Origin of the sequence: Chromobacterium vaccinii, from assembly GCF_000971335.1 — a bacterium.
Lineage (GTDB): Bacteria > Pseudomonadota > Gammaproteobacteria > Burkholderiales > Chromobacteriaceae > Chromobacterium > Chromobacterium vaccinii.
On record NZ_JZJL01000005.1, the window covers coordinates 54,919 to 112,589 of the forward strand.

The 57,671-nt window shown below is 66.0% G+C and carries 44 protein-coding genes (2 of these 44 only partly in view); 33 read left to right on the plus strand and 11 right to left on the minus strand.

Annotated features, from left to right (window positions below; translation table 11 throughout):
• From pyrH to VL52_RS03935, 15 genes are all read left to right on the plus strand, one after another.
• Positions 1-127 carry the final stretch of a UMP kinase gene (pyrH, locus tag VL52_RS03865; RefSeq protein ID WP_046155800.1) on the plus strand. 593 nt of this gene lie to the left of the window's left edge, so 127 of the gene's 720 nt are visible here — the last part of the coding sequence; the start codon falls outside the window, past its left edge; the stop codon is at positions 125-127.
• A gap of 75 nt (positions 128-202) precedes the next feature.
• Positions 203-760: a ribosome recycling factor gene (gene frr, locus VL52_RS03870; RefSeq protein ID WP_046155858.1), complete on the plus strand. Its 558-nt coding sequence runs from the start codon at positions 203-205 to the stop codon at positions 758-760.
• 10 nt (positions 761-770) lie between these two features.
• Complete coding sequence (gene uppS, locus VL52_RS03875) at positions 771-1,526, plus strand: undecaprenyl pyrophosphate synthase (RefSeq protein ID WP_046155801.1); 756 nt, start codon at positions 771-773, stop codon at positions 1,524-1,526.
• Between the two features lie 4 nt (positions 1,527-1,530).
• The gene (locus tag VL52_RS03880) at positions 1,531-2,337 is read left to right on the plus strand and encodes a phosphatidate cytidylyltransferase (protein ID WP_046155802.1); all 807 of its coding nucleotides are present in this window, start codon (positions 1,531-1,533) and stop codon (positions 2,335-2,337) included.
• A gap of 16 nt (positions 2,338-2,353) precedes the next feature.
• Positions 2,354-3,538 carry a 1-deoxy-D-xylulose-5-phosphate reductoisomerase gene (gene ispC / locus VL52_RS03885; RefSeq protein WP_046155803.1) on the plus strand — a complete coding sequence of 395 codons (1,185 nt, stop codon included), beginning with the start codon at positions 2,354-2,356 and terminating at the stop codon, positions 3,536-3,538.
• Complete coding sequence (rseP, locus tag VL52_RS03890; protein WP_046155804.1) at positions 3,532-4,875, plus strand: RIP metalloprotease RseP; 1,344 nt, start codon at positions 3,532-3,534, stop codon at positions 4,873-4,875. The genes ispC and rseP overlap by 7 nt, the downstream gene beginning before the upstream one ends.
• Positions 4,876-4,884: 9 nt before the next feature.
• Positions 4,885-7,200, plus strand: a complete 2,316-nt coding sequence (bamA, locus tag VL52_RS03895) for an outer membrane protein assembly factor BamA (RefSeq protein WP_046155805.1) — start codon at positions 4,885-4,887, stop codon at positions 7,198-7,200.
• Positions 7,201-7,219: 19 nt separating this feature from the next.
• On the plus strand, positions 7,220-7,705 hold the full coding sequence (locus VL52_RS03900; RefSeq protein WP_046155806.1) for an OmpH/Skp family outer membrane protein: 486 nt from the start codon (positions 7,220-7,222) through the stop codon (positions 7,703-7,705).
• A gap of 51 nt (positions 7,706-7,756) precedes the next feature.
• Positions 7,757-8,803 carry a UDP-3-O-(3-hydroxymyristoyl)glucosamine N-acyltransferase gene (gene lpxD / locus VL52_RS03905; protein ID WP_046155859.1) on the plus strand — a complete coding sequence of 349 codons (1,047 nt, stop codon included), beginning with the start codon at positions 7,757-7,759 and terminating at the stop codon, positions 8,801-8,803.
• Positions 8,796-9,248: a 3-hydroxyacyl-ACP dehydratase FabZ gene (fabZ, locus tag VL52_RS03910; RefSeq protein ID WP_021477849.1), complete on the plus strand. Its 453-nt coding sequence runs from the start codon at positions 8,796-8,798 to the stop codon at positions 9,246-9,248. The genes lpxD and fabZ overlap by 8 nt, the downstream gene beginning before the upstream one ends.
• A 2-nt stretch (positions 9,249-9,250) precedes the next feature.
• The gene (gene lpxA / locus VL52_RS03915; RefSeq protein ID WP_046155807.1) at positions 9,251-10,027 is read left to right on the plus strand and encodes an acyl-ACP--UDP-N-acetylglucosamine O-acyltransferase; all 777 of its coding nucleotides are present in this window, start codon (positions 9,251-9,253) and stop codon (positions 10,025-10,027) included.
• A 4-nt stretch (positions 10,028-10,031) separates the two neighbouring features.
• The gene (gene lpxB, locus VL52_RS03920) at positions 10,032-11,204 is read left to right on the plus strand and encodes a lipid-A-disaccharide synthase (protein WP_046155808.1); all 1,173 of its coding nucleotides are present in this window, start codon (positions 10,032-10,034) and stop codon (positions 11,202-11,204) included.
• Positions 11,195-11,782, plus strand: coding sequence for a ribonuclease HII (rnhB, locus tag VL52_RS03925; RefSeq protein WP_200895951.1), 588 nt, complete (start codon positions 11,195-11,197; stop codon positions 11,780-11,782). Before lpxB ends, rnhB begins: the two co-directional genes overlap by 10 nt.
• A gap of 1 nt (position 11,783) precedes the next feature.
• On the plus strand, positions 11,784-12,287 hold the full coding sequence (locus tag VL52_RS03930) for a DNA-deoxyinosine glycosylase (protein ID WP_046155809.1): 504 nt from the start codon (positions 11,784-11,786) through the stop codon (positions 12,285-12,287).
• Between the two features lie 26 nt (positions 12,288-12,313).
• A complete protein-coding gene (locus VL52_RS03935; RefSeq protein ID WP_021477844.1) occupies positions 12,314-12,529 on the plus strand; it encodes a hypothetical protein in 216 nt (71 codons plus the stop codon).
• Positions 12,530-12,591: 62 nt separating this feature from the next.
• Here VL52_RS03935 and VL52_RS03940 read toward each other — a convergent pair whose 3' ends face one another.
• The 4 genes from VL52_RS03940 to VL52_RS03955 form a co-directional block, all read right to left on the minus strand.
• Positions 12,592-14,796: an ATP-binding protein gene (locus VL52_RS03940; RefSeq protein ID WP_046155810.1), complete on the minus strand. Its 2,205-nt coding sequence runs from the start codon at positions 14,794-14,796 to the stop codon at positions 12,592-12,594.
• Positions 14,797-14,800: 4 nt separating this feature from the next.
• Positions 14,801-15,310, minus strand: a complete 510-nt coding sequence (locus VL52_RS03945) for a putative pterin-binding protein (protein ID WP_046155811.1) — start codon at positions 15,308-15,310, stop codon at positions 14,801-14,803.
• A gap of 26 nt (positions 15,311-15,336) precedes the next feature.
• Positions 15,337-16,545 carry an EAL domain-containing response regulator gene (locus tag VL52_RS03950; RefSeq protein WP_052717309.1) on the minus strand — a complete coding sequence of 403 codons (1,209 nt, stop codon included), beginning with the start codon at positions 16,543-16,545 and terminating at the stop codon, positions 15,337-15,339.
• A 93-nt stretch (positions 16,546-16,638) separates the two neighbouring features.
• Positions 16,639-16,959, minus strand: coding sequence for a hypothetical protein (locus VL52_RS03955; protein WP_021477840.1), 321 nt, complete (start codon positions 16,957-16,959; stop codon positions 16,639-16,641).
• A 367-nt stretch (positions 16,960-17,326) separates the two neighbouring features.
• On the opposite strand from VL52_RS03955, the gene VL52_RS03960 reads away from it, so the two are divergent.
• The 5 genes from VL52_RS03960 (at position 17,327) to VL52_RS03980 (ending at position 27,545) form a co-directional block, all read left to right on the plus strand.
• Entirely contained in the window at positions 17,327-18,928 is a 1,602-nt protein-coding gene (locus VL52_RS03960) for an NAD(P)/FAD-dependent oxidoreductase (protein ID WP_046155813.1), read from the plus strand.
• A 139-nt stretch (positions 18,929-19,067) separates the two neighbouring features.
• Positions 19,068-20,633, plus strand: a complete 1,566-nt coding sequence (locus tag VL52_RS03965) for an alkaline phosphatase D family protein (RefSeq protein ID WP_052729106.1) — start codon at positions 19,068-19,070, stop codon at positions 20,631-20,633.
• Positions 20,634-20,905: 272 nt separating this feature from the next.
• Positions 20,906-24,364, plus strand: a complete 3,459-nt coding sequence (locus tag VL52_RS03970; RefSeq protein ID WP_046155814.1) for an alpha/beta fold hydrolase — start codon at positions 20,906-20,908, stop codon at positions 24,362-24,364.
• Positions 24,365-24,439: 75 nt separating this feature from the next.
• On the plus strand, positions 24,440-26,326 hold the full coding sequence (locus tag VL52_RS03975) for a c-type cytochrome (protein WP_046155815.1): 1,887 nt from the start codon (positions 24,440-24,442) through the stop codon (positions 26,324-26,326).
• 34 nt (positions 26,327-26,360) lie between these two features.
• A complete protein-coding gene (locus VL52_RS03980; protein WP_046155816.1) occupies positions 26,361-27,545 on the plus strand; it encodes a metallophosphoesterase family protein in 1,185 nt (394 codons plus the stop codon).
• A 13-nt stretch (positions 27,546-27,558) separates the two neighbouring features.
• On the opposite strand, the gene VL52_RS03985 is transcribed toward VL52_RS03980, so the two are convergent.
• Positions 27,559-28,065 (minus strand): GAF domain-containing protein, encoded by a 507-nt coding sequence (locus VL52_RS03985; protein WP_052717311.1) that lies wholly within the window; start codon positions 28,063-28,065, stop codon positions 27,559-27,561.
• 201 nt (positions 28,066-28,266) lie between these two features.
• Here VL52_RS03985 and VL52_RS25540 point away from each other — a divergent pair, with 201 nt between their 5' ends.
• Together VL52_RS25540 and VL52_RS03995 are read left to right on the plus strand one after the other, a co-directional pair.
• A complete protein-coding gene (locus VL52_RS25540; protein WP_260799464.1) occupies positions 28,267-28,398 on the plus strand; it encodes a hypothetical protein in 132 nt (43 codons plus the stop codon).
• Positions 28,399-28,576: 178 nt separating this feature from the next.
• Positions 28,577-29,569: a CgnE/CgnB domain-containing protein gene (locus tag VL52_RS03995; protein ID WP_046155818.1), complete on the plus strand. Its 993-nt coding sequence runs from the start codon at positions 28,577-28,579 to the stop codon at positions 29,567-29,569.
• Here VL52_RS03995 and VL52_RS04000 read toward each other — a convergent pair.
• Positions 29,566-29,835, minus strand: coding sequence for a hypothetical protein (locus tag VL52_RS04000; RefSeq protein WP_144410146.1), 270 nt, complete (start codon positions 29,833-29,835; stop codon positions 29,566-29,568). The genes VL52_RS03995 and VL52_RS04000 overlap by 4 nt on opposite strands.
• Positions 29,836-29,927: 92 nt before the next feature.
• Positions 29,928-30,257, minus strand: coding sequence for a hypothetical protein (locus VL52_RS04005; protein WP_046155820.1), 330 nt, complete (start codon positions 30,255-30,257; stop codon positions 29,928-29,930).
• Between the two features lie 271 nt (positions 30,258-30,528).
• Between VL52_RS04005 and VL52_RS04010 the strand changes: the two genes are divergently transcribed.
• From VL52_RS04010 to VL52_RS04045, 8 genes are all read left to right on the plus strand, one after another.
• On the plus strand, positions 30,529-32,031 hold the full coding sequence (locus VL52_RS04010; protein WP_046155821.1) for an alanine/glycine:cation symporter family protein: 1,503 nt from the start codon (positions 30,529-30,531) through the stop codon (positions 32,029-32,031).
• 100 nt (positions 32,032-32,131) lie between these two features.
• Complete coding sequence (locus VL52_RS04015; protein WP_046155822.1) at positions 32,132-32,722, plus strand: ANTAR domain-containing response regulator; 591 nt, start codon at positions 32,132-32,134, stop codon at positions 32,720-32,722.
• A gap of 9 nt (positions 32,723-32,731) precedes the next feature.
• Positions 32,732-33,838: a CmpA/NrtA family ABC transporter substrate-binding protein gene (locus tag VL52_RS04020; protein ID WP_046155823.1), complete on the plus strand. Its 1,107-nt coding sequence runs from the start codon at positions 32,732-32,734 to the stop codon at positions 33,836-33,838.
• Positions 33,839-34,126: 288 nt separating this feature from the next.
• Positions 34,127-35,329: a nitrate/nitrite transporter gene (locus VL52_RS04025; RefSeq protein WP_046155824.1), complete on the plus strand. Its 1,203-nt coding sequence runs from the start codon at positions 34,127-34,129 to the stop codon at positions 35,327-35,329.
• A gap of 10 nt (positions 35,330-35,339) precedes the next feature.
• Positions 35,340-37,796 carry a nitrite reductase large subunit NirB gene (gene nirB / locus VL52_RS04030; protein WP_235429194.1) on the plus strand — a complete coding sequence of 819 codons (2,457 nt, stop codon included), beginning with the start codon at positions 35,340-35,342 and terminating at the stop codon, positions 37,794-37,796.
• 11 nt (positions 37,797-37,807) lie between these two features.
• Positions 37,808-38,122 (plus strand): nitrite reductase small subunit NirD, encoded by a 315-nt coding sequence (gene nirD / locus VL52_RS04035; RefSeq protein ID WP_082107016.1) that lies wholly within the window; start codon positions 37,808-37,810, stop codon positions 38,120-38,122.
• Entirely contained in the window at positions 38,107-40,848 is a 2,742-nt protein-coding gene (locus VL52_RS04040; RefSeq protein ID WP_046155825.1) for a nitrate reductase, read from the plus strand. The genes nirD and VL52_RS04040 overlap by 16 nt, the downstream gene beginning before the upstream one ends.
• A gap of 190 nt (positions 40,849-41,038) precedes the next feature.
• The gene (locus VL52_RS04045; protein ID WP_082113609.1) at positions 41,039-42,649 is read left to right on the plus strand and encodes an MAC/perforin domain-containing protein; all 1,611 of its coding nucleotides are present in this window, start codon (positions 41,039-41,041) and stop codon (positions 42,647-42,649) included.
• 82 nt (positions 42,650-42,731) lie between these two features.
• Here the strand turns inward: VL52_RS04045 and VL52_RS04050 are convergent, their stop codons facing one another.
• Positions 42,732-44,777 carry a TonB-dependent receptor gene (locus tag VL52_RS04050; RefSeq protein WP_052729109.1) on the minus strand — a complete coding sequence of 682 codons (2,046 nt, stop codon included), beginning with the start codon at positions 44,775-44,777 and terminating at the stop codon, positions 42,732-42,734.
• A gap of 252 nt (positions 44,778-45,029) precedes the next feature.
• On the opposite strand from VL52_RS04050, the gene fes reads away from it, so the two are divergent.
• From fes to VL52_RS04065, 3 genes are all read left to right on the plus strand, one after another.
• Positions 45,030-46,349, plus strand: a complete 1,320-nt coding sequence (gene fes / locus VL52_RS04055; protein ID WP_235429196.1) for an enterochelin esterase — start codon at positions 45,030-45,032, stop codon at positions 46,347-46,349.
• Between the two features lie 71 nt (positions 46,350-46,420).
• A complete protein-coding gene (locus tag VL52_RS04060; RefSeq protein WP_021477819.1) occupies positions 46,421-46,633 on the plus strand; it encodes an MbtH family protein in 213 nt (70 codons plus the stop codon).
• Positions 46,634-46,736: 103 nt separating this feature from the next.
• Entirely contained in the window at positions 46,737-55,223 is an 8,487-nt protein-coding gene (locus VL52_RS04065; RefSeq protein ID WP_235429198.1) for a non-ribosomal peptide synthetase, read from the plus strand.
• Positions 55,224-55,289: 66 nt separating this feature from the next.
• Here the strand turns inward: VL52_RS04065 and VL52_RS04070 are convergent, their stop codons facing one another.
• The 3 genes in view from VL52_RS04070 to fepD are tightly spaced (each overlapping or abutting the next) and all read right to left on the minus strand, a layout consistent with a single transcriptional unit that may run on beyond the window.
• Positions 55,290-56,126 carry an ABC transporter ATP-binding protein gene (locus tag VL52_RS04070; RefSeq protein WP_235429199.1) on the minus strand — a complete coding sequence of 279 codons (837 nt, stop codon included), beginning with the start codon at positions 56,124-56,126 and terminating at the stop codon, positions 55,290-55,292.
• Positions 56,123-57,166, minus strand: a complete 1,044-nt coding sequence (gene fepG / locus VL52_RS04075) for an iron-enterobactin ABC transporter permease (RefSeq protein WP_046155828.1) — start codon at positions 57,164-57,166, stop codon at positions 56,123-56,125. Before fepG ends, VL52_RS04070 begins: the two co-directional genes overlap by 4 nt.
• A protein-coding gene (gene fepD / locus VL52_RS04080; protein ID WP_235429200.1) for a Fe(3+)-siderophore ABC transporter permease crosses the window boundary here: on the minus strand, positions 57,163-57,671 show its 3' portion. 472 nt of this gene lie beyond the right edge of the window; only the last 509 of its 981 coding nucleotides appear in the window; the start codon falls outside the window, past its right edge; the stop codon is at positions 57,163-57,165. Before fepD ends, fepG begins: the two co-directional genes overlap by 4 nt.

The window sequence follows — 57,671 nt, forward strand, 5'->3', positions numbered from 1 at the left end:
GGACGCCACCGCCTTCGCCTTGTGCCGCGATCAGCACCTCAATATCAAGGTGTTCAGCATCTTCAAGAATGGCGCGCTGCGCCGCGTCGTGCTTGGCGAAGACGAAGGCACGCTGGTACACTGCTGAGTTTGAAAATTGCTGAGGGCGAAAACGGCAATGGCCGTTTTCGCCTTGTCATTTGAAGTATTCCGGGAGTGCGACATGATTAACGAAATCAAAAAATCGGCCGAACAAAAAATGCAGAAGACGCAGGAAGCGTTCAAGAACGACCTGGCCAAGGTTCGTACCGGACGCGCCCATACCGGCATTCTGGATCATGTCATGGTTGACTATTACGGCAGCGACGTGCCGGTCAATCAGGTAGCCAACGTCACCCTGATCGATGCCCGCACCATCGGCGTGCAGCCGTGGGAAAAGCCGATGCTGGCCAAGATCGAAAAGGCTATCCGCGATTGCGATCTGGGCCTGAATCCGGCCTCGATGGGCGAGATCATCCGCGTGCCGATGCCGATGCTGACCGAAGAGCGCCGCAAGGACCTGATCAAGGTGGTGCGCGGAGAAGCCGAAGGCGCCCGCGTGGCCGTGCGCAACATCCGCCGCGATTCCAACAACGAATTCAAGAACCTGCTGAAGGACAAGGCCATCACCGAGGACGACGAGCGCCGCGGCCAGGACGAGATCCAGAAGCTGACCGACAAGTACATCGCTGAAGTCGACAAGATGCTGGCCGCCAAAGAAGCCGACCTGCTGGCGGTATAAGGGGCGGATCTTGTTTTCCGGTTCTTCGAAAACTGTGCCGGAGGGGTGCGAGCCGCCCCGGCATATCGCCATCATCATGGATGGCAACGGCCGCTGGGCCAAGAAACGCTTCCTGCCGCGCGTGGCCGGCCACAAGCGCGGCCTGGACGCCGTGCGCGAGGTGGTGAAGGCCTGCAAGGAAATGGGCGTCGGGTATCTGACGCTGTTCGCTTTCTCCACCGAGAATTGGCGTCGGCCGCAGGAAGAAGTGTCTTTCCTGATGGACCTGTTCCTGCGCGCGCTAGAGCACGAAGTCTCCAAGCTCCATAACAACAATATCCGCCTGAAGGTGCTGGGTTCCCGCGAGCGATTCAGCGCGGAACTGTCCGAACGCATCGACCGCGCAGAGGCCAAGACCGCCGGCAACGACGGTCTGGTGCTGACCATCGCCGCCGATTACGGCGGCCGCTGGGATATCGTTCACGCGGTGAATCAGCTGATCGCCGAGGGCCAGTCCGCCATCACCGAGGCTATGGTGACGGAGCGTCTCGGCATGGCATGGGCGCCGGAGCCGGATCTGTTCATCCGTACCGGCGGCGAGCAGCGCATCAGCAACTTCCTGCTGTGGCAGCTGGCGTATTCCGAGTTGTACTTCACCGACCTGTTGTGGCCCGATTTCGACCAAGCGGCGCTGCAGGGGGCGATCCACTCCTACTGGCAGCGGGAGCGCCGCTTTGGCCGCACCAGCGAGCAATTGCCCGAGCACCTGCGCCGAGACAAACTCTGACTTCATGCTGATAACGCGAATTCTCACCGCGCTCGTATTGCTGCCGCTAATGCTGGCGGCGCTATTCCTGTTCCCCGCCGCAGCCTGGGCTGGGTTTTCCTGGTTGATCGTCGTTCTGGCCCTGTGGGAGTACGCCCGGATGGCCGGGATGTCCCTTCCCCGGCAGGCGTGCTATCTTGCGCTGTCCACGCTGTTCGCCGCCGCGGCCTGGTTCGGCCACTGGCGGATGCAAGGCTTCGAGCATGGCGCGGTGTTGGCGCTGTGGCTGTTGCTGGTGCCGGCCTGGCTGGCCAGGCGCTGGAAAATGCCGTCAGGCCTGCCGGCCTGGATGCTGGGCTGGGCGTTGATGCTGCCGGCCTGGTTCGCTTTTCTCGAGTGGCGCCCCAATGCCACGACGCATGGCGCGCTGGCTCTGCTGGCCGTGATGGGCCTGGTATGGGTGGCTGACATCGCCGCTTATTTCTCCGGCAAGGCTTTCGGCCGACGCAAGCTGGCGCCGGCCATCAGTCCGGGCAAAAGCTGGGAAGGCGTTTACGGCGCGGTGGTTTGCGTGGCGATCTACGTCGCTTTGGTTGATCATTTCGGCTGGCTGGACATCAAGCTGCCGTTGTGGGGCCTGCTGTTGCTGGCGCTGCCGCTGACTGCGGTCAGCGTGTGCGGCGATTTGCTGGAGTCCTGGTTCAAGCGCGTCGCGGGCATCAAGGACAGCAGCCGGCTGCTGCCGGGCCATGGCGGCGTCTACGACCGCATCGACAGCCTGATCGCCGTGCTGGCGGTCAGCAACGCCCTGCGCGCGCTGGGCGGCATGTAATTCTGGAAACATAGCAATGACCAAACCTCAGGGTATTGCCGTACTGGGGGCGACCGGCAGCGTAGGCTGCAATACGCTGGATGTGATCGCCCGTCATCCGGAGCGCTACCGCGTGGTGGCGCTGACCGCCCATCGCCAGCTCGACAAGCTGTTCGAGCAGGCTCTCCGTTTTCGTCCTGACTATCTGGTGGCGGCCGACGCTTCTGCTGCGGCGGATCTGCGCGCGCGGCTGGCGGACGCCGGCCTGCGCGCAGAAGTGCTGCATGGCGCGGATGCGCTGGTCCAGGCTGCTTCGTTGCCGGAGGTGGATGCGGTGATGGCCGCCATCGTCGGCGCTGCAGGCTTGCCGTCGGCGCTGGCCGCGGCGCGGGCCGGCAAGCGCATGCTGCTGGCCAACAAGGAGTCGCTGGTGGTGGCCGGCCGTTTGTTCATGGACGCGGTGCGCACGAGCGGTTCGGCGCTGTTGCCGGTGGATAGCGAGCACAGCGCCATCTTTCAATCTCTGCCCGCCGATTACGCCGCCAATCCCGACGCCGCGGGCGTGAGCAAGATCATTCTTACCGCGTCGGGCGGGCCGTTCCGCAGCCGCCCGGCCGCCGATCTGCTCCATGTCACGCCGGACGACGCTTGTCGCCATCCCAACTGGAGCATGGGGCGCAAGATTTCCGTCGATTCCGCCACGCTGATGAACAAGGGGCTTGAGGTGATCGAGGCGCGCTGGCTGTTCAATGTGCCGCCCAGTCGCATCGAGGTGGCCGTGCATCCGCAAAGCGTGATCCACTCCATGGTCCAGTACCGAGACGGCTCGGTGATGGCGCAACTGGGCTCGCCCGACATGCGCACGCCGATCGCCTGCGCGCTGGCCTGGCCCGAGCGCATCGACGCCGGGGTGGAGCCCATGGACTTCTTCGCATTGTCCGATCTTACGTTCGAGAAGCCGGATCTTGAGCGCTTCCCTTGCCTGCAACTGGCGTTCGACGCGCTGGAAATGGGCGGCGACGCGCCGGCGGTATTGAATGCCGCCAATGAAGTGGCGGTGGCGGCGTTCCTTGAGGGACGACTGCGTTTCGTCGACATCCCGCGCGTGGTGTCCGCCGCGCTGGCCGGCGTGTCCTGCGCGGCCAGCGACAGCCTGGAAGGCTTGCTGGCCCGTGACCAGGAGGCGCGTCGTTTCGCCGAGGGCAGGGTGGCGGCATGCTGACGCTGCTGGCGTTTCTGGTGGCCATCGGCCTGCTGGTGACTTTTCACGAGCTGGGCCACTACTGGGTGGCCAAGCTGTGCGGCGTCAAGGTGCTGCGGTTCTCCATCGGTTTCGGTTCGCCGTTGTTGCGCTTCCGTCCGCGCGAGACGGAGTGGGTGGTGTGCCCGATTCCGCTGGGCGGCTATGTGAAAATGCTGGACGAACGCGAGGGCCTGGTCGACGAGGCGGATCGTCCGCGGGCTTTCAACAATCAGCATGTGCTCAAGCGCATGGCCATCGTCTCCGCGGGGCCGCTGGCCAATCTGTTGCTGGCGGCGCTGCTGTACTGGGCTGTGATCGCCCAGGGTGTGCCGCAGCTGCATCCGCTGGTGGGCACCGTGGTCGAGCAGACGCCGGCCGCCGCGGCGGGTTTCAAGGAGGGCGATCGCATTCTCAGCGTGGCGGGCAGGCCCGTCGCCAGCTGGCAGGAGGTTAGGCTGGGTATCGTCGAGGCCGCGATGTCTTCCGCCGTGGTGCGGGTCGAGGTGCAGGACGCGTCCGGCGCCAGGAAGCGGCGCGATATCGATGCCCGCCGTTTCGGCGAGAAGGCCGAGCAGGCCTTGCAGCAGGGCGATCCTGGGGTGTCCCCGGCGCGTTTCCTGGCGCAGGTGGGCGTGCTGGAGGAGAAGGGCGTCGCAGCCAAGGCTGGCCTCAAGGTGGGCGACAAGCTGCAGGCGGTGAACGGCGTGATGCTCAGAAACTGGGAAGAGTGGGTGCACGTGGTGCGCAACAGCCCGGGCAAGGAGTTGACGGTGCGCGTCGAGCGGGCCGGCAAGCCGCTGGAGATCAAGCTGCGTCCGCAGGCGGTCGCGCAGGACGACGAGGTGGTCGGCCGCATCGGCGTAGGGCCGTCGCCGGATCGCGCCTGGAGCGACCAGTTGGCCTTCACTCGGCATTACGACGCAGTAGGGGCCTTTGTCGCCGCCTGGAGCAAGACCGGCGAAACCGCCTGGATGAGCGTCAAATTCCTCGGCAACATGCTGATCGGCCGAGCTTCTTTGAACAATCTGTCGGGTCCGCTGACTATCGCAAATGTCGCGGGCCAGACCGCCCGCGAGGGCCTGACGCCGTATCTGGAATTCCTGGCGCTGATCAGCGTCAGCATCGGCGTGTTGAATCTGCTTCCCATACCGGTTCTGGATGGGGGCCACTTAATGTATTATGTCGCGGAGCTGGTCAGAGGTAAGCCCGTCAGCGAACGGGTGCAATTGCTCGGACAAAAGATTGGTTTCATATTGCTGGCGTCTTTGATGGCATTTGCCATGCTGAACGATTTCAGCCGCCTATTTGGGGGTTAAAACACATTTATGAAATTGAAGCGACTCGCAGTGGCCGTAATGGGCCTGACCATGGCCACCGTTGCCATGGCTGCAGATCCTTTTGTGATCAAAGATATCCGCGTTGAAGGCCTGCAGCGTACCGAGCCGGGCACGGTCTTCAACTATCTGCCGGTCAAGGTGGGCGACACCTTTACCGATGCCAAGGCCAAAGAAGCGATCAAGGCGCTGTTCGGCACCGGTTTCTTCAACGACGTGCGCGTGGAAAGCCGCGGCGGCACGCTGATCGTCACCGTGGCGGAGCGCCCGGTGATCACCCAGCTGAACATCAACGGGGCCAAGGAATTCAGCAAGGACCAGCTGAAGAAGGCGCTGAAGGACAACGGCTTCGCCGAGTCTTTGATTTTTGACCAGGCCTTGCTGGATGGCGCGGTGCAGGAACTGAAGCGCCAGTATTACAGCCGCGGCAAGTATTCGGTGGAAATCACCCCCGGCGTCACCAAGCTGGAGCGCAACCGCGTCGCCGTGACGCTGGACATCAATGAAGGCGTGACCGCGCGGATCAAGGAAATCCGCATCGTCGGCGCCAACGCTTTCGCCCAGTCCAAGCTGCTGGACGAGTTCAGCCTGACCACCGGTGGCTGGCTGTCCTGGGCTACCAAGGACGACCAGTATTCCAAGCAGAAGCTGACCGGCGATCTGGAGAAGCTGAAGGCTTTCTACCAGAACCAGGGCTATATGGAATTCGGCATCGATTCCTCCCAGGTTTCGATCAGCGCCGACAAGAAGGACATGTATCTGGTCATCAATGTGCACGAGGGCAAGAAGTACACCGTGTCCGACGTGCGCTTGGCTGGCGACCTGAAGGTGCCGGAGGCCGAATTGCTGAGCCTGGTGCAGGTGAAACGCGGCGACACCTTCAACAATGAGAAGGTGACCGAGTCGGTGAAGGCGTTGAGCGACCGGCTGGGCAACGAGGGCTACGCCTTCGCCAACGTCAACGTGCTGCCGGACATCGACCGCGAGAAGCAAACCGCCGCCTTCACTTTCTTCGTCGATCCGGGCCGCAAGACCTATGTCCGCCGCGTCAACGTGGCAGGCAACAGCAAGACCCGCGACGAAGTGATCCGCCGCGAGCTGCGCCAACTGGAGGGAGCGCCGTACAACGCCGCCAACGTCAAGCGCAGCAAGGAGCGCCTGGAACTGCTCGGCTACTTCGAGGACGTCAACGTCGAAACGCCGGCGGTGACGGACGCGCCGGATCAGGTGGACATGAATATCGGCCTGAAAGAGCGCTCCACCGGCAGCATTTCCGGCAGCCTGGGTTATGTGCAGGGCGAGGGCCTGGTGCTGGGCGCGAACATTTCCCAGAGCAATATCTTCGGCTCCGGCAAATACATGTCGCTGGGCATGTCCACCGGCAAGGTCAACAAGAATTACTCGCTGTCGTTCACTGATCCGTATTTCACTCCGGACGGCGTCAGCCTGGGCTATGACCTGTACAATCGCGTCTACAACCCGGACGCCACGTCGATCTCCGCGTACAAGACCAGCACCGTCGGCGCCGACATGCGTTTCGGCGTGCCGATCACCGAGTACGACCGCATCAATTTCACGATCGGCGCGGAAAAGACCGACATCACCACCTACAGCAACAGCCCGCAGCAGTACATCGACTTCGTGAACCAGTACGGCAGCAGCAACTACACCGTCCTGGGTACCGTAGGCTGGGGCCGGGATACCCGAGACAGCGCGTTGTGGCCGACCCGCGGTGCCAGTATCCGCGTCAACGCCGACTTCGGCCTGCCGGGCGGTTCGCTGCAGTACTACAGCCTGACCCACCAGCAGACCTGGTTCTTCCCGCTGTCGAAAGACTTCACGCTGATGCTAAACGGCGAATTGGGCTATGCTGACGGCTACGGCAAAACCAGGCAGTTGCCGTTCTTCAAGAACTACTACATGGGCGGCCTGGGATCGGTTCGCGGCTACGACAGCAGCAGCATCGGCCCGTACGATTCGGCGGCGAACTCCTACCTCGGCGGCAACCGCAAGGTAGTGGCCAACGCGGAAATCCTGTTCCCCTTCCCGGGCATGAAGGACAACAAGTCGCTGCGCACCAGCCTGTTCTTCGATGCGGGCACCTTGTGGAACACCAACCTGACGGCATCGGAAAAGGCGTTGGGCATCACCAGCTCGCCGAGCGATGGCTTCCGCTATTCCGTGGGTCTGGCATTGACCTGGCTGTCGCCGATGGGGCCGATGAAGTTCAGTATCGCCAACCCGCTGAAGAAAGAGCAGGGTGACAAGGTTCAGCGCTTCCAATTCCAGCTGGGCACGTCGTTCTAACCGTTATCAGGATGAGATCATGAAAGCATTGAAATGGTGGCTGGCAGTGCTGAGCGTGGCGGCGCTGCCGGTTCATGCCGCCGACTTCAAGCTGGGCTTCATCAACATCGAGCGCATTTATCGCGAAGCCGGCGTGTCCGTCGCCATCTACAAGAAGCTGGACAAGGAATTCTCCAGCCGCCGCGACGAGTTGAAGAAGATGGAGACGCGGGCCAAGGATCTGGAATCCATGTTGGCGAAAAACAGCCTGTCGCCGGATGACCGCAAGCGCTTCGAGCGGGAGTACGCGGGGCTGGACCGCGATTACCGCGCCAAATCCCGCGAGCTGGCCGAGGATTACAACCAGCGCCGCAACGAGGAATTCGCCGGGGTGACCGAGCGGGCCAACCGCGCGGTCAAGGAAATCGCCCAGCGCGAGAACTATGATCTGATCCTGCAGGAAGCGGTGTACATCAATCCCAGGTTCGATCTGACGCCGCAAGTGTTGAAAGAGCTGGACAAGTAGTCGTTTAAACCGTTACCGGAGCAAGCCGACCCCGAGTCGGCTTTGTTTTTGATGTCCTACACACTCGAACATATCGTAGAGCAACTGGGCGGAGAGCTGCGCGGCCAGAACCGGGATGTGTCCCGGCTGGCTCCGCTGGAGCTGGCGGGCGCCGATGAAATCGCTTTCGTCGCCAGCGCCAAGTTCCGGCGCCAGATGCTGGAGAGCGCGGCGGGCGCGCTGATCGTCACCGAAGCGCTGGCGGCAGAGCTGCCGGAGCGTTCGCTGATCGTGGCCGCCGATCCCTACCTGTATTTCGCGCGTCTGGCCACATTGTTCCATCCGCCGAAGGCGCCGCGCGCCGGCATCCATCCGCGCGCGGTAGTGGGGGAAGGCTGCCGGATAGGCGAGAGCAGCGAGATCGCGGCCAATGCCACCGTCGGCGACAACGTCGTCATCGGCGAACGCTGCCGCATCATGCCGGGCGTGGTGGTCGGCGATGGTTGCCTGATCGGCGACGACGTCACGCTTTACCCCAACGTCACCGTCTACCACGGTTGCGTGATCGGCGACCGCGTCGGCGTGCATTCCGGCAGCGTGATCGGCGGCGACGGCTTCGGCCTGGCCTGGGACAAGGACCATTGGTTCAAGATTCCGCAAACCGGCCGCGTGGTGCTGGAGGATGACGTCGAGATCGGCGCCAACACCACGGTGGACCGCGGCGCGCTGGCCGACACGGTGATCCGCAAGGGCGCCAAGATAGATAATCTGGTGCAGATTGCCCATAACGTCGAAATCGGCGAGCATACCGCTATCGCAGGCTGCGTCGGCATCGCCGGCAGCACGAAGATAGGCGCGCGCTGCACCGTGGGCGGCGCGGCGATGTTCGTCGGCCACATCGACGTGGCGGACCGCACCCATATCGGCGGCGGCACCCTGGTGTCGAAGTCGATCAAGGAGGCCGGCAACTACGCGTCCTCCTACCCGTTGCAAAGCATGAAGGACTGGCTGTCCAACGCCGTCCACGTGCGCCATCTGGACGATTTCGCCAAGCGCGTGAAGCAGCTTGAGCGGGAACTGGAAACACTGAAAAAATCGAAGGAAGAACCTCATGAGTGAACACGCTGTCTCGATCGATGTCCGCGAGATCATGCGCTGCCTGCCGCATCGTTATCCGTTTCTGCTGGTTGACCGCGTCACCGAAATGGAACCCAACGTGCGCATCAAGGCGCTGAAGAACGTCACCATCAATGAGCCGTTCTTCGCCGGCCACTTCGAACAATATCCGGTGATGCCGGGCGTGCTGATCATCGAAGCGCTGGCCCAGGCCGCCGGCATCCTGGCGATCAAGAGCCAGGGCGAGCGCTCGGAGAACGAGCTGTATTTCTTCGTCGGCATCGACCATGCCCGCTTCAAGCGCCAGGTGGTGCCGGGCGACCAACTGGTGTTCGAAGTGACGCAAATGACCGTCAAGCGCGGCATCGGCAAGTATGCCGCCCGCGCGCTGGTGGACGGCCAGGTGGCTTGCGAAGCCGAGATCATGTGCGCCCGCCGCGAGGTGTAAGCATGGCCATCCATCCGACCGCAATCGTAGATCCCAAGGCGCAGATCGCCGACGACGTCGAAATCGGCGCCTATTCCATCATCGGCCCCAATGTCAGCATCGGCGCCGGCAGCTGGATCGGCCCGCACGTGGTGATCGAAGGCCATACCTCCATCGGCAAGAACAACCGCGTGTTCCAGTTCTGCTCGCTGGGCGCCCAGCCTCAGGACAAGAAATACGCCGGCGAGCCGACACGCCTGGAGATCGGCGACAACAACACCATCCGCGAATTCTGCACCTTCAACACCGGCACCGCCCAGGACGTCGGCGTCACCCGCATCGGCAACGACAACTGGGTGATGGCTTACGTGCACATCGCGCACGACTGCCAGGTGGGCGACCACGCCATCTTCGCCAACAACGCGACGCTGGCCGGCCATGTGCGCATCGGCGACTGGGTGATTTTGGGCGGTTTCACCAGCGTGCACCAGTTCGCCATCATCGGCGAACATGCAATGACGGCGTTCGCCAGCGCGGTGGCGCAGGACGTGCCGCCGTTCGTGATGGCGCATGGCAACCGCGCCGTTCCTTCCGGCATCAACGCGGAAGGCCTGAAGCGCCGCGGTTTCACGCCGGAGCAGATCCGCCGCGTCCGCAACGCCTACAAGACGCTGTACCGCCAGGGTTTGAGCTACGACGAGGCCAAGGCCGCGATCCTGGCCGAGGCCGGCGAGGAACATGCCGAGCTGGAGCCGTTCGTGCGTTTCTTTGAACAATCGGCGCGAGGCATCATCCGCTGAGCTTATGAGCGATCAACTTTTCAAGCGCAAGGGGGCCTTGAAGGTTGCCATGGTGGCCGGGGAGGCTTCCGGCGATCTGCTGGCCGCCCACCTGATGGACGCGCTGCGCGCGCACCGCAGCGATATCGAATTCGCCGGCATCGGCGGCCCGCGCATGGAGGCCCGCGGCTTTCACAGCATGGTGCCGCAGGAGAAGCTGGCGGTGCGCGGCTATTCCGAAGTGCTGAAGAGCCTGCCCGAGCTGCTGAAGATTCGCCGTCGGCTGCGCGAGCAGTTGCTGGCGGAGAGGCCGGACGTGTTCATCGGCGTGGACGCGCCGGACTTCAACCTGGGGCTGGAAGCCGGATTGAAGAAGGCCGGCATTCCCACCGTGCACTATGTCAGCCCGTCGGTATGGGCGTGGCGGCCGGAGCGCATCCAGAAGATCGGTCGCGCGGTCAACCACGTGCTGTGCCTGTTCCCGATGGAGCCGCCGCTGTACCGCCAGGCCGGCGTGCCGGTCACCTATGTCGGCCATCCGTTGGCCAGCGAGATCCCGCTGGAGCCGGACAAGGAGGCGATGCGCGACCAACTGGGACTGCCGCAGGGCGTGCCGGTGTTCACGCTGATGCCGGGCAGCCGCCGGAGCGAGCTGGAATACATGGCGCCCATCTACCTGGATACCGCGCGTCTGCTGTTGCGCGAGTATCCGGATGCCCAGTTCCTGGTGCCGCTGGCCACCCGCGCCACCATGGACCAGTTCGAACAGATGCTGTACCGCTTCAAGGCGCGCGACCTGCCCATCCGCAGGCTGTTCGGCCATGCGCAGATGGCGACCATCGCCAGCGACGTGGTGCTGGTCACCAGCGGCACGGCGACGCTGGAGGTGGCGTTGACCAAGCGGCCGATGGTGATCAGCTACAAGCTGTCCGCCTTCACCTACCGGCTGGTCAAGCGCAAGATCAGGCTGCCGTACGTCGGTTTGCCCAATATACTGTGCGGCCGATTCGTGGTGCCGGAGCTGTTGCAGAAGCAAGCCACGCCGCAAAAGCTGGCTGAAGAGATGCAGCGGCTATACACCGATTCTGCGGCCCGAATTGAAATGGAAAAGGCGTTCACCGAGCTGCATCTGGCGTTGAAGCAGGATACCGCCACCCGCGCAGCGCGCGCGGTGCTGGAGGTGGCGCGATGCCACTGATCTGCGGCGTCGACGAAGCCGGCCGCGGGCCGCTGGCCGGCGCGGTCTTCACCGCGGCGGTCATTCTCGACCCGGCCAAGCCGATCGTGGGTCTGGCCGATTCCAAGGTGTTGAGCGAAGCGAAGCGCGACGCGCTGGCGGAGTTGATCAAGCGCGACGCGCTGGCCTGGTGCATCGCCAGCGCCAGCGTCGAAGAGATCGACAAGCTCAACATCCTGCACGCCACCATGCTGGCCATGACGCGCGCGGTGGAGGGGCTGCCGGTGCGTCCGGACCTGGCGCAGATAGACGGCAACCGCGTGCCCAAACATCTGCCGGTGCCGGGCGAGGCCATCGTCAAGGGCGACGCCAAGGTGGCGGCCATCTCCGCTGCGTCCATCCTGGCCAAGACCGCGCGCGACGCCGAGCTGGTGGCGCTGGACGCTTTGCATCCGCAATACGGTTTCGCCCGCCACAAGGGCTATCCCACCGCCGAGCATCTGGCCGCCATCGAGGCCCACGGCGTCCTGCCGGCGCACCGGAAGACCTTCGGCCCGGTCAGGGCCTGGCTGGCCAGCCATCAGGGCGCCTTGTTCTAGCATGGCGGAGCAGGGCGGCAAGCGTTGTTTTCCGCCGGTGGCGGACGCAGGCACCCGGTTGTTGATCCTGGGATCTTTGCCCGGCGACGCCTCGCTGGCAGCTGGCGAGTATTACGCCCACCCTCGAAACCAGTTTTGGCGCCTGCTGGGCGAAGTGCTGGAGCGGGATCTGGTTTCCCTGCCCTACGAAGAACGCCTGATGGCCTTGCGCGAGTCCGGCGTGGGCCTGTGGGACGTGGTGGCCCAGGCCAGCCGCAAAGGCAGCCTGGATGCCGACCTGAGGGAAATCCAGCATAACGATTTGAGCGATTTCGCCGCCAGCCTGCCCTCTTTGCGCGCGGTCGCCTTCAACGGCGCGACCGCCGCCAAGGCGGAAGCGCAGCTGGCCGGGCTGGACCTCGCCGTTGCGCGTTTGCCCTCGTCCAGCCCGGCGCATACGCTGGCCTACGAGGCAAAACTTGCGGTCTGGCGGCAGTTGGGACGATATTTAGATTTGTCAGCGTAATTTCGCACCCAGCCGGAGGGTTGCCGATGAACCGTTATTGCATCTGGTTTGTCACCACGGACGACAGCGTGATGCGTCGCGCGGAAGTCGCCATCAATGGCGTGATCCACAGTCATCAGGTGCTGGAGGAAATCGAAGGGCAACTGGCAGGGGAGTGTGGTCTCAGCCAGGTGATGATCGTGGACTGGAAGCGCTTTGAAACACCGGAGCAGGATGGCGGCCGGCTGGTGCGGGTGGCCTGATCGCTTCCCAAACGGCCTTCATGCCGCGAACCCGCGCCAGGCAGGGCCGGCTGGCGGCGAGCCTACTCCGCAGGGCTGTCCAGGTGTCCTTGCTCGACGCATGCTTGCCGGGTGGCCTGGAATTGGGCGATCACCTGCGCGATCTGCGGCGCCGGCGCGCAATTGGATTGCAGCGACTGGCTTTCCAGCTCCTGGCAGCGCTGGGCCAGGCTGGCGAAGCCCAACGTCACTGCCCCTCCTTTCATGCCATGTGCCAGATGAAACAGGTTTTCCCGATCCGGTTGCCGCTGGTTGAGCCGCAATTGCCGGACCGATTCCTGGTGGCTGGCGAAGTATTGTTCCACCAGCTGCCGGTATTGCTGATCGGACAGCAGGTCGACGAAATCCGTGATGGTGCGCGCGTCGAGGACGGGTTCTTCCCTTGCTTGCGGCGCGGCGCTGGGCGCTGGCGGAAACTGTTTCTGCAGCACCGCCAGCAGCTGGTCGCGGCTCAGCGGCTTGGTCAGGAAATCGTCCAGTCCTTGTTCCAGCATTTGCTGGCGGGTTTCCGGGAAGGCGTCCGCGGTCAGCGCGATGATAGGCATCCTGGGGGTTAGCGCTTCCTCGCGCAGTCCGCGCGCGGTTTTCACGCCGTCCATGCCAGGCATGTGAAGGTCCATCAGCACCAAGTCGAAGGGGTGGGCGGCGGCCAGCCGCAGCGCCTCGGGGCCATCCGACGCCAGCGTCGGTTGCTGGTTCAGTCTTTCCAGCAGCGCTTGCAGATACTTGCGGTTGACCGCGTTGTCGTCCACCACCAGGATTCTCAGCGGTCTGCTCAGCGTGTCGTGGCTGGAGAAGGACTCGATGGCTTCGGGAGGGATGTCCGGCGCGGCGATCACTCTCAGCGGCAGCGTCAGTTGAAAGCAGCTGCCCTGAGCGGGAACGCTGCTGACCGAGATTTCGCCGCCCATCAGCCGGGCCAGGTTTTGCGAAATCTCCAAGCCCAGGCCGCTTCCTCCGTACTGGCGGGCGGTGGAGCCGTCGCCCTGGGAGAAGCGCTTGAACAGTTTCGCCTGGGTGGCCTGGTCCATGCCGATGCCGGTGTCGGTCACCACCAGCAGCAACTGGGCCGTGCCCGGCTGCTCTCCCTGCGGCGCCGAAGCGTGAACGGTGACGCCGCCGCGCTCGGTGAACTTGACGGCGTTGCTCAGCAGATTGAGCAGTATCTGCCGCAGGCGGGTCGGGTCCAGTTCCACCCATTCTGGAATTTCCGACGCCATGTCCAGATTCAGCATCAGGCCCTTGGCCTGCGCCTGAGCGTTCATCAGGTTGGCAACCTGGCGCAGCAGGTAGGCCAGGTTGCAGGTGACCGGCGCCAGCTCCAGCTTGCCCGACTCCAGCTTGCTGGCGTCCAGCACATCGTTTAGCAGCAGCAGCAGGTGGCGAGCCGATTCCTCGGCCATGCGGATGTAGTTGGCCTGGTTGACGCTGGGGTGGGTGTCGGCCAGCAGCGCCAGCATGCCCAGCACGCCGTTGAGCGGGGTGCGTATTTCGTGGCTCATATTGGCGAGAAAGGCGCTTTTGGCCAGGCTGCCGGCCTCGGCCTGGCTGCGGGCCTCCTCCAGGCGGTCGGTTAGCGTTTCCAGCGTCCGGCGGCGTTTTTCCAGCTGCCGCAGTTGCCGGATCACTGTGAAGCCGAAGCCGAAAATCAACACCCATTCAAAGCCCATCAGCCAATTGCTGACTGTGATGTACTGCTGCATGGTGCGGTTTCGATTGTCCACCTGCAGCGCGACAACCTGGTTGGCCTGCAGCGACAGGTCGTGCAGGCCGTCGGACAGCGAGGCGGACAACTGTTCCAGCCGCGCCAGGCGGGCATGGTCGTTCGCCGCGGGCACGACGCTGAAGTAGGCGTCGCCCTGGCGGACGAAGGCGTCCAGCCGGCTTTGCATCAGCAGGTATTGCGGCTGATCCTGCAGCAGCCGGCGGTATTGGCCGCCGCGTATGATGCCGATGCGGCTGACGAAGATGTCGTAGCGCTGTTGCAGCTGGTCGGACGTGATCTGATCGTGTTGCGCTTCATGCAGCGCGGCCCGGAGATGAAAGTTTTCCGCCTCCAGCTGAAAATAGGCCCAGATGATGTTGTCGTCCTGGTAGAGCACCGCGCTGGTGAGAGTCTGGGATTGTCGATGCTGGACATAGGCTGCCCCGGCGAACACGCATAGCAGGGCGGCGCCGATGGCCGCCAGCATCAGCCAGGAAGTGGAGTGCTCTTTGCCCTGGGTCATGGCCTCACTCCACCTGCAATGACTTCAATTGCCAGGCGGAACGGTTGTAATAGATTTCCGAGCGCAGCGCGGGCTGGCTGTCGTAGGGGTAGACGATGAACAGCGGCCCCTTGTCCCGCACCGGCATTGGCTTGCCGTTTAGCAAACGGGCCAGCACCACCTGGTAGCGCGCGGCGTCGTCCAGCGGGATGTCGGTCTTGTAGTCATTCAGAGCGATGGCTTTCAGCGTGCGGCCCTTCGCGCCGACCAGGTTGAGCACGTCCTGCAGATACGGCCCGGTGAAGCGGCTGACGCCAGGCAGCCATGGCGTGCGGGTGGAGATGGTGTGCTGCGGCAGCGCCGCGAGCATGTTCATGTCGAACACCGCGTCGTTGTCGTGATTCTTGTTGCTGATCTGGCCGCTGATGGTCAACACCACCTTGCCGGCGGGGGGGGGCAACGGGGGGCTTTCGGCCTGGCATGGCGGGATGGCCAGGAACAGCAGGATCAGAACGGCGCGGCCGAGGGCGTACATGGCTAGGCTCCTAATATATTCCGGCTTCAAACGGTGTCGGAAAGGTTGGGCGCGGCATGAAGAAAAACACCGCGGTGTTTCAGCAGCCAGCCGCGAAAGCTTTCCGCGTCCACCGGCGGCGAGATGAAGGACCCTTGGGCGATCTCCACGCCCAGTTGCCGGCAAAGCTGCCATTCCGACTCTGTCGCCACGCCTTCGGCCACCACGTCCAGGCCTAGCTGGCGTCCAAGCTCGGCGCTGGCGCGGACGATGGAGAAGTTGGTCGGGTTGAGCGCGGCGTCGATGACGAAGCCCTTGTCTATCTTCAGCTCGGTGAAGGGAATGCGCGATAGGCGATCCATGCTGGCGAAGCCGGTGCCGAAATCGTCTATGGATAGCCGCGCGCCTTTCAGCCGCAGGCGAGTGAGCAATTCCAGCGCGCGCGTCGGGTTGGCCATCAGGCCGGTTTCCGTCACTTCCACGATCAGGCGGCTGAAGGGGAAGCCGCAATCGACGAGTATGCGTTCGAAGCGGGTTACCAGCGCGATTTCGTTCAGCGACTCCACCGACAGGTTCAGCGACATCGCCAGCGGCGTCTCGCTGGGCAGCCTGTCCATGATGACGGCCGCCTGCCGCAGCATCTGTAGGGTCAGTTCGGTGATCAGGCTGGAGTTTTCCGCCAGCTGGATGAACTGCTGGGGGCCTATCAGTCCGAGCCGGGGATGCTGCCATCGGGCCAGGACTTCCGCCGAGCGTATCTGGCCGTCTTTCATTGAAACCTGGGGCTGCAGGAAAGGGCGGAGCTCGCCCTTGCCGATGGCGGCGCGCAACTCTTCCTCCGTGGGCGGGGACACGACGCCTGGAGTGTGGCGGCTGGCGGGGGGCGGCTGATTGATCAGGCGCTGCAGCGTCTGGTGGTTGATGGGCTTGGGCAGCACGCCAGCCAGCCATAGATCGTACATGCGGGCCAGCTCGGCCACCGACTCGATCACTCTCTCGTCGAAGCCGCTGGAGATCAGCAGCATGCCTTGAAAACCTCGCTCGCCCAGATGGCGGACGAACTCGATGCCGTCCATGCGCGGCATGTCGAGGTCGCAGAAGATCACGTCGAAACGCCTATCGCCGGCGTCCAGCTGGATCAGCGCGTCCAGGCCGTCGCTGGCCACCACCACATTTTCGTAGCCGAGGCGTTGCAACACCATCACTAGAAATCGCTGCGATACGGCATCGTCGTCTATGACCAGTATCTGGTGCATCGCCTCTCCCATGGCGCCAGACCGCCATACGGTGTGGATGCTGCAATTATAGTGATGGGTTTCCGGGCGGGTAAGGGGCCGCCCGGCGGGGAGTCAACTATCCTGGCCGATGTCCAGCTGGCGGATCTTGCCGTTTGCGTCCAGATGGAATTTGAAGTAGGTGTTGAAATTGCCCCAACGGTCGCTGTGAAAGCCGCCGTACACGTCCAGCCCCTGGTTTTCCACCCGATCTATGCTGGTGAAGTGCTCGTGTCCCATCGCGTGTTCGCTGAATTTGTGGAAATTGGCTGGCAGTCCATCATCAGTCAGTGTCGCATCGGTATTGAACTGCGCCATCCAGTTGGCGTGGTCGCCGTGTTGCAACGCCTCTATCGCCAGCCGCACAGCCGGCTGGGTGAGTATGTCCAGATTCATGAGGGTTCTCCTTGGTGCAATGCTTCCCGCTCGTCTCGATCTTCCTGGCAAAGGCCGCGCGCATGGCGATATCGCCTTGTTGTCATCGTGGCGGAAGAGTCGAAAACAGGAGCAGTCCCGATAACTTGCAGCTTTAAAGCCCTGCTCGCGCTGTCTGGAACGGCGCGGCAGAAGGTCCCGTCAGCCTGATGGTGGAGGACGGCGGGCGTGGCGAGCATGGCCATGCCGGTGGCGAATGCCACAGTACGCTATAGCCAACGCGAGGGGGGATTGCAATCAGCGGCTTGACCATTGTCGTGCCTGGCCGCGTGGTTTGCCGCTACAATGGCGCCTCGTTGAATAGACACCAACCTGTTACTGGATTTTTATGTTGCGCATTTCCGAACTCAAGCTGCCGCTGGACCATACTCCTGAGGAGCTGGCCGACGCCGTCGCCGGCTTTTTGAAAGCGCCGGCGGACGACGTTCGCGGCTTCACCGTGTTCAAACGCAGTTACGACGCCCGCAAGGGCGTGATGAGCCTGGTCTACATCATCGACGTGGATGTGGCCAATGAGGACAAGCTGTTCGCCCGTTTCAAGGGCGACCGCCGAGTGATGCCCACCCCGGACACCAATTATTACTATGTCGGCCAGGCGCCGGCCCAGCTGAAGCAGCGTCCGGTGGTGGTGGGCTTTGGCCCCTGCGGCATTTTCGCGGCGCTGATCCTGGCCCAGATGGGTTTCAAGCCCATCGTGCTGGAGCGCGGCAAGGAAGTGCGCCAGCGCACCAAGGACACCTGGGGCCTGTGGCGCAAGAGCGAACTCAATACCGAGTCCAATGTGCAGTATGGCGAAGGCGGCGCCGGCACCTTCTCCGACGGCAAGCTGTACAGCCAGATCAAGGACCCGCGCCATCTGGGCCGCAAAGTGCTGACCGAGTTCGTCAAGGCCGGCGCGCCGGAGGAAATCCTCTACCTGGCCCGTCCGCACATCGGCACTTTCCGCCTGGTTTCCATGGTGGAGAACATGCGCGCCGAGATTATCGAACTGGGCGGCGAAATCCGCTTCGAGCAGCGCGTGGACGACCTGATCCTGGACGGCGACCGCGTGCGCGGCGTCAAGCTGGCCGACGGCGGCGAGGTGCTGAGCGACCATGTGGTGCTGGCGCTGGGCCACAGCGCGCGCGACACTTTCCAGATGCTGGAAAAGCGCGGCGTCTACATGGAAGCCAAGCCGTTTTCGGTAGGTGTCCGCATCGAACATCCGCAATCGCTGATCGATCAGGCGCGCTGGGGCAAGTACGCCGGCCATCCGCTGCTGGGCGCGGCGGACTACAAGCTGGTGCACCATGCGAGCAACGGCCGCGCGGTGTACAGCTTCTGCATGTGCCCGGGGGGCACCGTGGTGGCGGCCACTTCGGAAGAGAAGCGCGTGGTCACCAATGGCATGAGCCAGTATTCGCGCAACGAGCGCAACGCCAATTCCGGCTTCGTGGTCAGCATTTCGCCCGAGGTCGACTACCCGGGCGGCCCGCTGGCCGGCCTGGACTTCCAGCGCGAGCTGGAAAGCAAGGCATATGAATTGGGCGGCGGCGATTACTTCGCGCCGGCTCAATTGCTGGGCGATTTCATGGCCGGCAAGGCATCCACCCAGCTGGGCGAGGTGGAGCCGTCGTATAAGCCGGGCGTGACCATGACCGATCTCGCGCGCATTCTGCCAGACTTCTGCGTGGAGGCGATGCGCGAGGCGATTCCGCATTTCGCCCGCCAGATCCGCGGCTACGATCTGCACGACGCGGTGCTGACCGGCCTGGAAACCCGCACCAGTTCGCCGCTGCGCATCACCCGCGGCGACGATGGCCAGAGCCTGAACATCAAGGGCCTGTTCCCTGCGGGCGAGGGCGCGGGCTACGCCGGCGGCATTCTGTCGGCGGGCGTGGACGGCATCAAGGTGGCGGAGGCGGTGGCTAAGGCCATGCTGGGCCAGTAAGGCATTTGTCTTTGGCATCGGCCGCCGCGGCTCGTCAGCCGCGGCGGTTTTTATTTGTCCATCCACATAATGTTCATCCAGGCGTCAAACGCTTGGCATCCGGCCTTGGCAGGATGCCGGTTTCGCTCGGGAGAACAGTATGGATAGACGGCATTTCCTCAAGACCACGCTGGCCGGCAGCGGCGGCTGGCTGCTGGGCGCCGCCGCGCAGGCCGCGCCGGCGCTGATCGTGCCGGATCGGTTGCGTCCGCAGGCGGCTTCAGGCATCCAGATCGGCGATGTGGGCGCGGACCGGGCGATAGTCTGGGCGCGCGCCGACCGCACGGCGCGCATGCAGGTGGAGTGGGATGTCAGCGAGCGTTTCGCCGATCCCCGCAAGCTGCGCGGGCCATGGGCCACCGAGGCCACCGATTTCACCACCCGCATCGATCTGAGCGGCTTGCCGGCCGGCGAGCAGCTGTTCGTCCGCGTGCGTTACGAGGATGCCGCCTCCCCGCGCGCGCTATCCGAGCCGCTGCTGGGCTGTTTCCGCACGGCATCGCGGCAGCCGCGCGACTTGCGCTTCGTCTGGTCCGGCGACACCGCCGGCCAGGGCTTCGGCATCAATCCGGATTGGGGCGGCATGCGTATTTATGAAACCATGCGCCGGCAGCAGCCGGACTTTTTCGTCCACTGCGGCGATACCATCTACGCCGACGGTCCGATGGCCGCCGAAATGACGGTGGAAGAGGGGGAAATATGGCGCAACCTGGTGACGCCCGAGGTGAGCAAGGTGGCGGAGACGCTGGACGAATATCGCGGCCGCTATCGCTATAACCTGCTGGACGACAATGTGCGTCGCTTCGCCGCCGAAGTGCCGCAGATCTGGCAATGGGACGACCACGAGGTGGTCAACAACTGGTCTGACAGCAAGAACCTGGCCGACGACGCCCGCTACCGCGAAAAGAGCATAGGCGTGCTGCAGGCCCGCGCGACGCGCGCCTTCATGGAGTACGCGCCGCTGCGCCATTACGGCGATCGCGAAAGCGAGCGGGTGTACCGCCGCCTGCCGCAGGGGCCGCTGCTGGACGTGTTCGTGCTGGACATGCGCAGCTACCGCGACGCCAACGGCGCCAATTTGCAGGCCGAGGGCGAACCGGGCGGCGGCTTCATGGGCCGCGAGCAACTGCACTGGCTGCTGGAGGGATTGAAGTCGTCCCGCGCCGTATGGAAGGCGGTGATGGCGGACATGCCGCTGGCGCTGCAGGTGGGCGACGGCAAGAATGCTGACGGCAGTCCGCGCTGGGAGGCGATGGCCAATGGCGATCACGGGCAGCCGCGCGGGCGGGAGCTGGAGCTGGCCTGGCTGCTGGGCGAGATCAAGCGCCAGGACATCCGCAACGTGGTCTGGTTCACCGCAGACGTCCATTACACCGCCGCCCACCATTACCATCCGGAGCGGGCGGCTTTCGCCGATTTCAACCCGTTCTGGGAGTTCGTGTCCGGCCCGCTCAACGCCGGCACCTTCGGGCCAAACGCGCTGGACATGACTTTCGGCCCCAAGGTCGTATACCAGAAAGCCCCGTCTGCGCAGAACACCTCGCCGCTGGCCGGGATGCAGTTCTTCGGCCAGGTGGACATCGATGCCCGCAGCCGGGCGATGACGGTGAGGCTGAAGGATGTGGCGGGGCAGACCCTGTTCACGCAGGAATTGCCGCCCGCCTGATCGCGGCAAGCTTGCGCTTGGACCGAGGAGCCGTTGCGGCCGCGCGGCTTAGCGCCGGCGGTCATTCCGTCACGATATGGTTTTGGCAACAGAAGCTTAACAGTGTTATTGACATGGGCATTGTTCTGATCTAGATAAAATCATGCTTTTACAATGACAACGCCGCCGGCTGCGCGCCGGCCGGCCCTCGCGCCCGCGCATGACGCCATGCGCCGCGCCTTCTGCAATGGTATTCGTGGCCTGACTGTTCGATCCTGCCTGGGAGAAAGTCAATGGTGCGAATCGCGTCCCCCATCAGTGAAATCAAGGAACGTTACGAGGTTGTGGTGATCGGCTCCGGCTACGGCGGGGGCATCGCCGCGTCGCGGATGGCGCGGGCCGGCCGTTCGGTCTGCCTGCTGGAGCGGGGTCGGGAGATCATTCCCGGCGAGTACCCCGACACGCTGGCGGAAGCGACCGAGGAATTCCAGGTCCACCACCCGGATGGCCACCTCGGCTCCCGCACCGGCCTTTACGATTTGCACGTCAACGCGCAGCAGAACGTGATCGTCGGCTGCGGCCTGGGCGGGACTTCGCTGATCAACGCCAATGTGTCGCTGCAGCCGGAGCCGCAGGTGTTCGAGGACCCGCGCTGGCCGGAGGGCGTGCGCGATCATGTGGACACGCTGTTGAAAGAGGGGTACGCGCGGGCGCAACAGATGCTGAAGCCCACGCCCTATCCGGATGCCGCGCCGGCCTTGCCCAAGCTGCAGGCCAACCAGAAATCCGGCGAGCGGATACAGGCCAAGCATACTTTCTACCGTCCGCCGATCAACGTGACTTTCGACAAGCTGCCAAACGATCTCAACCACGTCGGCGTAGAGCAGAAGCCCTGTAATTACTGCGGCGACTGCGTGTCCGGCTGCAACAACCATGCCAAGAACACCACGCTGATGAATTATCTGCCGGACGCCAGCAACCACGGCGCGGAGATATTCTGCCAGGCGTCGGTGCGCTATCTGGAGAGGGATGGCGACGGTTGGATCGTCCATTTTCAGTACGTGGGCACCGGGCGGGAGAAATTCGACGCGCCGACGCTGTTCGTCAAGGCGGACATCGTGGTCCTGTCCGCAGGCACGCTGGGTTCCACCGAGATTCTGCTGCGCTCCCGCGCCGAAGGCCTGCCGCTGTCCGACCAGTTGGGCCAGCACATGAGCGGCAACGGCGACATCCTCGGCTTCGGCTACAACAACGGCGACAAGATCAACGGCATCGGCTTCGGCACGCACTCAGCCAAGGAGGTCGGTCCGGTCGGCCCCTGTATCACCTCCATCATCGACATGCGCGACGAGAGCGGCTGGCGTCGGCGCATGGTGATAGAGGAGGGCTCCATTCCCGGCGCCATCGGCGGGCTGATGGTGCCGGCGATGGCCGCGGCGTCGGCCGAGCTGGGCCAGCCTTCGGAAACCGGCGCGCTGGCCAAGATCAAATACGCGGCGCGCGAGGTGGAGAGCGCGTTGCGCGGGCCTTACCACGGCGCGATGAACCGTTTGCAGACTTATCTGATCATGAGCCACGACGACGGCGCCGGCCGGATGGCGCTGGACGATCACGACCAACTGCGGCTGGATTGGCCGAACGTGGGCGAGCAACCCAACTTCAAGATCGGCAACGACAGGCTGCAGGAGGCCACCCGGGCGCTGGGCGGCATTTATGTGCGCAACCCGATCTGGACCGATCTGTTCAAGCACAGCCTGATCACCGTGCACCCGCTGGGCGGCTGCGTGATGGGGGAGGACGCGGGCCAGGGCGTGGTCAATCACAAGGGCCAGGCGTTCTGCGGGACGAGCGGGCGCGATGTCTATCCCGGCCTGTACGTGACCGACGGCTCGGTGATTCCGACCTCGCTGGCGGTGAATCCGCTGTTCACCATCTCGGCGGTCAGCGAGCGGGCGATGGCGCTGCTGGCGGCGGACCGCGGCTGGAAGATCGACTACACGCTGCCGTCGGCGCCGCGCCGCGCGCCGCAGCCGCAGTCGGACAAGCCCGGCATCGAATTCACCGAGACGATGAAGGGCTTTTTCTCCACAGCCCACCGCCAGCCGGCGGGAACCGATCTGGCGGGGTACGAGGCGGCGGCCCAGGCCGGTCAGGACGCCGGTTCGACCATGGGCTTTACCGTCACCGTGGCGTCCGACGATCTGGACCGGTTGATTTCCGACCCCAGTCATCCCGCCACCATCGTCGGCACGTTGAACGCGCCGACCTTGTCGGCGCTGCCGCTGACAGTCAGCCATGGCGTGTTCAACCTGTTCGAGGAATATCCGCAGCAGGTGGGCGAGCGCCACATGAATTACAAGATGCGCTTGAGCGCCGAGGATGGGTCCGAGTACTTCTTCAGCGCGTTCAAATCGGTGCCCAGCGATCACGGGCCGCTCAAGATCTGGGCCGATACCAGCACCTTGTACGTGACGGTGTACCAGGGCGTGGATGATGGCGGCGAGGTGGTCGGCAGCGGGGTGCTGCATATCGAGCCGGCCGACTTCGCGCGGCAGATGACCACGATGAAGGTGCTCAACGTCTCCAGCGAGGCGGAGCGGCTGAAACAGCTGGCGCGCTTCGGCGAGTATTTCGCCGGCGTGCTGTGGGAGAGCTACGGCGGCGTGCTGGCCCCCAATGTCTACTTCAATCCGGACGCGCCGCCGCGCAAGAAGCGCCCGCTCAACGCCGGCGCGCCCGAGGTGGCGTTCTTCCCGACCGACGACGGCGTCAATCTGCGGCTCACGCGCTACAACGGCGGCGGCAAGGGACCGGTGATGCTGGTGCACGGCCTGGGCGTGGGGTCGAACATCTTCTCCACCGACACCATCTCCACCAATCTGCTGGAGTACCTGTACCAGCACGGCTACGACGTGTGGCTGCTGGACTTCCGCGTCAGCATTCTGCTGGAAGCCAGCCAGCAGCAGTGGGACGGCGACCAGGTGGCGCGCTACGACTATCCGGCTGCGATCCGGCGGATACGCGAAGCCACCGGCGCGGCCGACGTGCAGTGCGTGGTGCACTGCTACGGCGCCACCACCTTCTTCATGTCCATGCTGGCCGGGCTGGAGGGGGTGAGGTCGGTGGTGTGCTCGCAGATCGCCGCCGACATCGTGGTGCCGGCCGCCACCCAGGTGAAGACCGGCCTGCATCTGCCGACGGTGCTGGACAAGTTGGGCGTGCAATCGCTGACCGCCTATACCGCGTCCGATTCCAACTGGTTCGAGAAACTGTACGACACCGCGCTGAAGGGCTATGCGCTGGCGGAGGCGCAGGGCTATTGCAACAACCCGGTCTGCCATCGCATCACCTTCATGTACGCGCCGCTGTACCGTCACGAAACCCTCAACGAGACGCTGCACGACAATCTGCACGAGCTGTTCGGGGTGGCGAACATGCGCACCATGGAGCATCTGGCGCGGATGTGCCGCGAGGGGCGGCTGGTGTCCTTCGACGGCGACGACATCTACATGCCGCACTTCGAGCGGCTGCAGCTGCCCATCCTGTTCATCAGCGGCGAGCGGAACGAGTGCTACCTGCCGGAGAGCACCGAGCGCACGTATGACAAGCTGGTGCAGCGTTTCGGGCCGGAGCGTTACAGCCGGCTGGTGGTGCCGGGCTACGGCCACATTGACTGCATGTTCGGCAAGAACGCGGCGGCCGACGTCTACCCGGCCATCGTCGCCCATCTGGACAAGACAGCAGGCGGCTGAGGCGAAACCGCCGGGGCCGCTGTCCGGTCCCGGCCGCGCCTGGCCATTCGACGCCGTCTTCACAAGGACCTCCCCATGGACAAGACTCGTTGCGCGGAATGCGGCGTACGCTGGTTCCAGCGCTTCATCTGGATCGGCATCGCCATCAATATGGTGTTCGCCATCCCGGCGCTGTTCTGGCCGGATTTCCTGAACAGCAGCTTCGGCCTGCCCAGCCAGGCGGTGTACCCGTGGCTGCAGAACGCCGGCATGCTGCTGGTGGGCGTCAGCCTGTTTTACGCGCCGGCCGGCGTCAACGCCGCGCGCTATCCGGTGTATTCCTGGCTGTGCGTGCTGTCCCGGCTGATCGCGGTGGCGTTCTGGATCTACCTGATCCAGACCTCCGGCTATCCGGACGCCTTCAAGCCCTTGCTGTACTCCGACGCCGCGATGTTCTTGATCCTGGGCGCGCTGCTGTACATCGGCCTGCCGGCGGAGCAGCGGCCGTGGCCATTGATCCGGGCCGGCCTGTGCGGCTTGTGGCGCTGCCTGGCCAAGTGCTTTGCCGGCGCCTGCCGCAAGATCGCCATCGTCGTTGTGCTGGTGTTGGCCTTCGTCGGCTACGAGGCCTGGGCCAATCTGTTGCGAGAGGTGCCGCAGCCGCCGCTGGCGTCCGACGTTGACCACTTCAAGTACGCGGCGATAGGGCTGGGGCCGGACGCGCGCATTCCCTTGTACGTGTTCTCGGTGCTGCCGCAGGTGTGCGCGCAGCGCATGCCCAAGCTTGGCACTGGCTGGCAGGCCTTCGGCTTCATCTACGAGGGCGGGCATGACCTGCCGATCGGCCTGGCCAAGCGCCAGATCGGCTATCCGTCGGTAGAGCCCAATTGCGCGTTGTGCCATACCGGCATGTACCGCAAGAGCGCCGATGACGTGCCGGTGCCGGTGCCCACCGCGCCGGCGGCGCTGCTGGATCTGGAGTCGTTCCAGTGGTTCCTGTACGACTGCGCCGGCGATCCGGATTTCAACGCCAAGGTGATCAACGCCATCGAGCAGCATTACGAGCTGGGGCCGATCGAAAAGCTGTTCTACCGCTTCCTGATCGTGCCGGCCACGCGGCAGGCCTTCCTGAAGCAGAAGCAGCAGTACGCGTGGCAGAAGCTGCGGCCACAGCAGGGGCCGGGTCGCACCGACACCTTCAACCCCACCAAGATGGCGGTGTTCGGTTTCCCGGACGATTCCACCATCGGCACGGTGGACCTGCCGCAGATCTGGAACCAGAAGCCGCGCGAATCGCTGTATCTGCACTGGGACGGCAACAACAACGCCATCAAGGAACGCAACTACGCGGCGGCGATGGCGGTGGGCGCGACGCCGCAATCGGTGCTGCCGGCTGAATTCAAGCGCGTGACCGATTGGCTGCTGTCGCACCCTTCGCCCAAGTGGCCATTCGGCGGCCTGGACCAGGTGCGCGCGCATCGCGGCCAGGCGCTGTGGGAGAAGAATTGCGCCAGCTGCCACGACTTTGGCAAGGCCGATACCGGCCAGGTGACCGTGGGACTGGATGAGCTGGGCACCGACCCCTACCGCGTCAATTCCTTCACCGTCGGGCTGGTGGACAAGTTCCACGAGTTCAAGAAGCCGCCGTTCGATTTCGGCGCCTACCGCAAGACGCAGAGCTACAGCAACACGCCGACCGACGGCATCTGGCTGCGCGCGCCGTATCTGCACAACGGCTCGGTGCCGACGCTGTGGGACCTGCTGCAGAAGCCCGACAAGCGGCCCAAGGTGTTCTACCGAGGCTCCAGCGTGTTCGACACCCGCAGCGTCGGCTTCATCGCCGCCGGACCGGAGGTCAAGGGCGGGGGCTACTTCAAGTTCGATACCCGCCTGCCGGGCAACCACAACACCGGCCACGAGTACGGCACGGGTTTGTCCGATAGCGAAAAGTGGGACCTGATCGAATACATGAAAAACCTGTAGGCGGCGGCAGCAGTCCGCAGAGCGGAGGTGCGAAATGGATTTCAGCGATTGGAAAAACCGGGTCGAGGCCAGCCTGGCCGACGCCAGGCAGACGCTTGAGCAGAAGAAGCAGATCATGGACCGGCTGCAGCAGGTGCACCAGCAGGTGCGGGACGTGATCGATTCCGGCAGCACCTCGGCCAGCGGCATTCCGTGGGAACTGGCGCGGGGCTTGTCGATTCTGGACAATGTGATGGACGGCAAGTCGCTGCCGACCACCGAGGATGAACTGCCGACCCGGGTGATGGACGATGGCACCCTGCTGGGCTGCCGCAAGTGGGAGTTGCTGGACCCGCTGTGGGGCGAGGCGCTGGTGCAGTGGATCGCGCATTTGTGGGACTACGCGCCGTGGGGAGGCGAGCCGAGCCGCGTCGAGATAGCGGACCAGGTCAGTTTCGCCATTGCCGGCGACTGGGGCACCGGCGACTACATCGCGGCCAAGGTGGCTGCCGCGATGAGCAAGCAGGGCGCTGATTACACCATCCATCTGGGGGATGTCTACTATGCGGGCATCAGCTCGGATGAGAGCAATGATCTGAAAGACTGGCCGGCGGGCGCGAAGGGGCAGTTCACCCTCAATTCCAATCATGAAATGTACAACGGCGCGCTTGGTTACTTCGGCGAGCTGTCGAGCAAATTTCCGATGCAGCAGGGCACCAGCTATTTCAGCCTGCACAACCAGAACTGGTTGATTGTCGGCCTGGACAGCGCCTACCACTCGGACAAGATGAATCTATACATGGACGGCGCGCTGGGAGACCAGCAGGCGGCGTGGCTGAAGCAGCTTGCCGCCGGCTGGGACAAGAAGATCATGCTGCTGTCCCACCATCAGGGTTATGCCATGGACGGCTCGACCAAGACGCCGCTGTACCAAGAGGTGGCGGCCGCGCTGGGCCGCGACCCGGACTACTGGTACTGGGGACATCTGCACAACGTCATCTGCTACCAGCCGCAGGGCAAGCTGCTGGCCCGTTGCGTCGGCCACGGCGCGATTCCGTACGGGCCGGCCAAGGCGCTGGACGGCAAGCCGCAGGTGGCGTGGGCGGAGACGCGTTCCGCCGATGACAGCCAGTATCCGGAGCGGGTGTTGAACGGCTTCGTGAGGCTGGAGTTGAACGGCGACGCGCTGACGGAAACCTTCTACGACGAAAACGGCTACCAGAGGTGGCCCGAGCATTAGCCGGCGAAGCAGGTCAGCCGGGCTCGCTGACGGCGCGGCTGCCTTCTATCTCCAGCACCACGGTATGGGCTAGCGTTTTCAGATGCCTTTTCTCCTCTCCGGCCAGGTGCTTGGGCTTGGAGTCGATCAGGCACAGCGTGCCGATGGCGTGGCCGGACGACAGTTTCAGCGGCGCTCCGGCGTAGAAGCGGATATTGGGATCGCCGAGCACCAGCGGATTGTCACAGAAACGGTCGTCGTCGCTGGCGTCGGGTATTTCCAAAATGTCGTCGCCGAGGATGGCGTGTCCGCAGAAGCTGATGTCGCGCGGCGTTTCGCTCGCGTCCAGCCCACAGTGCGACTTGAACCACAGGCGATTGCTGTCCACCAGGCTGATCAGCGCGATCTTGACTGCGAAGCGGGAGCGGCAGTAGGCGGTGATCGCGTCGTAGCGTTCTTCCGGATCGGTATCCAGAATCAGCAACTCTTGCAGCACCCGGACGCGTTCAGCCTCGTTGGTGGGAATGCCGGGAGATTGCATGGCGGCCTCTTGGAATGATGAATGATTTTCATTATAGGCTGTGACATCAGACTGTTAATGCCATTCATGGCGCCATTTTTAATGTTAATAGCGTAATTAATACTAAGTGGGATTAGAACTTGCATGAATTCCATGCGTCTGTAATTTTGTTAGGGCATTTGCTCTAGCATCGCGAGTTTTCCAACGACAAAGGAGATGCAGATGAACGATCAAATCCAAACCGCGGATATCGAGCTGGATGCCTGGTTTCAGGAAGAAACCTTCGCCGAAGCGGTGGAGATGATGCAGGACAAAGCCGTCGTGCCGTTCGGCACCGCGCTGTGGCCGGTCTGATAGGGCATTAGCCGAATCCATGTCTGACAACGGGGTCCTGGCGGCCCCGTTTTTTAGAGCCGCCGACAAAAAGAGATCCTGGATCGCGCCTCCCTGCGTCGAACGATTGGCATGGCCCGCGGCGCTTTGGTCCAGAGACTCCGCAAAGTTTTGTCAGCGGACCTTGGGAGAAAGCTGAATGCGCATCACCACCGAAGAGCAGGCGCGAAGCGTCCGCAACATGTACGCCTGCCTGGCCCTGCATCCGGCAGCCAGGGACAAAGCGGCCTCGGGAGAGCCCATCCGCCTATTGCTGGGGTTCGACGCATATCACGGCGAAGTTGCCGCGAGCATCGCCGAGGGCGCCGGCGAGGCCATCGCCGCGGACATCCGCTTAGCCGAGCTGGAGAACGAGAGCGCGGACGCGCTGGCGGCCGCGATCGAACAATGCGATGTCTTCATTTTCCTGTACCGCTCGTCCACGTTGCCGTCTGTCGATCCGCGCGGTCCGGCCTTCCTATTGCCGATCAAGCAGGCGATGCAGTCCAACTGGAAGAAATCCATTCTGTTCAAGGACTACGGGCCGTATTTCTACGAGGCGTTCTCCGAGCCGCGGGCGCGTATGGCGGAGCGCAACCGCCGCCTGATCGCGCTGGCGGAGCAAGCCGGGCACGTGGCGTTCGAGCAGGAGGGAGGAGGATGGCTCCGCGGCTCGATCCGGCCCGATCAATCCTGGACTTCGATAGACGGCGACGGCAATGTTGATCTCGTCCCAGGAGAGATCGCCACCTCCATCGCCGATCTGCAGGGCGAGGTGCGCTTCAGCGGCGCCTTTCTCAGCACGATACCGTTCGCCGTCAAATACGGCGTGGTCCGCGATTTCGCCACGCTGCGCATCCGCGATAGCCGGGTGGCGGACTTCAGTTGCGGCGACGCGCGCTTCTCGGCGGACTTCGACAAGTATTTGAGCGCCAACGCCGGCAACGCCGCGGTGGCGGAGTTCGGCATCGGCACCAATTGCGGCGTGAAGGGGCTGTACGGACTCAACGCCGGCTTCGAGGAGCGCCACCCAGGACTGCATCTGGGCCTGGGCGGCGGCGAGCTGGGCAGCCACCACCTGGACCTGATCTTTTCCGGCGGCCGGCTGCGCTTTGACGACAGAGTTGTCTTCGACGGCGGCTTCTCGATTTAGCTGAACACCGCGGTGAAGTCGTCGGGGATGTTCAGCCGGTATTCCCCATCCACCAGGACGAAATAGCAGTCCAGCTGGTTCGCGGCCTGGTTGGCGTCGGTGTCCAGCACGTCGCCGGGGACTTGTATGGTGTCGAAGACGATCACGCCGGAGTTGACGGTCTGGCCCGCAGGCACATCGAAGGCGCTTCCGGGCGCGTCGGGCACGACGCGGATGGTGACGGCGGTGTTGTTGGTAAGAGGGCAGTTGTTCAGCGCGAGCGACATGGCGGTCTCCAGAGCGGAGCCGGCGCGGAATGCGCCGGCTCGCTCCATGGACGCTGGCGGAAGCCGGATGCGAAGCCTCGCGCGGCGCTTGCTCAGCCCGGGTCCAGCCGGCACGCCTTGCCGGTGCCGGCGAAACCGCCGTACAGCTTCATCTGGTCCGGCGTCTTGCGGGAAATGTAGAAGCTGTCCGGCAGCGATTTGCCGGCCAGCGGCTTGGGCCAGGTCAGCAGGCCTTTCTCGTCCATATATCCCTTGAAGCTCTCGCCGCCGCGGAATACTTCCACCGTCTGGCTGCGGCGGTCGAAGCGGAACCGAATCTGATCGTCGCAGTGGTAGCTGGCCTGGATGCGTTGCGGCGGCTGGCAGCCGCTCAGCGTGGCCAGCAGCAGGCAGGCGGCGGACAGACGGAAGAGGGTGGGCATGGCTTGAAGCTTTCTACTGGGAGAACCGGGGGCACACTATACCATGCGCGGGCATGCCGCTCCGGCCTGGACCTGATGCGGCGCGGGCTTTGTCGACAGATTGCCCGCGTTGGCGCGGCGATATTTATTTAGGGTATTTACTTTATTTTTACAGTAAACCATCTGGAAACATTCAGGCTTTGACCATTATCTTGCGGGTTCCGGTCGGACAATCGGCAGCAGGAATATAAAAACACGCCGATTGCATGCCTTCGCTTACAAAGGAGAACCCATGGAGGAGTTGGTCAACGCCATCAATGGCGTGGTCTGGAGTCCGGCACTGATTTACCTGTGTCTGGGCGTGGGCCTGTATTTCTCGCTGCGCACCCGTTTTCTGCAATTGAGGCATTTCAAGGAAATGTTGCGCCTGATGTTCAACCGCCAGAGCAGCAGCGCGGGTGTGTCGTCGTTCCAGGCGCTGGCGATGACGCTCGCGGGGCGGGTGGGCACCGGCAATATCGCAGGGGTGGCCACCGCCATCACTTTCGGCGGGCCGGGCGCGATGTTCTGGATGTGGCTGGTGGCCTTTCTCGGCGCCAGTTCCGCCTTCGTGGAGTCCACGCTGGGCCAGGTGTACAAGGAGAAGATAGACGGCCAGTACCGCGGCGGCCCGGCTTTCTACATCGAGAAGGGGCTGGGCATGAAGTGGTATGCCTGGCTGTTCGCCATCACCACGGTGGTAGCCACCGGCGTGCTGCTGCCCGGCATCCAGGCCAACTCCATCGCCAATTCGATGCAGTCGGCCTTCGGCGTCGCGCCCACGGTGACAGCCGCCGTGCTGGCCATCATGCTGGGCTTCATCATCTTCGGCGGCGTCAAGCGCATCGCGGTGTTCGCCGGGGCGGTGGTGCCCTTCATGGCGTTGGGCTACATCATCGTCGCCTGCGTGGTGATCGCGCTCAACATCGAGCAATTGCCGGGCGTGGTGGCGCTGATCTTCAAGAGCGCCTTCGGTTTTGAGGCGGGAATGGGCGCGGTGCTGGGCTTCGCCATCCAGTGGGGCGTGAAGCGCGGCATCTATTCCAACGAGGCCGGCCAGGGCACCGGTCCGCACGCGTCCAGCGCCGCGGTGGTCAGCCATCCGGCCAAGCAGGGCCTGGTGCAGGCGTTCTCGGTCTACATCGACACCCTGTTCGTCTGTTCCGCCACCGCCTTCATGCTGCTGATCACCGGCCAGTACAATGTCCAGGGGCCGGACGGCGCGGTGCTGTACACCGGCATCGCCGGGGTGGCTGCCGGTCCGGGCTATGTGCAGACCGCGATGGAAAGCATCATGCCGGGCTTCGGCTCGGTGTTCGTCGCGCTGGCGCTGTTCTTCTTCGCTTTCACCACCATCATCGCCTACTACTATATCGCCGAGACCAACATCGCCTTCATCAACCGCAAGGCGCGGCGGCCGTGGCTGGTGTTCGCGCTGAAGGTGGGGCTGATGGCGGCCACCGTCTACGGGACTGTGAAGACCGCCGATCTGGCCTGGGGCCTGGGCGATATCGGCGTCGGCCTGATGGCCTGGCTGAACATCATCGCCATCATACTGATGCAGAAGCCGGCGCTGGCCTGCCTGCGCGATTACGAGGCGCAGAAGGCGCAAGGCGTGGACCCGGTGTTCCACCCGGAAAAGCTGGGCATCGTCAACGCCGCCTACTGGGCAGGCCGCCGCGCCGAGAGCAATCTGGACGAGGAGTCGAGCGGCCCGCCGCCGGGTGGCAAGCCGGAACCGGCCAAAGCCGGTTGATTCACGCAACGCCCGCTCACGCGGGCGTTTTTGCATCGTCATGGTATTCGGGCATGGGGTTTGCTTTTACTTCCCGCAGACCCATTCTTTGAATGAGACCATGGACCCATCCGCCCCCTTGAGGCTGTTGCTGGTCAACGATACAGACCGGCCGATGCGGCAGCTGCGCGACGCCTTCGCCGACGCCGGCTACTTGATCATCGCCCAGGCCCATGGCGCGGCCGAGCTGCTGCGGCTGGCGGAGTCGGAGCGGCCGGACGTCATCATCGTCGATACCGAATCGCCGATGCGGGACACGCTTGAGCAGCTGGCGCTGATGGAGCGGTCCGCGCCGCGCCCGGTGGTGATGTTCGCCGAACACGGCGGGGTGCCCGCCATCCAGGCCGCGGTGCGCGCTGGGGTCACCGCCTATATCGTCGATCACGTCTCTGCCGAGCGGCTGGCGCCCATCATCGACATGGCCAGGGTCAAGTTCGAGGAGGACGCCGCGCTGAAGCGCAAGCTGGCCGACATGGAGCGGCAACTGGCGGAGCGCAAGCTGATCGAGCGGGCCAAGGGCATCCTGATGCGCAGGCGGCGGCTTGGCGAAGAAGAGGCGTACGCGCTGCTGCGCAGCCAGGCGATGAGGTCGGGCCTGCGCCTGGCCGACCTGGCTCTTCAACTGATCCACGCCAGCGAGCTGCTGGATTGAGAGGACGCGATGCATGCAGATTACCTTGAGGACAGCAGCCTGGCGCGGGTCCGCGTCGGCTTCCTGCCGCTGACCGACTGCGCGCCGCTGGCGGTCGCCTGCCGGCTGGGGCTGGACCGCATGAACGGGTTGGTCCTGCAACCCTTGCGGCAACCGTCCTGGGCGGCATTGCGCGACCGCCTGCTGGCCGGGCAGCTGGACGCCGCCCATGCGCTGCACGGCCTGGCTTGCGGCATGCAGCTGGGCCTGGGCGGGCCGCAATGCGATATGACGGTGCTGATGACGCTGAACCGCAACGGCCAGGGCATCAGCCTGAGTCCGGGCCTGGCGGCGCAGCGGCGCGACGGCGCCAGCCTGGCCGACATCGCCCGCTGGTTGGGCCGCCCCTTGCGCCTGGCGCACACCTTCCCCGCCGGCACCCACGCGATGTGGCTGTATTACTGGCTGGCGGCCCAGGACGTGCATCCCTTGCGCGACGCGCGCTGCGTGGTCATTCCGCCGCCGCAGATGGGCGCGGCGATGCGGACGGGCGCGCTGGACGGCTATTGCGCGGGCCAGCCCTGGCACGCGGTGACCGAGGAGCAGGGCAGCGCTTGCCTGGTCGCCGACAGCGCGGCCATCTGGCCGGAGCATCCGGAAAAGGCGCTGATCTGCCGCCGCGAGCTGGCCGATCGGCAGCCCCAGCTGGCTTCGGCGCTGATCGAGACGTTGCTGCTGGCCTGCCATTGGCTGGACCAGCCGGACAACCAGGAGCAGGCGGCGGCCTGGCTGGCCGATGACGTCTGGTTGGGCGTGCCGGCGGAAACCATCCTGCGGCATTGGCGCGCGCATCCCTTGCAGGCCGCGCCGTTGCGCTTCTTCGACGAGGGGCGGGTCAACTTCCCCGATCCGGCCGATGCGCTGTGGTTTCTGCGCCAATACCGCCGCTGGGGGCTGTGGCGGGGGGATGGCGACCGGGACATCGTCCAGGCGCTTTGCGGGACGGCGCTGTACCGCCAGGCGGCGGAGCGCTGCGGCGTCGCCTTGCCGGAATCCGGCCGGCGTACCGCCCTGTTGATGGACGGGCAAGCGTGGCCGCCTCCCAAAACCGGTGCGGATTTGGCGGAAACGCACTGATGCGGTGCAGCAAAAACGGCCACGCTTGCTAAAACTGGGGTTTTCAGGCTGGCACGCGATTTGCGTTCTTGATCCCGGACGGCGCAACGGCGCGCCGCCGGACACATTCGGGCAAACGCCAACGTAGGTGATTGCCACTAGGGACAACGGCGTCCTCTCCTGTTCAGATACGGAGAGGACGCCGTTTTGTTTTGACTATCTGCGCGCGGACTGAATCCGCCGTTCCTGCCGATGGCCTGGCCGCAAGCCGGCCGGGCGGAGAGGGGGGACCGCGCGCCGGGAGCGATCATGAACCGTAGCTTCTGGCAGTCCGGGCACCGGCCGACGCTGGCTTGCGCCTTTCTATACTTTGATTTGAGCTTCATGGCCTGGTATCTGCTGGGGCCGTTGCAGGTGCCCATCGCCGCCGCGCTTGGGCTTTCCACCCAGCAACGCGGCCTGATGGTGGCCACGCCCATCCTGGCCGGCGCCTTGCTGCGGCCGCTGATGGGCGCGCTGGCGGACCGCATCGGCGCCAAGCGCGCCGGCCTGCTTGGCCAGATCGTCGTGATCGCCGCGCTGTTCGGCGGCTGGCTCGCCGATCTGTCCAGCTTAGGCGCGGTGCTGGCGCTGGGCGCGCTGCTGGGCGTGGCCGGGGCCTCGTTCGCCGCCGCGCTGCCGCTGGCCTCGCGCTGGTATCCGCCGCAGCATCAGGGCGCGGCGATGGGCATCGCCGGGGCGGGCAATTCCGGCACCGTGCTGGCGGCCTTGTTCGCGCCGGCGCTGGCCATGGCTTACGGCTGGCAGAACGTGTTCGGCCTGGCCTGTGTGCCGCTGTTGCTGACGCTGGCGATTTTCGCCCTGTGCGCCAGGGAGGCGCCCGCCGCCGCGGCGCCGAAACGGTTGGCTGATTACCTGGCCGTGCTGAAGGAGAAGGACGCCTGGTGGTTCATGTTCTTCTACTCGATGACTTTCGGCGGTTTCTCCGGTTTCGCCGGGGCTTTGCCCGGCTATTTCCACGATCAATTCGGTTTCGACGCCAAAACCGCCGGCCTCTATACCGCCGCCTGCGTGTTTGCAGGCTCGGTGATGCGGCCCTTGGGCGGCATGCTGGCCGACAGGCTGGGCGGCACTCGTTCGCTGCTGGCGGTTTATCTGGCCTGCGCCTTGCTGATGGCCGCGGCCGCGCTCAATGCCGGCGGCGCTGGCGCGGCGCTGGCCCTGTTCGTGCTGGCCATGCTGTGCCTGGGCGCGGGCAACGGCGCGGTGTTCCAGCTGGTGCCGCAGCGCTTCGGCCGGGAGCTGGGCGTGATGACCGGCTTGGTTGGCATGGCCGGCGGCGTGGGCGGCTTCACCCTGGCGGCGGGTTTGGGCGCGGTCAAGCAGGCCAGCGGCGACTACGCGCCCGGCTTGTGGCTGTTCGCCGGCCTGAGCCTGCTGGCCTGGCTCAGTCTGGCCGGGGTGCAGCGGCACTGGCGCGACAACTGGGCGGCCGCCGCCGCCCGCGTGTGAGGAGACGGATATGGACATGGCCGAACTGAAAGACCGGGCCCGGCAGCGGCTGGTGGTGGTGGGCAACGGCATGGCCGGCATCCGCGCGGTGGAGGAGCTGCTGGCACTGGCGCCGGATCTCTACGACATCACGGTGTTCGGCGCAGAGCCGCATCCCAACTACAACCGCATCCTGTTGTCGCCGGTGCTGGCGGGGGAGCAGGCGTTCGGCGACATCGTGCTGAATCCGCCGGAGTGGTACGCGGAGCGGAGCATCGCGCTGCATATGGGCAAGCGCGTCAGCGCCATCGACCGGGCTCGGCGCGAAGTGGTGGCGGAAGACGGCGCCGTCGCCGGCTACGACAGGCTGCTGCTGGCCACCGGCTCCTCGCCGGTGATGCTGCCGATCCCGGGGCGCGAGCTGGATGGGGTGATCGGCTACCGCGACATTGCCGATACCGAGTACATGATGGAGGCCGCGGGCCAGAGGCGCGGCGCGGTGGTGATCGGCGGCGGCCTGCTGGGGCTGGAGGCCGCCAACGGCCTGAGGCTGCGCGGCATGGACGTCGCCGTCGTCCATCTGGCCGACTGGCTGCTGGAACGCCAGCTGGACCGCCAGGCGGGCGAGCTGCTGCGCCGGGCGTTGGAGGCGCGCGGCATCCGTTTCCTGATGGGGCGGCAGACCGCCGCGCTGCTGGACGATGGCCAGGGCCGGGTGCGCGGCGTCCGCTTCCGCGACGGCGAGGAGATTCCGGCCGAGCTGGTGGTGATGGCGGTGGGCATCCGCCCCAACGCCGCATTGGCCGAGGCCGCCGGCCTGCATTGCAGCCGCGGGGTGGTGGTGGACGACACCTTGCAGACCTCGGACCCGCGCATCTACGCCGTCGGCGAGTGCGCCAGCCACCGCGGCGTGGCCTATGGGCTGGTGGCGCCGCTGTTCGAGCAGGCCAAGGTATGCGCCAACCACCTGGCGCGGCTGGGCGTGGCCCGCTATGGCGGTTCGGTGTCGTCCACCAAGCTGAAAGTGACGGGAATCGACCTGTTTTCCGCCGGCGACTTCATGGGCGGCGACGGCTGCGAGGAAATCGTGCTGTCCGACCCGGCCGGCGGCGTCTACAAGAAGCTGGTGCTGCGCGGCGACAAGCTGGCCGGCGTCTGCCTGTACGGCGACACCAGCGACGGCGCCTGGTATTTCAAGCTGCTGCGCGAGGGCCGCAGCGTGGCCGATCTGCGCGACACGCTGATGTTCGGCGAAACGGCAATAGGCGACGCCGGCGTGCAGGGCCAGAGCCGCGCGGCGGCGATGAGGGGCGAAGACGAGGTTTGCGGCTGCAACGGCGTGTGCAAGGGCGCCATCGTCAAAGCGATCGAGGACAAGGGCCTGTTCACGCTGGACGAGGTGAAGAAGCACACCAAGGCGGCCAGCTCCTGCGGCTCCTGCGCCGGACTGGTCGAGCAAGTGCTGATGAGCGTGGTCGGCTCCAGCTTCCAGGAAACGCCCAAGACCAAGGCAGTGTGCGGCTGCACCGGCCATAGCCACGCCGAGCTGCGCCAGGCGATACGGGAGCGCCATCTGCTGACCCACGCCGAGGTGTTCCATTTCCTGGAGTGGCGGACGCCCAACGGCTGCGCCAGCTGCCGGCCGGCGATCAACTACTACCTGCTGTCCACCTGGCCGCACGAGGCGGTGGACGACCCGCAGAGCCGCTTCATCAACGAGCGGGCGCACGCCAACATCCAGAAGGACGGCACCTTCTCGGTGATTCCGCAAATGAAGGGCGGCGTCACCACCGCCGACGAGCTGCGCCGCATCGCCGACGTCGCCGACAAATACCGGGTGAAGATGCTGAAGGTCACCGGCGGCCAGCGCATCGATCTATTAGGGATCAAGAAGGAAGACCTGGTCGATGTCTGGCGCGATCTGGGGATGAATTCCGGCCACGCCTACGGCAAATCCATCCGCACGGTGAAGACCTGCGTCGGCAGCGAGTTCTGCCGTTTCGGCACCCAGAACAGCACCCAGATGGGCATAGATCTGGAAACCATGCTGGCCAATATGTGGAGCCCGCACAAGGTCAAGTTGGCGGTGTCGGGCTGCCCGCGCAACTGCGCCGAGGCCGGCATCAAGGATGTGGGCGTGATCGCGGTGGAGTCCGGCTGGGAACTGTACGTGGGCGGCAACGGCGGCATCAAGACCGAGGTGGCGCAATTCCTGTGCAAGGTGAAGACGGCGGAGGAGGTGAAGGAGTACGGCGGCGCCTTCCTGCAGCTGTACCGCGAGGAGGCTTACTACCTGGACCGCACCGTCCACTATATCGCCCGCGTCGGCCTGGATTACATCAAGGCCCGCGTGGTGGACGACGCCGACAGCCGCCGCGCGCTGCACCAGCGGCTGCTGTTTTCCCTGCAGGGCCTGCCCGACCCTTGGGCGGCGCGCGTCGCCGGCGCGCAGAAGCGCGAGTTCATTCCCATCGCGGTCGAAGCCTGAGGAGAGTCGAGATGAGCATGGAAAACTGGACCAGAATCTGCGCGCTGGACGACATCCCGCGACAAGGCAGCCGCGTGCTGGCGCGGGAGGACGGCGACATCGCGCTGTTCCGCACTCACGACGACCAGGTGTTCGCGCTGCTGGACCGTTGCCCGCACAAGGGCGGCCCGCTCAGCCAAGGCATGGTGCATGGCCGCGCGGTGGCCTGTCCGCTGCACGGCTGGAACATAGACCTGGCCAGCGGCGAGGCGCTGGCGCCGGACGCTGGCTGCGCGCGCCGTTTTCCCGCCAGGGAGGAGAACGGCGCGGTATGGCTGGCGCTGTAGCGGGGGAGGGCGAGGCGATGGACAAGACGGAAACCCGATCCACCTGCTGCTATTGCGGCGTGGGTTGCGGCGTATTGATAGAGAGCGAGAACGGCCGCATCACCGGGGTGCGCGGCGATCCGGATCATCCAGCCAATTATGGCCGTCTGTGCGGCAAGGGCCTGAGCCTGGCGGCCAGCGCCGCCAGCGACAGCGGCCGCGCCTTGTTTCCTGAAATGAGGCGGGGCAGGGATGAGCCGCGCCGGCGCGTCGGCTGGGATCAGGCGCTGGACGCGGCGGCGGACAGCTTGGCCGACATCATCCGCCGCCATGGCCCGGACGCGGTGGCGTTTTACGCGTCCGGCCAGTTGCTGACCGAGGATTACTACCTGTTCAACAAGCTGGCCAAGGGCGTGGCCGGCACCAACAATATCGACACCAATTCCCGGCTGTGCATGTCCAGCGCCGTCACCGCCTACAAGATGGCCTTCGGCGCCGACGGCCCGCCCACCTGTTACGAAGATCTGGAATCCGCCGGCTGCGTGTTGTTCGCCGGCAGCAATATGGCCTACGCCCACCCGGTGCTGTTCCGCCGGCTGGAAGACGCCAGGCGGGATTGGCCCGACGCGCGCTGGATCGTGGTCGATCCGCGCCGCACCGACACCGCGGCGATGGCCGACCTGCACCTGCAGATCCAGCCCGGCACCGACGTGGCGTTGTTCCACGGCATGCTGCACCACCTGATCTGGGAGGGGCTGATCGATGCCGGCTACATCGCCGCCCATGCCGAGGGCTTCGACGCGCTCAAGCGCATGGTCCGCGACTACACGCCGAAGATGGCGGCGGAGATCTGCGGCGTGCGGGCCGAGGACATCGTCACCGCGGCGGAATGGTTCGGCCGCAGCCCGGCCAGCCTGTCGCTGTACTGCATGGGCCTGAACCAGTCCAGCCAGGGCACGGCCAAGAACCTGGCGTTGATCAATCTGCACCTGGCGACAGGCCAGATCGGCCGGCCGGGCGCCGGGCCGTTCTCGCTGACCGGCCAGCCCAACGCGATGGGCGGACGCGAGGTGGGCGGCATGGCCACCATGCTGGCCGCGCGCCGGGACATCGCCAATCCCGATCACCGGCGCGAAGTGGCCGCGCACTGGGGCGTGCCGGAGTCGCGGCTGTCTTCGCGCCCCGGTTTGCCTGCGGTGGCGATGTTCGAGGCGCTGGCGCGGGGCGAGATCAAGGCGGTATGGATAGTCTGCACCAATCCGGCCCACTCGCTGCCGGACCTGGCGATGGCGCGGCAGGCGTTGAGCCGCGCCGAGCTGGTGGTGGTGCAGGACGCTTTCGCCGAAACCGACACCACCGCCTTCGCCGACATCCTGCTGCCGGCGGCCAGCTGGGGCGAGAAAGAGGGCACGGTCACCAATTCAGAACGCCGCGTCAGCCGGGTGCGGGCCGCAGCGCCGCCGCCGGGAGAGGCCAGGCCGGATGGCTGGATCGCCGTCGAGTTCGGCCGGAGGCTGGCGGCGCGCCTGCATCCGGATGAAGCCGACCATTTCGCCTATGCCGATGCCGGGCAGGTGTTCGACGAACACCGCGCGCTGACCGTGGGCCGGGATCTGGACATGGGCGGGCTGGATTACGCTCTGCTGGAAGCGAGGGGGCCGCAGCAATGGCCGTTGCGTGCTGGCCAGACAGAGGGCCAGGCGAGGCGCTACGTCGACGGCGTCTTCGCCACCGACGACGGCAAGGCGCGTTTCCACGCGATCGATTACCGGCCTCCGGCGGACAAGATATCGGCCCACTATCCGTTCCGATTGATCACCGGCCGTCTGCGCGATCAATGGCACGGCATGAGCCGCACCGGGCGCGTGCCCGGCCTGTTTTCCCACAGTCCGGAGCCGGAGCTGCGCATGCATCCGGAAGACGCCGAGCGGAGGAGTCTGCGCGACGGCGATCTGGTCCGCGTCGCCAGCAAGCGCGGGCTGTGGGTGTTGCCGCTGAAGACCGACGGCGATCTGACGCGCGGCTGCGTATTCGCCGCCATGCACTGGAGCCGCCAGTTCCTCAACAGCGGCGGCAGCAACGAAGCGACCACCTCGGCGGTCGACGGATTGTCGTTCCAGCCGGAGCTCAAGCACGCGGCGGTGAAGGTGGAAAAGGCCGAGCTGCCCTGGAGGGTGCTGGCCGCGTTGCGCCATCCGGATTTGTCGGCCTTGCAGGCGGAATTGACGCCGCTGTTGGGGAATATGGCCTATGCGGCGATCTTGCTGGCGGCGGGAAATGTCTTGCTGTTGCGCGCTGCCGATTCCGCTGCCAGGCCGGATTGGCTGGCGCGCTTGCTGGACGCGCTGGCGCTGCGCCCGGGACCGGATGTGCTGGAGTACCGCGACGACGGGCGAGGCGTGCTCAAGCGCGTGGCCTGGAATGGCGACCGGCTGGCGGGATTGGTTTTCGCCGGTGGCGGGCAGGCGGACCGCGACGCGGGCGAAAGCTTGCTGCAACGGCTGCTGGATGGCCAGCCATGGCTGGGGCCGCGGCATGCCGCGTTTTCTCCCGGCGGGACGCGCGCCGCCAAGCGGGACCGCATCGTGTGTCAATGCAAGCAGGTGGGCGAGGCCGCCATTTTGGACAGGCTGCGGCAGGGGCAGGACTTGGCGGAGTTGAAGGCCGAGTTGGGGTGCGGCGCCGTCTGCGGTTCCTGCGCGCCGGAGCTGGCGCGAATGGCCGCCAACACTGCGCAAAACGTTTGAGCGGGCATGCGCGGCTGGATGGCGCGTTTCAAGGATCGAGAGGCGGATGGCCGTCGCGCCTTGTTCCAGCGCAAACGAGTTCCGTAATTTTACTGATCGGAGGACCAGCGGCATGGCCGTGGGATGGGCGCTATATATCTAGCGGCGTTGTGAAAATGCCATTCGATTATAACGTTAAGAAAGGAATTCCATGGCATCCGCAGCAAATGCAGGTCAGCTTGGCAACCTCCCCGGCGTGACTTCCATGGGCATGGGCTATGACGTGAATGGTTTGTACGCCAGCCCGGAAAGCCTGCTTGGCCAACCCTTGTTCGATTTCGGCGGCGAGCTGGACAGCATCGAAATCGAGGGCCGCAGCTACACCTTTCCCCGCAGCATGCATGTACACACCTATTTCCACTCCGACTTCAAACAGGATGTCAGCAAGGAAATCGAAGAGTATCGGGAGAAAATGAGCCAGCACGTGGGCGTGTCCGGCCGCTACAAGTTGTTCAGCGCTTCGCTGAGCGTGGATTTCACTACCACGGACCAGCAACTGACCGAGATCACCTACAGCTCCACCCGCGAAGCCCATGTGCTGTGGTACATCAGCCTGCCCGGCGCGGCCACGCTGCGTTCGATGCTGCGCCGCGATTTCCGCGACGACCTGAACAACCCCAATATGCCGGCCATGGAGCTGTTCAAGCGCTATGGTCCCTACTATGTATCGGAAGCGGCGGTGGGCGGCCGGCTGGACTACAGCGCGGCCAGCAAGACCTTGAAGATGGACAGCAGCCAGTCGCTGTCCACCACCGCCGAAATGTCCTACAAGGCGCTGGTGGGCGAAATCAAGATCGAGCATGGCTCGGAGATGGAAAAGCAGGTCAACAGCTTCCGCAGCAACTCCACCATCCGTCTCACCGCCACCGGCGGCAAGCCGGGCATGACCGATCGCATACTGCACGGTCCGGATTCGCAGCAGGCGTTCTCGCAATGGGCGGAATCGCTGCTCGACTATGCGACGCTGATGGATTTTTCCACCGAAAGCCTGCAACCGATCTGGGCGCTGGCCGACAAGCCCGAGCGCCGCGTCGAGCTTGAGGACGCCTTCCCCGAATTCATGAAGCAGTCGCAGCAGTCCATCCCCAAGGTGGACAAGGTGCTGCTGATGGACGCGCGGCCGCCTATGGTGAAGGCTGGGGAGGATAGCGGCTCCGGCGCGTCGGAGGATCTGGCTGTGTTCAATCCCAGCACCTCCAATGGCTACAAGATGGTTGGCCAGTTCGGTCAGCGCAACCATGCCAGCGTGGCGGATGGCCATGCGCCGATTTTCAAGGATCTGTTCGATCTGGGCGTGCTGAAGGCGCCGGTGGGTTGGCAGCGGGTGTGGGACGACGCCGGTTCCGGCAAGTCCAAGGACTACGCGTGCTGGCGCGCGATTCCGCCGCAGGGCTACCGCGCGCTGGGCGACGTGATGATGCTGGCCACCAGCGGCTATAACCCGCCGAATCTGCCGGACTATGCTTGCGTGCATCAAAGCCTGTGCGCGGATGTGCAGACGCTGCAAAACCGGGTGTGGTGGGACAAGGGCACCGGCGCGCGCAAGGATGTCAGCCTGTGGCAACCGGGCGCGGCCGGCGCGGTGGCGTCCTCTTGCTTCGCCGGCGTGCCTAATTACAACAACCCGCCCAATTCCGGCGACATGGAGCGCTTGCGCGGCAGCATCGCATGCGTGAAGACCAGCGCGATCGCGTCCACGCAGGAAATGAAGTCCATGCTCAGCCAGCACCAAGGCATGGAAGCGATGATGTCCAAGCTGTGATCCGGGCCTGACCGGGCAAAAAAACAAGGCTGCCGGATGGCAGCCTTGTTTTATCCCACCGTCTGCGCCAGGCGGGACGGGTTCAGTTGAAGCGGTAGTCCACCGTCACGCCGACCGTGCGCGGCGCGCCTATCACCCCCAGATTGTTGCCGCGGGCCGGAATCTGGGCGTAGAGCACGCCTTGGTTGGTCAGATTGTTGACGTAGGCGCGTACCCCCCAGCGGGCGTCCTCGTAGCCGGTGTTCAGGTTGGCCACGATGTAGTCGCCGGCGGTGCGGGCCGGATCATTGGTGATGTCCGAATAGTAGGACCCGACGCGGTTCAGGCTGCCGCCAATATAGAAGTTGCGCGGCAGACGCTGCTTGAAGCCCAGGTTGACTGTCAGATGCGGCGCGTAGTTGAACTGATTGCCTTGTATGCCGGGATTGGCGGCGTCGGTGCCGGTCACCTTGGTGTTCAACAGGCCGATGCCGGCGCTGAGGGTCAGCTTCGGCGTGACGCGCGCTTTGCTTTCCAGTTCCAGGCCGTAGCTTTGCCCTTCCGGAATATTGGTGAAGCGCGACCCCAGTATGGCCTGGTAGCCGGTGTACTGGTTGAAGAAGGCATTGGCGTTGAGGCTGACGCGCTCGTCCAGGAAGGTGGAGCGGCTGCTCAGCTCGTAGGTTGTGACCTGTTCCTTGTTGAAGGTGTAGTACTTGTTGTCGTTGTCCAGGCCGGAGCCGCCGGCGTTGTAGCCTTTGCGCGCGGACAGGCCCAGGGTGGTGGATGGGCTGTACTTGTAGCTCAGGCCGGCCTTGGGCAGGAACAAGGTTTCGCCGAGGTCATAGCTGGCTTGAGCTTCGTAGCTCTGTCCGGGGCCCAGCGTGGTGTTGCGTCGTTGCATCTCGCGTTCCGCGCGGCCGCCCAGATTGAGGCTCCACTTGTCGTCTAGCGCCAGCGTGGCTTCGCCGTAAAACGCCTCGGTCTTGAGGCGATCCTTGGCCGCTACGCGCGGAGAGGCGTTCATGTCCTGGTCGCGGTCGTAGTAATAGACGCCGACCAAGCCGCTCAGCCAGCCATCCTGCGGCGCGTAGGCCAGGCGGGCCTCGGCGGTGTTGCCCTTCTCGTCCAGCCTCATGCTGAATGCGGGCGTGTCGGAATCTTTGAACGCGCTGATGTTGTCGGCGTGGCCCAGCAGCAGGCTGGCGCTCCAGGCGTCATTGATCTGGTATCGCAGATCGGCGCTGACGGTGTTGTTGAACGAGTCCTGATAGCGAGCTTCGGTCGACAGGCGGTGATACTGGTAGTCGAAGTAGTTGCCGTCGACGTAGTTCAGGTATTCGCCCTTGTTCTTGCGGTGCGCCAGCGTCAGCTTGGCGGTGAAGCCCGGCAGCGCGCTGGGCTTCCACAGCAGCTTGCCGCGGAAGCTGCTGTTTTTCACTTCGGACGCGTCCCAAGGCATGGCGCCCGGATAGTCGATGTAGCTGTGGCCGTTCAGGCCTTCGGCGGCGACGCGAAAAGCCAGCTCGTCGGTGATCGGACCGGAGATCATGCCGGCCAGCGTCACTTTGCCGTCCTTATTCTCATAGCCGGCGCGCAGCGCGCCTTCCCAGTCGAAAGTCGGGTCCTTGGTGTTGACCACGATGGCGCCGGCCATGGTATTGCGGCCCTGGGTGGTGGATTGCGGGCCGCGCAGCACTTCTATCTGTTCCACGTCCCATGGGCTGGCGTCGACGTAGCGCTGGCCGTTCCAGCTTTCCGACATGCCGTCAACCGTGGTGCTGACGCGCGGGCGGGAGCCGGAGACCAGCGTATTGTAGCCGGTGCCGGGGCCGGTGCCTTCCACGCCGCGGATATTGATGATGCCGGCGCCGTTGGCCGTGGCGTTGGGGGTGGCGGCCGCCGCGTCATAGACCGATTTGATCTCGCCGGTGTCGGTGTCGCGCAGCACCGATACCGCGGTGGTGGTGTCTTTCAGCGAGCGGTTGATCTTCTCGCCGGTGACGGTCACGGTAGGCAGGGCGGCGTCTTGTTGGTCGGCCGGAGCCGCCAGCGCGGAGTGGGGCAGCGACATGCCTCCCAGGCAGGCCAAGGCCAGCAGGGTGGCGTGGGCCAGGGCGTCGCGCTTGCGGTGCGGGAGTTTTTCCATCGTTCCAGATTCCTCATTGTGGTTATTGTCAGATTGACCGGGGGCGGTTCTGCGGCGTCGTCTGGCTGGCGAGGAATCGTTGGCTAATGCGGCGGACGGAACTGTGGGGCCGGTGCTGACCCGTTGAGATCGTTGCGATCAACAGATACGAATGATAATATTTATCATTAACAATATGCAATAACTTAACGCGAATCGAATTGGCCGGCAGCGGCCGCATTCATTGCGCGGCCTGGATCGGTGGAGGACGTTGTGGAATGGAATCAAGTGGCAGTGGAAAGCGCGGCTTGGCTGCAACACCCGGAAGCGGGCAAACCGCAATGGTGGGACCGGCTGGCCGCCGCGGGCGCGCCGCTGCGAGAGCGGCTGCCGGACGGGCGCGTATGCGTGACTTTCCTGTGGCGGGATCCGGCCGGCGGTCCCGCCGCTTCGTCCATCGTCCGTGTGTACGCCGACGTCAACTCCGTCACCGACCACCATAGCCCGCAGCCGCAATCGTTGTCCCGCCTGGGCGATACCGACGTCTGGTGGTGGCAGGCGGTGTTGCCGGCGGATTGGCGCGGCAGTTACGCCTATATCCCGGTAGCGGTCGGACAGACGCCTCCCGTTCCCGGCGGCGATGTCCGCCAGAGCCGGCTTCTCCATCGCGAATGGTGGCTGAGCATCATGGCCCAGGCCATCGCCGATCCGCTCAACCCCGCCGCCGGCTACCGCAGCAGCTGGGGCGCCAGCTTGTCGCCGCTGCATCTGCCCGACGCCCCGGACCAGTCCGCCTGGGCCGCCTGGGACAAAACCGGGCAGGGGGCCGATCCGCGCCGCCTGACGGAAATCCGCTGGGACAGCGCCATGCTCGGCAAGGCGCGCCGGGTCTGGATCTACCACACGGGTGCGGTTTCTGTCGGACAATGGGCCGAGAGGCCGCTGGCGATTTTGCTGGACGGCCAGCATTGGGCGCAGTGCCTGCCGGTGTTCGCCGCGCTGGATGAGGACACCCGCCGCGGCCGTTTGCCGCCCGCGGTGTATTTGCTAATCGACAGCATCGACGGCAAGCACCGCGAGGAAGACTTGCCCTGCAACGCCGCATTCTGGCTGGCCTTGCAAAAGGAACTGCTGCCGCAGGCGGCTCTGATCGCGCCGTTCAGCGGCCGGGCCGATTGCACCGTGGTGGCCGGGCAGAGCTATGGCGGCCTGGCGGCGATGTTCGCCGGCCTCAACTGGCCGGACCGTTTCGGCTGCGTGCTCAGCCAGTCCGGCTCGTTCTGGTGGCCGAGCGTGGAATTGCATGAAAAGGCGCGCGCGGCAAGCGCCCGCCGCCTGCCGGGCAGCAAGGGCCGCTTGACCGAGCGGCTGGAGGCCGGCGAGACGCCGCCCGGACGGCTGCGCGTGTTCCAGGAGGTGGGCAGCCGGGAGGAGGTGATGGTGGACGTCAACGACAGCCATCGCGCGGCGCTGGAGCGCGCCGGGCACGACGTGCATTACCGGATATTCGAGGGAGGGCATGACTGGCTGTGCTGGCGCGGCGGTTTGTTGCAAGGGTTGGGCTGTCTGTGGCGGCCCTGGGTCGCCCCCTAAAACAAACCAGAATCGTCCGAAGGCGGGCCAAGCCCGCCTGCAGGCCGGCTCGCCTTGCTGGAGTGTTCGCCATGAGCGCGGAGCAAACCAACCCTTTCGATGACGAAAGCCTTTCCTTTCTCGTACTGGTAAATCACCAGGACCAGCACAGCCTGTGGCCGTCGCAACTCGCGTCGCCAGCGGGCTGGCGCGCCGTATTCGGCCCGGCCGGCCGCGGCGCGTGCGTTTCCTATCTCGACGCAAACTGGACCGACATCCGCCCGCGATCGCTGCGCAGCGGCTGAGGCCGCCGTTTCCTCATTTTCGCATCGTCCCGCCCATGCCGCAGGCCTGGGCGCGGCCTGCTGCGCGCCGGCCGTTCCGATTACCCGCATCCGGGAAAGCATCGTGTTGACCATTGAAACAAAACCCTCCGCTGTCGAGCGCGAGCTGCCGCTGTTCGGCTCGCAACTGGGCATCTGGCTAGCGGACCAGATCGCCGAACAAAAGAACACCTACGCCGTCGCCCACTGCGTAGAACTGGACGGCGCAATAGATGCCGAGCGGCTGCGGCAGTCCATCTGTTTGGGCCTGGCCGAGGCCGATACCGTCGTCGCCCAGTACCTGGAAACGCCGGACGGCCCGGCGCAGCTTCTGCGGCAAGGGCTGAGCGCCGAGAACCTGCCCCATCCCGAAATCCATGACCTGAGCGCCGAGGCTGATCCGGAAAGCCTGGCTCGGCGGTGGATGCGCGAAGACTTGTCCGCGGATCTGCCGGCCGACGGCGAGCGGCCGCTGTATCTGCACCGCCTGTTCAAGCTGGCTGGCGGCGCGGGCGAGCGCTGGTTCTGGTATCAGCGCTACCACCATGTCTGCGTCGACGGCTACAGCTTCGCCGCGCTGACCCGCCGCATCGCCGACCTCTACCAGGCGCTGGGCCGCGGCGAAGCGCCGCCGCCGTCGCCATTTGTTTCTTTCGCCGATGTCGCGGCCGAGCGCGAAAGCTACCTGGCCAGCCCGCGCTGCGAGGAAGACCGCGCGTTCTGGCGCGGCTACGCCGCCGCGCTGCCGTCGCCGTCCACCTTGTCCGCGCGCGACGCGCTGGCAGGCGACGGCGCGGCCAATGTCGACGTGCTGCGCCGGCGTTTTGAAATCGCTGGAGGAACGGCGGCGCCGCAGGCCATGGCGGCCGTTTTCGCCTACCAGGCCAGGATGAGCGGCAAGAGCAGGGTGGCGATGGGCGTGCCTTTCATGCGGCGCATGGGGTCGGCGGCGCTGCGGGCCGTGGGCCCGGTGGTGAATGTGTTGCCGGTGGCGCTGGATATCGACGATGGCGACGATCTGGCTACGCTCGCGCGGCGCTTGGCCGACGAATTGAAACAGGTGCGCCGCCATGAGCGCTACGACGCCGAGCAGATCCAGCGCGACAGCGGCATGGTCGGCTCCAACCGCGCCTTGTACGGCGCGACGCTGAACCTGAAGATCTACGACCAGTCGCTGCGGCTGGGCGAGGTAACGGGCGTCACGCTGCCGCTGGCTGTGGGGCCGATAGACGACATCGAATTCGGCCTCTGGCAGCAGGGCGAGGCGCTGGTGGTGGAGCTGAGCGCCAATCCGGCGCGCTATGACGCGGCGGAGTTGGAGTGGCACGCTTGGCGGCTGCGCGGCTTCATCGCCGCCCTGGCCGGCGGCACTGCCGTCGGCGACGCGCCTTTGCATAGCGCCGCGGAGAAGGCCGCGTTGGACGAGTGGTCGCATGGGCCGCGCGTCAGCGCGCCGGCCGGCGCGCGCACCGCGCTGGACGTGTTTCTGGCCAGCGCCGCGCGTTACGAAAATGAAACCGCGCTGGTCTGCGGCGACGAGCGGCTGAGCTACGGCCTGCTGTCGGCCCGCGTGGCGCAGCTGGCGCGCGAGCTGCTCTCGCGCGGCATCGGCGACGGCAGCGTGGTCGGCGTCGCCGTGCCGCGCAGCGTCGACACCGTGGTGGCGATATTGGGCACGCTGGCGGCCGGCGCCGCCTTCCTGCCGCTGGATCTGGACTATCCGCCCGAGCGGCTGGCTCTGATGTGCGAGGACGCCGCGCCGACCTTGCTGCTGACCCGCTCCGGCGTCCGCGCCCGGCTGCCAAGCCTGCCGGCGCTGTGCCTGGACGACGATGCGGTTCGCGCGCGGCTGGCCGCCCGCGCCGCCCAGCCGCTGGACGACGCGGAACGGCTGCGTCCGCTGGACGGTGACCGGCTGGCCTATATGATCTATACCTCCGGCTCCACCGGCAAACCGAAGGGCGTGATGATCGCCCACGCCAGCTTCCTCAACCTGCTGTTGAGCCAGCAGAGCGGCCTGTTCGGCGATTTCGTCCGCGTACGCGGCCGCCGGGTGCGTACGATGCAGACCGCCTCGCTGTCCTTTGACGGCGCGCTGGAGCAGCTGTTCTGGCTCTTTATGGGCCAGGAAGTGCATCTGTGCGACGAGGAGCTGCGCCGCGACGCGCAGCAACTGGTCGATCTGGTGCGCCGCGAGCGCATCGACGAGATGGACGTACCGCCGTCGCTGCTGCGGCAGATGCTGGATTGCGGCCTGATGGATGACGGCCATTGGCAGCCCGGCATGGTGATGGTGGGCGGCGAGGCGGTGCCGCCGGCGCTGTGGGAGGAGATGCGCGGCTACTCGCAGCTGCATTTCCATAATTTCTATGGCCCGACCGAATACACGATCTCGGCGCTGGGCGCGCCGGGTTCGATAGCAGAAGAGCCGGTGGTGGGCCGGCCGGTGGCCAATACCCGCGCGCTGGTGTTGGACGCCGCTTTGCGTCCGGTGGCGATAGGCGTGGCCGGCGAGCTGTACCTGGCCGGCGCCGGCCTGGGCCTGGGCTATCTGAATCGCCCGTCCTTGACCGCGGCCCGCTTCGTCGCCAGTCCCTTCGGCGACGGCGAGCTGATGTACCGCACCGGCGACCTGGCGCGCTGGAACGCCCGCGGCCAGATGGACTTCATCGGCCGCGTCGACCACCAGATCAAGGTGCGCGGCTTCCGCATCGAGATGGGCGAGGTCGAGCACGCGCTGGCCAGCCTGCCCGGCGTCAACGCCGCCGTGGTGCTGGCCGAGGCGGTGGGCGGCAGCCACCGGCTGATCGCCTATTGCACGATGGCCGACGCCGGCCGCCACGAGGAGGCCGGCCTGTCCGCCGCCTTGCTGGCGCAAGTGGCCGAAACGCTGCCCGACTACATGGTGCCGTCGGCGCTGGCGGTGCTGCCGGAATGGCCGGTCAACATTAACGGCAAGATAGACCGCAAGGCGCTGCCGGCGATCCGGCCGCAGAACGCCGCCGCAGGACGCGAGCCGGCCAACGACGCCGAGCGCCTGCTGTGCGCGGCGGTGGCCAAGGTGTTGAATCTGGACAGCACCAGCCCCGATGACGATTTCTTCCAGCTGGGCGGCGACAGCATCTCGGCGATGAGCCTGGGCACCGAGCTGCGCCGCGCCGGCTTCCTGCTGCGTCCGCGCGACGTGTTCGCCAAGCGCACGCCGGCCGGCATGGCCGCGGCGCTGCAGCCGCTGTCGGCTGCTAATCAGGCAGCCGACGACGCGGCCGGCCCGCTGGGCAGATTGCCCATCGTCAGCTGGTTCGCCGAGCAATACGGCATGGCCAGCCGCTTCGTCCAGGGCGTGTGGCTGAAAGCGCCGGCGGCGCTGGCCCCCGAGCACCTGGCCGCCGGCCTGCTGGCCTTGCAGCGCGCGCACCCGGCATTGCGCAGCCGCGCCGCCGACGGCCAACTGCATCTGGACGCCGCGCCGGCCGCATTGGATGCGCGGACGCTGATCGAGGCCGCGCCGGACGCGACGCCGGATCAGCTATTCGAAACCGCTTGCGCGAGGCTGGACCCGGAAAACGGCCTGATGCTGCAGGCCGCGCTGCGGAGTGGAGCCGACGGCAAGCATGTGCTGCTGGCCATTCACCACCTGGCGGTCGACGGCGTATCTTGGCGCGCGCTGCTGCCGGAGCTGCGGTCCGCCTGCGAGGCAGCGATGGCTGGAGAGGCCGTCCAGCTGCCGCGCGAGGACTTCGGCCTGCGCGAGTGGGCGAAAACGCTGGCCGGCCAGGCGCCGGCCCGCCACGGCGAGCTGGCGATGTGGCGCGGCATGCTGGCCGGAAAGGCCGACGCATTGAGCGCCAAGGCGCTGGCCCCGGCCCGCGACCGCCACGACGCGGCCCGCCACAGCCGCGCGCTGCTCGGCGAGGCCGCCAGCGCGGCTTTGCTGCAAAAGCTGCCGAACGCTTGCCGCGCGACGGTGGAGGAAATCCTGCTGGCGGCGCTGCTGCTGGCCTGCCGCGGCGAATTCGACGCGCAGCGCTTGCGCGTAGGTTTGGAGTCGCACGGCCGCCACGCCGGCGACGACGGCATCGACCTCGGCCGCACCGTGGGCTGGCTGACCGCCGAATATCCGGCGCTGTTCGACCTGTCGACCAGGGAGGCCGGCGACGCGGCCGCCCTGGAGGCGCTGCGCGCGGTCAAGCGCGTGATGCGGGCGATGCCGGACCACGGGCTGGGCTACAGCGTGCTGCGTTATCTGGACGACGAGCATGGCCCGGCGCTGGGCGCGCTGGAGGCGCAGAGTCGCCCGGCGCTGCTATTCAACTACCTGGGCCGCTTCCAGGCCAGCGACGGCGAATGGACGCCGCTGGCCGCCGGCGGCCGCTTCGCCGACGCCTTCGCCGTCGACATCGATCCGGCCTTGCCGCTGCAATACGGGCTGGAGGCCAATGTCTTCGTCGACGAGTCCGGCGCCGCGCCGCGCGTGGCGGTCAACTGGACCTGGGCCGACGCGCTGTTCGACGCAGCGGCCATTGACCGGCTGGGACAACGGATGGACAGCGCGATCGCCGCGCTGGCTCGTCTCGCCGAGCGCGATCCGCTGGCCGCGGCCGACACGCTGGTGGCCTCCGAGACGCTGGGCGCCGGCGGCGCGCCGTTGTCCGACGCCGAGCTGGCGGCGCTCTGCGCCCGCCACGGCAGCTTGGCCGCCGCCTTGCCGGTGCTGCCGCTGCAGCAGGGCTTGCTGTTCCACGCCCAACTGGGCGAGGCGGCTGGCAAGTACAACTCCATCACCCGCGTCACTTTCGAAGGCCCGCTGGGCAGCGACAGGCTGCGCGCGGCGCTGGCGGCGGTATTGCGCCGCCATCCGCAGTTGGCCGCAGGTTTCGACAGCGAAGTTCAGGCCGAACCGTTGCAACTGCTGCCGCTTGTGCTGCCGGAATGGCCGTGGCGCGAGCTGGAGCTGGCCGCGTCGGCTGACGAGACCGAGGCGCTGCAGGCGCTGGAGCGTGAGGAGCTGAACCGCGACTTTACGGTCGGCGGCCCCAGCGAGGGCCCGCTGCTGCAGGCCACGCTGGCGCGCCACGGCCAACTGTCCACGCTGTTCCTGACCGCGCACCATTTGGTTGTCGATGGTTGGTCCACGCCCATCATGCTGCGCGACCTGCTGGCCGCCTACGGCGACGGGCCTGACACGCTGCCGGCGATCCGCGTCGATTACCCCAGCGTGGTCCGCGCGCTGGCCGCGCGCGACCTGACGCCGGCGCGGCAGCTGTGGCTGCAGACGCTGGACGGCGTCAAGCCCACGCTGCTGTTCGGCCAACAGACGGCCGCGCCGGAAGTGCGGGAATTCGAGCTGGTGCTGCCGCAAGCGCTGGAAGACGCGCTGACCGAGCGCTGCCGCGAACGCGGCCTTACCCTCAACACCGCGATGCAGGGCATGTGGGGCGCGCTGCTGTCGGTGCTGACCGGCCGCAACGACGTGGTGTTCGGCTCGCCGGTGTCGGGCCGCTTCAGCCCGGTGGACGGCGTGGACGAGCATATCGGCCTGTTCAGCAACACCATTCCGGTACGGGTGGTTCTGCGGCCGGACGCGCCGCTGTGGGAACAGCTGGCCGACTTGCAGGCGCGGCAGATCCGTCTGCTGGAACGTGACGGGCTGGGCCTTGCCGAAATCCAGCGCCTGGCCGGCGCGGCCACGCTGTTCGACACGCTGCTGGTGGTGGAGAACTACCCGGATCAGGACATGCAGTCGCGCGACTACCACTGCGCGCGCATCGCCTCGCTGCGCAACCGCGGCCATACCCACTATCCGCTGACGGTGCTGGCGCTGCCGGGAGACCGGCTGCGCCTGCTGATCGAGTACCGCGACCTGGTCAAGGATCCGGGACAGCTGGCCGAGCGCATGCAGTCGCTGCTGGAGCATCTGGCTTATCAACCAGAGCTGCCGTGGTCGGTCTTTAATCCGCTGACCGGCGCCGAGCGCGAGCTGATCGAGCGGGTCAACGCCACCGCCGCAGTCATTCCTGAAACCACGCTGCCGTCGCTGCTGGCGGTCCAGGCGGCCAGGACGCCGGACGCGCCGGCGCTGCTGGACGAGGCGCATGCGCTCGGCTACGCCGAAACCCGCGCCCAGGTAGCGCATCTGGCCGGAAGGCTGCTCGCGGCCGGCGTCAAGCCGGGCGACATCGTCGCCGTGGCCTTGCCGCGCTCGGTGCACCTGAGCCTGGCGCTGATGGCGGCGCAGGAGGCCGGAGCCGCCTACCTGCCGCTGGACACCGGCTACCCGGACGAACGGCTGGCCTATATGGTGGCCGACGCCAAGCCGGCGCTGATCGTCACTTGCGCCGAGCTGGCGCCGCGCTTTGCGTCCATGGGCACGTTGCTGTTGCAAGACGCGCTGGCGGCCGATCCGCAGGCCTTCGACGCGCCGGCGCTGACGCCGGACCACGCCGCCTATCTGTTGTACACCTCCGGCTCCACCGGCCGGCCCAAGGGCGCGCTGGTTTCGCACCGCGCCATCGTCAACCGCCTGCTGTGGATGCAGCACGAGTACGGCCTGGGCGCGGACGACGTGGTGCTGCAGAAAACGCCTTGCAGCTTCGACGTGTCGGTATGGGAATTCTTCTGGCCGCTGATCGTCGGCGCGCGGCTGTTTATGGCGCCGCCGGACGCGCACCGCGACCCGGAGGCGCTGCTGGAGCTGATCGCCGCGCGCGGCGTCACCACCTTGCACTTCGTTCCGTCGATGCTGGCGGCGCTGCTGGCGCACATGCGGGGCGACGCGGCGGCGCGTTCGGCCCAGGCGGCCGGCCTGCGCCGCGTGTTCTGCAGCGGCGAGGCGCTGTCGCGCGAACTGGCCGACGGCTACGCCGGCCTGATGGACGCGCCGCTGCACAATCTGTACGGCCCGACTGAGGCGGCGGTGGACGTCAGCTACCAGCCGGCGGCCAAGCCGGCGCCGGAATCGGCCAGCGTGCCCATCGGCCTGCCGGTGTGGAACACTGCGCTGCGGATACTGGACGCCGCGCTGCTGCCGGTGCCGGTGGGCGCGCCGGGCGAGCTGTATCTGTGCGGCGTGCAGCTGGCCCACGGCTATCTGGGCCGGCCGGATCTGACCGCGGCCCGCTTTGTCGCCGATCCGTACGCCGACGGTGAGCGAATGTACCGCACCGGCGACATCGCGCGCTGGCTGCCGGACGGTGCCGTCGAGTACCTGGGCCGCAGCGACGACCAACTGAAGATTCGCGGCCAGCGCATCGAGCTGGGCGAGATCGAGGCGGCGCTGCTCTCGCAGCCGGGCGTCGCCCGCGCCGTGGTCCACGCCCGCGCGCTGGGCGGCCAGGCGGCCCACGCCGCCGGCGCCGACAACCGACAGTTGGTCGGCTATGTGATCGCGTCCGATCCGGACAGCCCGCCTGATGTCGACGCGCTGCGCGCGGCGCTGGCCAAGGCGCTGCCGGCCCACATGGTGCCAGTGGCGGTGATGCGCCTGGCGGACTTCCCGCTCAGCGCCAACGGCAAGCTGGACCGCAAAGCGCTGCCGGAGCCGTCTTCGACGGCGGCGGCCAAGGGCCGCGAGCCGCGTCCGGGCCTGGAGAGCCGCATCGCCGCGCTGTTCGCCGAGATATTGGAATGCGACGCGGTGCGCGCCGACGACGACTTCTTCGCGCTGGGCGGCCATTCGCTGCTGGCGATGCGGCTGGCGGCGACGCTGCGCCGCGAGCTGAAGCTGCCGGTGTCGGTTGGCCAGATCATGAGTTCGCCGACGGTGGCCAAGCTGGCGGCTGTGCTGTCCGATAGTGGCCTCATGTCCGACCCGGCACTGGCCGGCTTCGGCGAGGTGCTGCCGCTGCGCGCCGGCAAGGGGCGGCCGCTGTTCTGCATCCACCCGGCCTCCGGCTTCGCCTGGCAGTACAGCGGCCTGTCGCGCCATCTGCGGCCCGGCCTCGCGCTGGTGGGGCTGCAGTCGCCGCGCCCGGAAGGCGCCATCGCGCGCTGCGCCGATATGGATGAGGTGTGCGAGCACCATCTGGCCAATCTGCGCTGCGTCCAGCCGCAGGGTCCGTATCACCTGATCGGCTACTCGCTGGGCGGCACGGTGGCGCAGGGGCTGGCGGCCAGGCTGCGAGCCGAGGGCGAGGAGGTGGCCTTCCTGGGCCTGCTTGACACCTATCCGCCGGAGGGCCAGGACTGGAGCGGCCCGACCGAGGACGAGGCCAAGGCCGAAGTGGCGCGCGAGCAGCAGCAGTTCATGTCCGCCACCGAGGATGCCGCCGACGCCTTCATGCTGCGCGAGAAGACCGAGATGTTCGGCCACATCGTCGCCAATTACCAGGATGCGGTGCGGCTGCTGTCGCAGGCGCGCACGCCGCGCTACGACGGCGCGGCCACGCTGTTCGTCGCCCGCCGCACCCTGCCCGAGGGCATGGACGTGCGCGCAACGTGGCGGCCGCATCTGGCGGGCCTGACCGTGCACGAGCTGGACTGCGCGCACGAGGATATCGTGTCGCCGCAGTCGCTGGAGACGCTGGGCCCGTTGCTGGACGGCATCCTGAAGGAGGTGAACAGCCTGGGGTGATGGATTCCGGCAAATGAAAATGGCCCCTAACGGGGTCATTTTTCATGGCGGGACGGCAAGCCAAGCTCAGCGCGGAATCACCATCGGCGTATGGCTGACCGGGTCCTCGATGATCAGGCAGGGCAGGCCGAACACCTGCTCGATCAGCACGGCGCTGACGATGCGCGACGGCGCGCCCTCGGCGACGATGCGGCCGTCCTTCATTGCGATCAAGTGGGTGGCGTAGCGGCAGGCGTGGTTGATGTCGTGCAGTACCGCCACCAGGGTGCGGCCGCCGTCGCGGTTGAGAGTGCGGAACAGCTCCAAGAGCTCGATCTGGTGGGCGATGTCCAGATAGGTGGTGGGTTCGTCCAGCAGCAGCAGCGGCGTCTGCTGGGCCAGGGCCATCGCCACCCAGGCGCGCTGGCGCTGGCCGCCGGACAGCTCGTCCACCAGCCGGTCGGCCAGCTCGGCGGTGCCGGTGGCTTTCAGCGCTTCATTGACCGCGCTTTCGTCTTCGCGGCTCCATTGCCGCAGCAGGCCCTGATGCGGGTAGCGGCCGCGCGCGACCAGGTCGGCCACGGTGATGCCGTCCGGCGCGACGGCGCTTTGCGGCAGCAGGCCTAGCTGGCGCGCCACCGCCTTGGCCGGCTGGCTGTGGATGTCGCGGCCGTCCAGCCTCACTTGGCCGTCCAGCGGTTTCAGCAGGCGGCTAAGGCTGCGCAGCAGAGTCGATTTGCCGCAGCCGTTGGGGCCGATGACGACGGTGAAGGAGCCATCGGGAATGCGCAGGTTCAGCTGCTCGCAGATCGTCCGTTGGCGGTAGCCCAGGCGCAGGCCGTCGCCGGACAGCCTGGGCAGGCCGGACGCAGGCAGGGCGGGATCGATGGCGGCGGGGCTGAGCTTCAGGGACAGGGTGGTCACGATTTCGTGCCTCCGGTTTGGCGCAGCAGCAGCCACAGCAGGTAAAGGCCGCCGATGCAGATGGTGACGACGCCAACCGGCAGCTGGCGCGGATAGAACAGGTGTTGGGCGGCGTAGTCGGCCGCCAGCAGCAGCAGCGCGCCAGTCCAGGCGGCGGTGAGCGGGCTGGTGGCGCGCGCGCGCTGCAGGCGCTGGGCGATCTGCGGCGCGGCCAGCGCGATGAAGGCGATCGGGCCGGCGGCCGCGGTGGCGGAGGCGATCAGCGCCACGCCCAGGCCCATAAGCGTCAGCCGGGCGCGCTCGGCCGGCACGCCCAGCGCATTGGCGCTGTCGTCGCCCATTTCCAGCAGCCGCATCCGCGGCTTCAGCGTCAGCGCCGCCAGCATCGCCAGCAGGCAGAACAGCGCCGACGGCAAGCCCTTGCTCCAGGTCATGCCGTTCAGCGTGCCGGCGCCCCAGATCGCGGCGCTCATCGCCGACTCCAGGCTGGCGTTGATCAGCAGCCAGCTGTTGAGCGCGCTCAGCATGGCGCTGACGGCGATGCCGACGATGATCAGCCGGAGTCCGTGCGCGCCGCGCCGCCAGGCCAGCAGGTAGACCAGCGCGGCGGAGGCGAGGCCGCCGGCCAGCGCGCCGCCGGCGATCTGGAAATGGCTGCCGCCGATGGTGGTGATCACCAGCAGCGCGCCGGTGTAAGCGCCGGTGTTGAAGCCCACCACGTCCGGGCTGCCCAAGGGATTGCGCAGCAGTGACTGGAAGATCGCGCCGCTCATGCCCAGCGCCGCGCCGATGACCAGCGCCATCGCCACCCGCGGCAGCCGCCATTGCTGGACCACGGCCACGTTCAGCCGGCTGCCCTGGCCTTGCAATGCCGCCCACACTTGCTCGACGCTCAGATGCAAGGCGCCTGCGCGCAGACTCAGCAGCGCCAGCGCGGCGCAGGCCGCCATCAGCAGCAGCGCCGGGCATAGCCGGCCCGGCTTGATGCGAAGATTGAAGCGGCCGTCTGGATCGCCCAGCCGCAGATGCGCCGTTTTCATGCCTTGCCTCCCGATCCGCCGTGGCTGCGCGCCAGCCAGATCAGTGCCGGAGCGCCGATGAAGGCGGTGACGATGGACACGCGCAGCTCGCCCGGCGTCAGCAAGCGGCCGGCGATGTCGGACAGCAGCAGCAGTATCGGCGCCAGCAGGATGGTGAAGGGCAGGCTCCAACGCAGGTCGGCGCCGCCCAGCCGGCGCGCGACGTGGGGAATCATCAGGCCGACGAAGCCTATCGGCCCGGCGACGGCGGTGCTGGCGCCGGACAACAGCGTGATGGCGGCCACCGCGCCGCTCTGGATCAGCAGCGGACGGCCGCCCAAGCTGACCGCCAGATCGTTGCCCAGGCCCATCGCGTTCAGCGGGCGGGCCAGCAGCAGCGCCAGCATGCCGCCGGCCAGGATGGCGGGCGCGGCCAGGCCGACGGCGGCCATGTCGCGCACGTCCAGCGTGCCGGCGTTCCAGTAGCGCAGACGGTTGAAGGCGATGGGGTCGAGCAGGGCGATGG

Coding starts and splice junctions, on each gene's coding strand:
- frr (WP_046155858.1), top strand. CDS start 203: ATGATTAACGAAATCAAAAAATCGGCCGAACAAAAAATGCAGAAGACG.
- VL52_RS03880 (WP_046155802.1), top strand. CDS start 1,531: ATGCTGATAACGCGAATTCTCACCGCGCTCGTATTGCTGCCGCTAATG.
- ispC (WP_046155803.1), top strand. CDS start 2,354: ATGACCAAACCTCAGGGTATTGCCGTACTGGGGGCGACCGGCAGCGTA.
- rseP (WP_046155804.1), top strand. CDS start 3,532: ATGCTGACGCTGCTGGCGTTTCTGGTGGCCATCGGCCTGCTGGTGACT.
- bamA (WP_046155805.1), top strand. CDS start 4,885: ATGAAATTGAAGCGACTCGCAGTGGCCGTAATGGGCCTGACCATGGCC.
- VL52_RS03900 (WP_046155806.1), top strand. CDS start 7,220: ATGAAAGCATTGAAATGGTGGCTGGCAGTGCTGAGCGTGGCGGCGCTG.
- lpxD (WP_046155859.1), top strand. CDS start 7,757: ATGTCCTACACACTCGAACATATCGTAGAGCAACTGGGCGGAGAGCTG.
- fabZ (WP_021477849.1), top strand. CDS start 8,796: ATGAGTGAACACGCTGTCTCGATCGATGTCCGCGAGATCATGCGCTGC.
- lpxA (WP_046155807.1), top strand. CDS start 9,251: ATGGCCATCCATCCGACCGCAATCGTAGATCCCAAGGCGCAGATCGCC.
- lpxB (WP_046155808.1), top strand. CDS start 10,032: ATGAGCGATCAACTTTTCAAGCGCAAGGGGGCCTTGAAGGTTGCCATG.
- rnhB (WP_200895951.1), top strand. CDS start 11,195: ATGCCACTGATCTGCGGCGTCGACGAAGCCGGCCGCGGGCCGCTGGCC.
- VL52_RS03930 (WP_046155809.1), top strand. CDS start 11,784: ATGGCGGAGCAGGGCGGCAAGCGTTGTTTTCCGCCGGTGGCGGACGCA.
- VL52_RS03935 (WP_021477844.1), top strand. CDS start 12,314: ATGAACCGTTATTGCATCTGGTTTGTCACCACGGACGACAGCGTGATG.
- VL52_RS03940 (WP_046155810.1), bottom strand. CDS start 14,796: ATGACCCAGGGCAAAGAGCACTCCACTTCCTGGCTGATGCTGGCGGCC.
- VL52_RS03945 (WP_046155811.1), bottom strand. CDS start 15,310: ATGTACGCCCTCGGCCGCGCCGTTCTGATCCTGCTGTTCCTGGCCATC.
- VL52_RS03950 (WP_052717309.1), bottom strand. CDS start 16,545: ATGCACCAGATACTGGTCATAGACGACGATGCCGTATCGCAGCGATTT.
- VL52_RS03955 (WP_021477840.1), bottom strand. CDS start 16,959: ATGAATCTGGACATACTCACCCAGCCGGCTGTGCGGCTGGCGATAGAG.
- VL52_RS03960 (WP_046155813.1), top strand. CDS start 17,327: ATGTTGCGCATTTCCGAACTCAAGCTGCCGCTGGACCATACTCCTGAG.
- VL52_RS03965 (WP_052729106.1), top strand. CDS start 19,068: ATGGATAGACGGCATTTCCTCAAGACCACGCTGGCCGGCAGCGGCGGC.
- VL52_RS03970 (WP_046155814.1), top strand. CDS start 20,906: ATGGTGCGAATCGCGTCCCCCATCAGTGAAATCAAGGAACGTTACGAG.
- VL52_RS03975 (WP_046155815.1), top strand. CDS start 24,440: ATGGACAAGACTCGTTGCGCGGAATGCGGCGTACGCTGGTTCCAGCGC.
- VL52_RS03980 (WP_046155816.1), top strand. CDS start 26,361: ATGGATTTCAGCGATTGGAAAAACCGGGTCGAGGCCAGCCTGGCCGAC.
- VL52_RS03985 (WP_052717311.1), bottom strand. CDS start 28,065: ATGCAATCTCCCGGCATTCCCACCAACGAGGCTGAACGCGTCCGGGTG.
- VL52_RS25540 (WP_260799464.1), top strand. CDS start 28,267: ATGAACGATCAAATCCAAACCGCGGATATCGAGCTGGATGCCTGGTTT.
- VL52_RS03995 (WP_046155818.1), top strand. CDS start 28,577: ATGCGCATCACCACCGAAGAGCAGGCGCGAAGCGTCCGCAACATGTAC.
- VL52_RS04000 (WP_144410146.1), bottom strand. CDS start 29,835: ATGTCGCTCGCGCTGAACAACTGCCCTCTTACCAACAACACCGCCGTC.
- VL52_RS04005 (WP_046155820.1), bottom strand. CDS start 30,257: ATGCCCACCCTCTTCCGTCTGTCCGCCGCCTGCCTGCTGCTGGCCACG.
- VL52_RS04010 (WP_046155821.1), top strand. CDS start 30,529: ATGGAGGAGTTGGTCAACGCCATCAATGGCGTGGTCTGGAGTCCGGCA.
- VL52_RS04015 (WP_046155822.1), top strand. CDS start 32,132: ATGGACCCATCCGCCCCCTTGAGGCTGTTGCTGGTCAACGATACAGAC.
- VL52_RS04020 (WP_046155823.1), top strand. CDS start 32,732: ATGCATGCAGATTACCTTGAGGACAGCAGCCTGGCGCGGGTCCGCGTC.
- VL52_RS04025 (WP_046155824.1), top strand. CDS start 34,127: ATGAACCGTAGCTTCTGGCAGTCCGGGCACCGGCCGACGCTGGCTTGC.
- nirB (WP_235429194.1), top strand. CDS start 35,340: ATGGACATGGCCGAACTGAAAGACCGGGCCCGGCAGCGGCTGGTGGTG.
- nirD (WP_082107016.1), top strand. CDS start 37,808: ATGAGCATGGAAAACTGGACCAGAATCTGCGCGCTGGACGACATCCCG.
- VL52_RS04040 (WP_046155825.1), top strand. CDS start 38,107: ATGGCTGGCGCTGTAGCGGGGGAGGGCGAGGCGATGGACAAGACGGAA.
- VL52_RS04045 (WP_082113609.1), top strand. CDS start 41,039: ATGGCATCCGCAGCAAATGCAGGTCAGCTTGGCAACCTCCCCGGCGTG.
- VL52_RS04050 (WP_052729109.1), bottom strand. CDS start 44,777: ATGGAAAAACTCCCGCACCGCAAGCGCGACGCCCTGGCCCACGCCACC.
- VL52_RS04060 (WP_021477819.1), top strand. CDS start 46,421: ATGAGCGCGGAGCAAACCAACCCTTTCGATGACGAAAGCCTTTCCTTT.
- fepG (WP_046155828.1), bottom strand. CDS start 57,166: ATGAAAACGGCGCATCTGCGGCTGGGCGATCCAGACGGCCGCTTCAAT.